Annotated in this window: 56 protein-coding genes and 1 tRNA gene (1 of these 57 running past the window's edge); 38 read left to right on the forward strand and 19 right to left on the reverse strand. The window is 43.7% G+C overall.

Annotated elements, in window-relative coordinates; genetic code table 11:
• The first annotated feature begins 285 nt into the window (after positions 1–285).
• Both L1D15_RS09555 and L1D15_RS09560 read left to right on the forward strand, forming a co-directional pair.
• On the forward strand, positions 286–981 hold the full coding sequence (locus L1D15_RS09555; protein WP_239838243.1) for a TVP38/TMEM64 family protein: 696 nt from the start codon (positions 286–288) through the stop codon (positions 979–981).
• Positions 978–1,289, forward strand: coding sequence for a DUF2007 domain-containing protein (locus tag L1D15_RS09560; protein WP_239875438.1), 312 nt, complete (start codon positions 978–980; stop codon positions 1,287–1,289). Before L1D15_RS09555 ends, L1D15_RS09560 begins: the two co-directional genes overlap by 4 nt.
• Here the strand turns inward: L1D15_RS09560 and L1D15_RS09565 are convergent.
• The 4 genes from L1D15_RS09565 to topA all read right to left on the reverse strand — a co-directional run bounded on the left by L1D15_RS09565 (position 1,286) and on the right by topA (position 8,055).
• On the reverse strand, positions 1,286–2,089 hold the full coding sequence (locus L1D15_RS09565) for an alpha/beta hydrolase (RefSeq protein WP_239865707.1): 804 nt from the start codon (positions 2,087–2,089) through the stop codon (positions 1,286–1,288). The genes L1D15_RS09560 and L1D15_RS09565 overlap by 4 nt on opposite strands.
• A gap of 165 nt (positions 2,090–2,254) precedes the next feature.
• Complete coding sequence (glgA, locus tag L1D15_RS09570; protein WP_239875439.1) at positions 2,255–3,712, reverse strand: glycogen synthase GlgA; 1,458 nt, start codon at positions 3,710–3,712, stop codon at positions 2,255–2,257.
• Positions 3,702–4,919 carry a glucose-1-phosphate adenylyltransferase gene (gene glgC / locus L1D15_RS09575; protein ID WP_239865705.1) on the reverse strand — a complete coding sequence of 406 codons (1,218 nt, stop codon included), beginning with the start codon at positions 4,917–4,919 and terminating at the stop codon, positions 3,702–3,704. The genes glgA and glgC overlap by 11 nt, the downstream gene beginning before the upstream one ends.
• 508 nt (positions 4,920–5,427) lie before the next feature.
• Positions 5,428–8,055 (reverse strand): type I DNA topoisomerase, encoded by a 2,628-nt coding sequence (gene topA, locus L1D15_RS09580; RefSeq protein ID WP_239875440.1) that lies wholly within the window; start codon positions 8,053–8,055, stop codon positions 5,428–5,430.
• Positions 8,056–8,410: 355 nt separating this feature from the next.
• On the opposite strand from topA, the gene L1D15_RS09585 reads away from it, so the two are divergent.
• Positions 8,411–8,659, forward strand: coding sequence for a YciN family protein (locus L1D15_RS09585; protein WP_239875441.1), 249 nt, complete (start codon positions 8,411–8,413; stop codon positions 8,657–8,659).
• A gap of 39 nt (positions 8,660–8,698) precedes the next feature.
• Here the strand turns inward: L1D15_RS09585 and aroA are convergent, their stop codons facing one another.
• Entirely contained in the window at positions 8,699–9,979 is a 1,281-nt protein-coding gene (gene aroA / locus L1D15_RS09590) for a 3-phosphoshikimate 1-carboxyvinyltransferase (protein ID WP_239875442.1), read from the reverse strand.
• A 159-nt stretch (positions 9,980–10,138) separates the two neighbouring features.
• Positions 10,139–10,594: a glycine zipper 2TM domain-containing protein gene (locus tag L1D15_RS09595; RefSeq protein ID WP_239838277.1), complete on the reverse strand. Its 456-nt coding sequence runs from the start codon at positions 10,592–10,594 to the stop codon at positions 10,139–10,141.
• Positions 10,595–10,611: 17 nt separating this feature from the next.
• Between L1D15_RS09595 and aat the strand changes: the two genes are divergently transcribed.
• The 3 genes from aat (at position 10,612) to infA (ending at position 12,328) form a co-directional block, all read left to right on the forward strand.
• Positions 10,612–11,334, forward strand: a complete 723-nt coding sequence (aat, locus tag L1D15_RS09600) for a leucyl/phenylalanyl-tRNA--protein transferase (RefSeq protein WP_239875443.1) — start codon at positions 10,612–10,614, stop codon at positions 11,332–11,334.
• Positions 11,331–12,029 (forward strand): arginyltransferase, encoded by a 699-nt coding sequence (locus L1D15_RS09605; protein ID WP_239875444.1) that lies wholly within the window; start codon positions 11,331–11,333, stop codon positions 12,027–12,029. The genes aat and L1D15_RS09605 overlap by 4 nt, the downstream gene beginning before the upstream one ends.
• An 80-nt stretch (positions 12,030–12,109) precedes the next feature.
• A complete protein-coding gene (gene infA / locus L1D15_RS09610) occupies positions 12,110–12,328 on the forward strand; it encodes a translation initiation factor IF-1 (RefSeq protein WP_001040192.1) in 219 nt (72 codons plus the stop codon).
• 84 nt (positions 12,329–12,412) lie between these two features.
• On the opposite strand, the gene L1D15_RS09615 is transcribed toward infA, so the two are convergent.
• Both L1D15_RS09615 and cysS read right to left on the reverse strand, forming a co-directional pair.
• A complete protein-coding gene (locus L1D15_RS09615) occupies positions 12,413–12,991 on the reverse strand; it encodes a thymidine kinase (protein WP_239838233.1) in 579 nt (192 codons plus the stop codon).
• 68 nt (positions 12,992–13,059) lie between these two features.
• On the reverse strand, positions 13,060–14,442 hold the full coding sequence (cysS, locus tag L1D15_RS09620; protein WP_239838232.1) for a cysteine--tRNA ligase: 1,383 nt from the start codon (positions 14,440–14,442) through the stop codon (positions 13,060–13,062).
• A 203-nt stretch (positions 14,443–14,645) separates the two neighbouring features.
• Here cysS and L1D15_RS09625 point away from each other — a divergent pair, with 203 nt between their 5' ends.
• The 4 genes from L1D15_RS09625 to L1D15_RS09640 all read left to right on the forward strand — a co-directional run bounded on the left by L1D15_RS09625 (position 14,646) and on the right by L1D15_RS09640 (position 17,738).
• A complete protein-coding gene (locus L1D15_RS09625) occupies positions 14,646–15,140 on the forward strand; it encodes a peptidylprolyl isomerase (protein WP_006962924.1) in 495 nt (164 codons plus the stop codon).
• 56 nt (positions 15,141–15,196) lie between these two features.
• Complete coding sequence (gene lpxH / locus L1D15_RS09630; RefSeq protein WP_239875445.1) at positions 15,197–15,943, forward strand: UDP-2,3-diacylglucosamine diphosphatase; 747 nt, start codon at positions 15,197–15,199, stop codon at positions 15,941–15,943.
• 64 nt (positions 15,944–16,007) lie between these two features.
• Complete coding sequence (locus L1D15_RS09635; RefSeq protein WP_239875446.1) at positions 16,008–17,225, forward strand: EAL and HDOD domain-containing protein; 1,218 nt, start codon at positions 16,008–16,010, stop codon at positions 17,223–17,225.
• An 18-nt stretch (positions 17,226–17,243) separates the two neighbouring features.
• Positions 17,244–17,738 (forward strand): YchJ family protein, encoded by a 495-nt coding sequence (locus L1D15_RS09640; protein ID WP_239865691.1) that lies wholly within the window; start codon positions 17,244–17,246, stop codon positions 17,736–17,738.
• Positions 17,739–17,800: 62 nt separating this feature from the next.
• Here the strand turns inward: L1D15_RS09640 and L1D15_RS09645 are convergent, their stop codons facing one another.
• Entirely contained in the window at positions 17,801–18,088 is a 288-nt protein-coding gene (locus tag L1D15_RS09645) for a DUF1315 family protein (RefSeq protein ID WP_239838228.1), read from the reverse strand.
• Between the two features lie 107 nt (positions 18,089–18,195).
• Here L1D15_RS09645 and L1D15_RS09650 point away from each other — a divergent pair, with 107 nt between their 5' ends.
• On the forward strand, positions 18,196–19,017 hold the full coding sequence (locus tag L1D15_RS09650) for a DUF2989 domain-containing protein (protein WP_239865689.1): 822 nt from the start codon (positions 18,196–18,198) through the stop codon (positions 19,015–19,017).
• A gap of 54 nt (positions 19,018–19,071) precedes the next feature.
• On the opposite strand, the gene msrB is transcribed toward L1D15_RS09650, so the two are convergent.
• The gene (gene msrB / locus L1D15_RS09655) at positions 19,072–19,476 is read right to left on the reverse strand and encodes a peptide-methionine (R)-S-oxide reductase MsrB (RefSeq protein WP_239875447.1); all 405 of its coding nucleotides are present in this window, start codon (positions 19,474–19,476) and stop codon (positions 19,072–19,074) included.
• Between the two features lie 336 nt (positions 19,477–19,812).
• Here msrB and gap point away from each other — a divergent pair, with 336 nt between their 5' ends.
• The 14 genes from gap to L1D15_RS09725 all read left to right on the forward strand — a co-directional run bounded on the left by gap (position 19,813) and on the right by L1D15_RS09725 (position 34,727).
• Positions 19,813–20,808, forward strand: a complete 996-nt coding sequence (gene gap / locus L1D15_RS09660; protein WP_239875448.1) for a type I glyceraldehyde-3-phosphate dehydrogenase — start codon at positions 19,813–19,815, stop codon at positions 20,806–20,808.
• 156 nt (positions 20,809–20,964) lie between these two features.
• Positions 20,965–21,849, forward strand: coding sequence for a D-hexose-6-phosphate mutarotase (locus L1D15_RS09665; protein ID WP_239875449.1), 885 nt, complete (start codon positions 20,965–20,967; stop codon positions 21,847–21,849).
• Between the two features lie 116 nt (positions 21,850–21,965).
• Complete coding sequence (gene rlmA / locus L1D15_RS09670; protein WP_239875450.1) at positions 21,966–22,796, forward strand: 23S rRNA (guanine(745)-N(1))-methyltransferase; 831 nt, start codon at positions 21,966–21,968, stop codon at positions 22,794–22,796.
• Between the two features lie 71 nt (positions 22,797–22,867).
• Positions 22,868–23,794, forward strand: a complete 927-nt coding sequence (locus tag L1D15_RS09675) for a ChaN family lipoprotein (RefSeq protein WP_239875451.1) — start codon at positions 22,868–22,870, stop codon at positions 23,792–23,794.
• 201 nt (positions 23,795–23,995) lie between these two features.
• Positions 23,996–24,352 (forward strand): hypothetical protein, encoded by a 357-nt coding sequence (locus L1D15_RS09680; protein ID WP_006962936.1) that lies wholly within the window; start codon positions 23,996–23,998, stop codon positions 24,350–24,352.
• 434 nt (positions 24,353–24,786) lie between these two features.
• Positions 24,787–26,364, forward strand: coding sequence for an alkaline phosphatase (locus L1D15_RS09685; protein ID WP_239875452.1), 1,578 nt, complete (start codon positions 24,787–24,789; stop codon positions 26,362–26,364).
• A gap of 458 nt (positions 26,365–26,822) precedes the next feature.
• On the forward strand, positions 26,823–27,524 hold the full coding sequence (locus L1D15_RS09690) for a LuxR family transcriptional regulator (RefSeq protein ID WP_239875453.1): 702 nt from the start codon (positions 26,823–26,825) through the stop codon (positions 27,522–27,524).
• Between the two features lie 414 nt (positions 27,525–27,938).
• Positions 27,939–29,018 carry a GNAT family N-acetyltransferase gene (locus L1D15_RS09695; protein WP_239875454.1) on the forward strand — a complete coding sequence of 360 codons (1,080 nt, stop codon included), beginning with the start codon at positions 27,939–27,941 and terminating at the stop codon, positions 29,016–29,018.
• Positions 29,015–30,442, forward strand: coding sequence for an FAD-dependent oxidoreductase (locus L1D15_RS09700; RefSeq protein WP_239865680.1), 1,428 nt, complete (start codon positions 29,015–29,017; stop codon positions 30,440–30,442). The genes L1D15_RS09695 and L1D15_RS09700 overlap by 4 nt, the downstream gene beginning before the upstream one ends.
• 3 nt (positions 30,443–30,445) lie before the next feature.
• Positions 30,446–31,606, forward strand: coding sequence for an acyl-CoA dehydrogenase family protein (locus L1D15_RS09705; RefSeq protein ID WP_239875455.1), 1,161 nt, complete (start codon positions 30,446–30,448; stop codon positions 31,604–31,606).
• Between the two features lie 17 nt (positions 31,607–31,623).
• The gene (locus tag L1D15_RS09710; protein WP_239865678.1) at positions 31,624–32,127 is read left to right on the forward strand and encodes a cupin domain-containing protein; all 504 of its coding nucleotides are present in this window, start codon (positions 31,624–31,626) and stop codon (positions 32,125–32,127) included.
• A 2-nt stretch (positions 32,128–32,129) separates the two neighbouring features.
• Entirely contained in the window at positions 32,130–33,287 is a 1,158-nt protein-coding gene (locus tag L1D15_RS09715; protein WP_239875456.1) for an MFS transporter, read from the forward strand.
• A 1-nt stretch (position 33,288) separates the two neighbouring features.
• Positions 33,289–34,038 carry an SDR family oxidoreductase gene (locus L1D15_RS09720; protein WP_239875457.1) on the forward strand — a complete coding sequence of 250 codons (750 nt, stop codon included), beginning with the start codon at positions 33,289–33,291 and terminating at the stop codon, positions 34,036–34,038.
• A gap of 8 nt (positions 34,039–34,046) precedes the next feature.
• Positions 34,047–34,727: a hypothetical protein gene (locus L1D15_RS09725; RefSeq protein WP_239875458.1), complete on the forward strand. Its 681-nt coding sequence runs from the start codon at positions 34,047–34,049 to the stop codon at positions 34,725–34,727.
• A gap of 128 nt (positions 34,728–34,855) precedes the next feature.
• Here L1D15_RS09725 and L1D15_RS09730 read toward each other — a convergent pair whose 3' ends face one another.
• Entirely contained in the window at positions 34,856–35,305 is a 450-nt protein-coding gene (locus tag L1D15_RS09730; RefSeq protein WP_239838217.1) for a YcgN family cysteine cluster protein, read from the reverse strand.
• A 145-nt stretch (positions 35,306–35,450) separates the two neighbouring features.
• A complete protein-coding gene (locus tag L1D15_RS09735) occupies positions 35,451–35,858 on the reverse strand; it encodes a DUF2850 domain-containing protein (protein WP_239875459.1) in 408 nt (135 codons plus the stop codon).
• 288 nt (positions 35,859–36,146) lie between these two features.
• Here L1D15_RS09735 and L1D15_RS09740 point away from each other — a divergent pair, with 288 nt between their 5' ends.
• Positions 36,147–36,395 (forward strand): YkgJ family cysteine cluster protein, encoded by a 249-nt coding sequence (locus L1D15_RS09740; RefSeq protein ID WP_239865666.1) that lies wholly within the window; start codon positions 36,147–36,149, stop codon positions 36,393–36,395.
• 76 nt (positions 36,396–36,471) lie between these two features.
• Here the strand turns inward: L1D15_RS09740 and L1D15_RS09745 are convergent, their stop codons facing one another.
• Entirely contained in the window at positions 36,472–37,443 is a 972-nt protein-coding gene (locus L1D15_RS09745; protein ID WP_239875460.1) for a lytic murein transglycosylase, read from the reverse strand.
• Between the two features lie 62 nt (positions 37,444–37,505).
• Positions 37,506–37,787 (reverse strand): YcgL domain-containing protein, encoded by a 282-nt coding sequence (locus L1D15_RS09750; protein ID WP_239838213.1) that lies wholly within the window; start codon positions 37,785–37,787, stop codon positions 37,506–37,508.
• Between the two features lie 161 nt (positions 37,788–37,948).
• On the opposite strand from L1D15_RS09750, the gene minC reads away from it, so the two are divergent.
• Genes minC through minE form a run of 3 tightly spaced genes read left to right on the forward strand, consistent with a single transcriptional unit; the run spans position 37,949 to position 39,706 of the window.
• A complete protein-coding gene (gene minC, locus L1D15_RS09755) occupies positions 37,949–38,611 on the forward strand; it encodes a septum site-determining protein MinC (RefSeq protein WP_239875612.1) in 663 nt (220 codons plus the stop codon).
• 18 nt (positions 38,612–38,629) lie between these two features.
• On the forward strand, positions 38,630–39,442 hold the full coding sequence (gene minD / locus L1D15_RS09760; RefSeq protein ID WP_239838212.1) for a septum site-determining protein MinD: 813 nt from the start codon (positions 38,630–38,632) through the stop codon (positions 39,440–39,442).
• Entirely contained in the window at positions 39,443–39,706 is a 264-nt protein-coding gene (minE, locus tag L1D15_RS09765) for a cell division topological specificity factor MinE (RefSeq protein WP_239838211.1), read from the forward strand. It abuts the gene before it with no gap.
• Between the two features lie 229 nt (positions 39,707–39,935).
• Here minE and adhE read toward each other — a convergent pair whose 3' ends face one another.
• Positions 39,936–42,638 (reverse strand): bifunctional acetaldehyde-CoA/alcohol dehydrogenase, encoded by a 2,703-nt coding sequence (gene adhE, locus L1D15_RS09770; protein ID WP_239838210.1) that lies wholly within the window; start codon positions 42,636–42,638, stop codon positions 39,936–39,938.
• A gap of 638 nt (positions 42,639–43,276) precedes the next feature.
• Between adhE and L1D15_RS09775 the strand changes: the two genes are divergently transcribed.
• Together L1D15_RS09775 and L1D15_RS09780 are read left to right on the forward strand one after the other, a co-directional pair.
• The gene (locus L1D15_RS09775; protein WP_239838209.1) at positions 43,277–43,915 is read left to right on the forward strand and encodes a YchE family NAAT transporter; all 639 of its coding nucleotides are present in this window, start codon (positions 43,277–43,279) and stop codon (positions 43,913–43,915) included.
• A gap of 50 nt (positions 43,916–43,965) precedes the next feature.
• Complete coding sequence (locus tag L1D15_RS09780) at positions 43,966–44,805, forward strand: ion transporter (protein ID WP_239875461.1); 840 nt, start codon at positions 43,966–43,968, stop codon at positions 44,803–44,805.
• Between the two features lie 93 nt (positions 44,806–44,898).
• Here the strand turns inward: L1D15_RS09780 and asd are convergent, their stop codons facing one another.
• Entirely contained in the window at positions 44,899–46,014 is a 1,116-nt protein-coding gene (gene asd / locus L1D15_RS09785; RefSeq protein WP_239838207.1) for an aspartate-semialdehyde dehydrogenase, read from the reverse strand.
• A gap of 446 nt (positions 46,015–46,460) precedes the next feature.
• On the opposite strand from asd, the gene nhaC reads away from it, so the two are divergent.
• From nhaC to L1D15_RS09805, 4 genes are all read left to right on the forward strand, one after another.
• Positions 46,461–47,894: a Na+/H+ antiporter NhaC gene (gene nhaC, locus L1D15_RS09790; RefSeq protein WP_239838206.1), complete on the forward strand. Its 1,434-nt coding sequence runs from the start codon at positions 46,461–46,463 to the stop codon at positions 47,892–47,894.
• A gap of 215 nt (positions 47,895–48,109) precedes the next feature.
• A complete protein-coding gene (locus L1D15_RS09795) occupies positions 48,110–48,838 on the forward strand; it encodes a GntR family transcriptional regulator (RefSeq protein WP_239875462.1) in 729 nt (242 codons plus the stop codon).
• Positions 48,839–49,045: 207 nt separating this feature from the next.
• Positions 49,046–50,398, forward strand: coding sequence for a PTS transporter subunit EIIC (locus L1D15_RS09800; RefSeq protein WP_239875463.1), 1,353 nt, complete (start codon positions 49,046–49,048; stop codon positions 50,396–50,398).
• Positions 50,399–50,466: 68 nt separating this feature from the next.
• Complete coding sequence (locus L1D15_RS09805; protein ID WP_239875464.1) at positions 50,467–51,921, forward strand: sucrose-6-phosphate hydrolase; 1,455 nt, start codon at positions 50,467–50,469, stop codon at positions 51,919–51,921.
• 170 nt (positions 51,922–52,091) lie between these two features.
• Here the strand turns inward: L1D15_RS09805 and L1D15_RS09810 are convergent, their stop codons facing one another.
• Together L1D15_RS09810 and yejK are read right to left on the reverse strand one after the other, a co-directional pair.
• The gene (locus L1D15_RS09810; RefSeq protein ID WP_239875465.1) at positions 52,092–53,330 is read right to left on the reverse strand and encodes an Hpt domain-containing protein; all 1,239 of its coding nucleotides are present in this window, start codon (positions 53,328–53,330) and stop codon (positions 52,092–52,094) included.
• A 119-nt stretch (positions 53,331–53,449) separates the two neighbouring features.
• Positions 53,450–54,451: a nucleoid-associated protein YejK gene (gene yejK / locus L1D15_RS09815; RefSeq protein WP_239865654.1), complete on the reverse strand. Its 1,002-nt coding sequence runs from the start codon at positions 54,449–54,451 to the stop codon at positions 53,450–53,452.
• Between the two features lie 85 nt (positions 54,452–54,536).
• On the opposite strand from yejK, the gene L1D15_RS09820 reads away from it, so the two are divergent.
• The 3 genes from L1D15_RS09820 to L1D15_RS09830 all read left to right on the forward strand — a co-directional run bounded on the left by L1D15_RS09820 (position 54,537) and on the right by L1D15_RS09830 (position 56,727).
• Entirely contained in the window at positions 54,537–54,761 is a 225-nt protein-coding gene (locus L1D15_RS09820; protein WP_239838202.1) for a YejL family protein, read from the forward strand.
• 27 nt (positions 54,762–54,788) lie between these two features.
• On the forward strand, positions 54,789–56,597 hold the full coding sequence (locus L1D15_RS09825) for a DUF3413 domain-containing protein (protein WP_239875466.1): 1,809 nt from the start codon (positions 54,789–54,791) through the stop codon (positions 56,595–56,597).
• Between the two features lie 53 nt (positions 56,598–56,650).
• Positions 56,651–56,727 (forward strand) — tRNA-Pro (locus tag L1D15_RS09830).
• Between the two features lie 105 nt (positions 56,728–56,832).
• Here L1D15_RS09830 and L1D15_RS22100 read toward each other — a convergent pair.
• Positions 56,833–57,671, reverse strand: the 3' portion of a protein-coding gene (locus L1D15_RS22100; protein WP_239875467.1) for a tyrosine-type recombinase/integrase. 328 nt of this gene lie beyond the right edge of the window; the window shows 839 of its 1,167 coding nt (coding positions 329–1,167); its start codon lies beyond the right edge, outside the window — the gene reads right to left on this strand; its stop codon occupies positions 56,833–56,835.

Below are 57,671 nucleotides of genomic sequence, written 5' to 3' on the forward strand. Positions count from 1 at the left end.
TTGTATGTCATTTCGCCTTTTTCAACTTGGGCAACAACAGCCAATTTAAAGCCCATTGTGTAATCTCGTTGAGAGCGCTTTGGTGTTGTATTGCTTGAAGAGTTCATTGATAAGTCTCCGAAGTGTCAACTTATCTCAGGACGGGACATCGCTAATTGTTTAAAAGCCAACCGAATAGGTTGGCTTTTTCATAGCTGATGAAATTTAATCTTTGCTAAACAGTTCTTATTTGTTAACAATTTTATTGAGCGCGTTTGCCTCAAGCTCAAAACAGAGGAAGTCGTTATGAATAAGAAGCTTGTGTTAGGTATCCTACTGGTTAGCCTAATTGCTTTTCTCGGAATCAATTTCGGACAATACCTAACATTAGAAAACGCCAAAGCTCAGCAAGCGGCGCTATCCGAATACATCAATAATAACTTTACATTGGCCGCCGTTACATACTTTCTGGCTTATATCGCTATTACCGCATTTTCAATTCCAGGAGCTGCCGTGGTTACCTTACTTGGCGCTGCGCTATTCGGCTTTTGGACCAGCTTACTGCTCGTTTCCTTTGCCAGCACCATAGGTGCGACCCTGGCATTTTTAAGCAGCCGTTTCTTACTCAGAGACTGGGTACAAAGTAAGTTTGGTGACAAATTGAAGGCCATTAACCAGGGTGTTGAGCGAGATGGTGCATTTTACTTATTTTCATTGCGTCTTATCCCAGTATTTCCATTTTTCCTCATCAATCTGCTGATGGGGTTAACACCGATCTCAACAGCCAGGTTCTATTTAATCAGTCAATTGGGCATGTTACCGGGTACTGCCGTTTACCTGAATGCGGGGACACAACTGGCGCAAATTGATAGCTTATCCGGCATTGTTTCTCCATCTGTATTAGCATCTTTCGCCCTACTAGGGCTTTTCCCTGTTGTGACTAAATGGGTGATGGGTAAGATTAAAGGTGTACCTCAAGCTCAAGATGGGAGTTCTTCTTGAAGATATTCACTGCAAATACCCCACCAGAAGCTCATATTATCTGTGAGCTTCTTAAATCGAGCCATATCGATTGTGAAGTAAGGGGAGAAGGCATTTTTGGCTTGCAAGGAGAAATCCCCTTCGGTGAAAGCTCACAACCTTATGTTTGGCTAATAGATACTCAAATGGCTGAACAAGCCTACACAATGGTCGAACAGCATCTCAAACAGTCCGACTTCGGTAACGAGTGGCATTGTGAAAAGTGTGGTGAATCAAATGAAGCTCAGTTTGGTGTATGCTGGCAATGTGGGACAACAAGCCCAGTCTAAGCATGCGCGCTCTGACTTTTGATAAACGCAATCGAGTACTGATTAAATTCCTCAGGGCGTTCAACATTACAAACATGCCCACAATCCGGAATCTCCAGCAGTGTACTTCTGCGATGCGCAGCCACCATCTCCTTTACAGGACGGATGAACATGTAATCCCTCTCGCCCATTAAGTACAATGTTGGGATCGGTAATTCACGCTCCTTAAAGTAACGCATCAAGGGGTTCACCTCTGCCGTGAGGATGAACCAACGTTTGAACTCTTTCTGGCATAGCTTCTTTGCCTCACGAACAAACAGGTGGCGAGACTCTTTCTGAGTTCGTTGTGGCATAACAATATAAGCAAACAAGCGATATAACCACATATAGGGCACAATATGCTTGCACATGTTGCCTAACCTAACCAAAACCTGAGATCGAGTGTTGAGGCGTGTTACAGCGCCTCCTAAAACCATCGATTTAACTCTTCCTGTCGACATTTCGGCTAGATTTCTCACAATAATAGTGCCTAGCGACATGCCCACAAAGTGAGCGGAAGAAATTTTCAGATGATCCAGAACTTTAAGAATATCTGCTGTCACCGCCTTAAATGTATAGCGATTGGATATGAGTTCTTTTAGAAATGGGCTTGATTTTCCGTGTCCTCTCAGATCCACCAGAAGTAGATTGAAATGCTGGCGATAAGCTTTGATCTGCTTGAACCAAATGGATGAACTCCCCCCTGCACCATGCACAAACACCACCCACTCTTGGCTAGTTGGATGCAAATATGTCTTATGGAAAAGAAGACGGTCACTCATAAATTCTTCAGTTCATTAGGTCAAAGGGGATGTGTCAGGAGAGTATCACAAACTTATGCAATTTTAAGTCAGCTTATGCGATTTGCACTCATCATTACCACAAATTAACCTTAAATTTTACTAAAAAGGCGCCGTAATAGGCGCCCTTTTTCATAGCAAAATGTATTATTTGAATGCGCTCAGATACAAATTCAGATACTCATCGGCCGCTTTACTCCAACAAAAATCTTGTTGCATCGCATGCAGCTGAACACGTTGTAATTCGTTAGGGTTCTGAACAAATAACAATAGAGAACGTTGTAAAGTGAGCAGCAATTCTTTTGGCTCTGGTAAGTCAAACACAAAACCAGTGGCAGTATCAGGGTCAACATCATAATCACTTACACTGTCCTTCAGCCCTCCCACACCACGCACTATCGGTAATGTGCCATAGGCCATACTGTAGATCTGATTTAAGCCACAAGGTTCGAATTCTGACGGCATAAGGAAGAAGTCAGAACCTGCTTCAACTAAGTGAGCTAATTCATTATCGTACGCTTCTACGAATTTGAACTTCTCACTGTGTAAAGCTTCGATATCTTTAAGCTTAGATGCAAGGACAGGATCACCTGTCCCCACTATGACAAGTTGGGCATCATGGCGTAAAAACTGACTTAAAATCGGCAGGAGATAGTGAACCCCTTTTTGATTAGTCAACCGACAAACCATGCCGTACATTGCAACATCGCTATCGGCCAAGCCGAGCCTTTCTTGCAATGCCTTTTTACAGGCCTTCTTCCCTGTCACCATACTTTGATGATTTGGCTTGTAGTTAACAGGCAAATACGGATCGGTTTCAGGGTTCCATGCCGAGTAATCACAACCGTTCAATATTCCAACTAAATCACCTTCTCTGTGCTTAAACTCCGCTGCCATACCATGGCTTCCCAGCTCAGTCTTTAGCTCTTCAGCATAAGTCGGGCTCACAGCATTGATTTTGTCCGCGCTCATGACTCCGGCTTTGAGCATAGTGACATGCGTTGGACTTACGGCAGCGTCAGGTGCATATCGGGTATGCATCTCAGGAAGAAATTGCAGCTCTTCATAACTGAATACCCCTTTGAACACCGCATTGTGCACTGACAAGATACTTTTGGTTTCTGCGAAAAACTCAACTTGGACGTATCGGTGTTTTAGCAAATAAGGTACGAAACCCGTATGCCAGTCGTTAGCATGAATAATATTGGGTTGAAAACCTAGCTTGGCCAACATGTCCAAGCAGGCGGCACTGAAAAAAGCAAAACGTTCACCATTATCGCTATATGCCTGATTATTTTCTGCGTACATTTCTGGGCGCTGAAAATATTTCGGGCAATCAATGGCGTATACCTTCAACCCAACAAGGCCCAATTCGCGAACTTTATATTCCGTATGAGGCCAATAGTCCAGCTTCGTCTCCAACACAATCGGGGCTGAGTCAATATGAGGAATGTTTTGATAAGCCGGTAATGTTACTCGTACATCTTGATTCAGTTTGAAAAGAGCCTCAGGCAGTGCTTTGGCTACATCCGCCAAACCACCACTTTTTATCAGCCCTTCAACTTCCGATGCTACAAACAGAATAGATAAATTCTTAGTAGCCAACTCGTGCTCCTTTAGGAATGACAACAATTCCATCGTCAGACACGTGAAAGTGCTTTTTGTCTTCCGTTAAATTGACACCAATTTGTGTACCAGGTGCGATGTCCACATCTTTATCGACGATAACGCGACGTAACATACAGCCTTCACCGACTTTCACGTCGCCCAAGAGGATACTTTCGCTAATATCACACGCAGATGCAATATTACTGCGGAATCCTAATACAGACTTTTCAATTCGAGACCCGCGAATATAACTGCCATTACACACTAAACTGTCAATGATCTGCACACGACCGTTATCAGAGTCGGTAAACGTTGCTGGTGGAAGTGCTGGGTAGAAGGTATGCAATGGCCACTTACGGTTATATAGAGAGAAGGGGGCGTCTTTTTCAAGCAAATCCATGTGCGCTTCCCAGTAAGCATCGATTGTCCCTACATCACGCCAGTAAACTTCTTCTTTTTCACCTGTAATACGGTTGGTGCTAAAGTCATAAACAAACACGTCACCGCGCGGGAACATTTTGGGAATGATATCTTTACCAAAATCATGGGATGATTCAGGATTGTCCGCGTCTTCAATCAGTTCAGAAAACAGAGGCTGAGCTTCAAAAACATAGTTGCCCATAGAAACCAATGCATGTTGAGGATCACCAGGAATTGGCTTAGGCTGTGTCGGCTTTTCTTCGAACCCAACCATCCGCCCTTCTTTATCGACTTCAATAACACCAAATTGAGAAGCTTCAGATAGCGGCATACGCAGTGCCGAAACCGTCAGAGATGCTTGCTTTTCTTTATGGAAATCTAGCATCTGCTTGATGTCCATTTTATAAATATGATCAGAACCGAAAATACAGACTTGATCCGGCTCAGCTAATTCCATAAAACGAAGGTTCTGGTAAATGGCGTCCGCAGTACCTTCATACCAACGTTTACCCGTTCTCATTTGTGCCGGGATAGGGTCAATGAACCGATCAGTAATGCCGCTTATATTCCATCCTTTCTTAAGGTGATGGAACAAGGATTGAGATTTGAACTGAGTCAGTACATAGATGCGCATTAAGTCAGCATTGACGAAATTGTTGAGAGCAAAATCAATAAGACGATAACTACCACCAAAAGGAACCGAAGGCTTACTGCGGGACTCTGTTAACGGACGAAGGCGAGAGCCTTCTCCACCAGCAAGGATCATTCCTAAAACACCAGCCATTATTTATTCTCCATAATAATTTTTAATTGCAGATAAGCTTGTATATCGGGGACTTATCTTTGTCTTCCTCGTTGCGAGCCTGAACTCATGCAGACATACGAAATGGAATTTTTAGCCTGTCAATCGCACATAAATCCATTTTATGTTTCATCTGAAATTGATAGTTTCACTGTGCACAGGGTTTACTATAAATTACCGTATTTCGTTAAATTTACAATTTAAAAGATGCTATACCTTGAACGCGATAAAGTTTGCTTTGTATGGCTCTGAAGTAAGTCACACAATCATAGTCAGATAAAACAGACCATTAACACAACGCCTACAAAGTGATGACTTAGATCGCAATTCGCGTTTTGTTGTCACAATTATATGAAAAACAGATGGCAGTTTAATGAACTCAAGACATGGCTTATAACAAACAATAAATCCCATTCCGACCTAACCTACAGATAATAAAAAAGCAGCCTACTGCTAGGCTGCTTTTCCCATTCAATTTAAACAAACTACTCTACTTTGCGCTTTTCTTACGTTTATCAGTAATTTCCCATTTACCATCAATGTACAGCGCAGTATAGCCCGATGGTTTTCCATCTATCTCTGAACGAACATAGTTCTCTTTCGATTTTCTACTGAAACGTACTACCATTGGAAGCCCATCAGGATCCTTTTCTGGAGCCGTTGTCAAATAGTGGAATTTCGAAGAAATACGATCTTTAAATCTAACTAACTCTTCCACAAGAGGAGCACGAGTTTCACGTGACTTAGGGAAAGTGCTTGCTGCCAAGAACAAACCTGAAGCACCATCACGTAATACAAAGTATGCATCTGAGTTTTCACACGGTAGCTCAGGAAGATGAACTGGATCTTCTTTAGGCGGTGCAACCTCACCATTTTTCAAGATCTTGCGCGTGTTCTTACATGTCTCGCTGGTACAGTCCATGTATTTACCAAAGCGACCGTTCTTTAGAACCATGTCACTGCCACACTTGTCACATTCGACAACTGGACCATCGTACCCTTTCACCTTGTATTCGCCATGTTCAACTACATAACCATCACAGTTAGGGTTGTTACCACACACGTGTAGTTTACGCTTATCATCAATCAAGTAAGCGTCCATAGCAGTTTCACAGATCGGACAACGCTTTTTCGCACGAAGTGCTGCTGTTTCAACGTCTTCTTCTAAAACATTGATAATGCCTTCTTCATCACCTAAATTGATGGTGGTCTTACAACGTTCTTTTGGCGGAAGAGCATAACCTGAACAACCAAGGAATACGCCCGTTGAGGCCGTACGAATCCCCATTTCACGCGAACACGTCGGACACTTGATATCAGTGTAAACGATATGGTTCGGCTTCATGCCCCCTTGCTCTTCGTCCTGCTCTGCTTTTTCAAGATCACTAGTAAAGTCACCAAAGAAATTATCTAACACTTTCTTCCAGTTCGCTTCACCTTCCGCGATTTGGTCAAGCTTCTCTTCCATGCGAGATGTAAACTCGTAGTTCATCAACTCATGGAAGCTATCGTCTAAGCGATCCGTTACGATTTCACCCATTTTTTCAGCATAGAAGCGACGTTGTTCAACTTTAACGTAACCACGATCCTGAATGGTCGAGATGATGGATGCATACGTTGACGGACGGCCAATGCCTCGCTTCTCAAGTTCTTTAACCAAAGCTGCTTCTGTGAAACGCGCAGGTGGCTTGGTAAAGTGCTGTTTAGGATCTAATTGAATCAAATCAACCTTGTCACCAACCTGAACGGCAGGCAGGATCTGGTCTTCATTCTTACCCAATGGACGCTGCACGCGCGTCCAGCCGTCAAATTTAAGAATGCGGCCTTTGGCCTTAAGCGTGTACTCAGCAGCTTTGACGCTCACTGTCGTAGAATCATACTTCGCCGGTGTCATCTGACACGCGACAAACTGATTCCAGATAAGTGAATACAGTTTATGCGCATCCGCTTCCATGCCTTTCAGATCATCAGCTTTCACTGCCACATCTGAAGGTCGAATCGCTTCGTGAGCTTCCTGAGCACCTTCTTTGCTACCATACACATTCGGTTTAGCCGGAAGGTAAGCGTCACCATACTCATCACCAATGAACCCACGAACCGCTTCTACTGCTTCTGCACTCAAGTTCGTCGAGTCGGTACGCATATACGTGATATAACCCGCTTCATACAGACGCTGAGCTAACATCATGGTTTTCTTAACACCATAACCTAAACGAGTACTGGCGGCTTGCTGAAGCGTTGACGTAATGAACGGAGCAGAAGGCTTGCTCGACGTTGGGCGGTCTTCACGTTTACAAACTTCGTATGCTGCTTTTTCCAGAACAGCAATCGCTGACTGCGCTTCAGCTTCATTAGATGGCTTAAACGCCACACCATCTTTCTGGGCAACCTGAAGACGGAAATCCGTTTTATTAGCAGTTTTGGTATCCGCGTGAATATCCCAAAACTCTTCTGGAACAAACGCTTTGATTTCGCGTTCGCGCTCAACCAATAGTTTTACCGCAACCGATTGAACACGGCCAGCAGACAGGCCACGCGCGACCTTTTTCCACAACAGTGGTGAAACCATAAAGCCCACAACACGATCCATAAAGCGGCGTGCCTGTTGGGCGTTAACGCCATCCATACTGAGCTCACCCGGTTTCTGGAAAGCTTGTTGAATCGCGTTCTTAGTAATTTCGTTAAAGACAACTCGTTTGTATCGCTCTTCATCGCCACCGATGATCTCACGAAGGTGCCAAGCGATAGCTTCTCCCTCGCGATCCAAATCGGTTGCGAGGTAGACGCTATCTGCGTCTTTCGCGAGCTTCTGTAGCTCCGCAACCACTTTTTCTTTACCAGGCAAAACCTGATAATTCGCTTCCCAACCATTAAATGGGTCAATACCCATTTTTTTGATCAGTGCTTTGCGGTCTTTTTCTTTTTTGATTCGAGCTTTTTCTTCAACACTCAAACCTTTCGTTGAGACAGCCGCTGATTTTTGGCCGGTACTCTGACCGGCGGTAGGTAGATCGCGTACATGACCCACACTGGACTTAACAATAAAGTCCTTACCTAAATACTTATTGATGGTTTTAGCCTTAGCAGGCGACTCCACAATAACGAGTGACTTACCCATATTGACTCAAGTGTCCTTAATATGATTTCGCGATTTAACGCACGACATACTTAAAATATTGCTTCTTTTTTTACTATTGAGCGAGAAACCAAGAAGATCAATATCTTTTTTAAAATTCAACATTGACTGGTCGACAAATCGACGAATGGCAATTGTCTCGGTGCTTCGAAAGTGCCACATACTAAACGCGGCTCCATTGCTTCTGCTACTGCAACGAAAGAATTTATGCCTCCGGTCACAAAACCTAAGTTATCCCGTCAGGTTCACTGGATTGATCTGTCGCAATGGCTTTGAGCTTCAACCCTTTTACAATTGTCTCTATTATAGAGATGCGTTGATAAACGAGTAATAAAACATGACCGACAAGAAAGCTATTTCCAAATTCGAACTGCTGTTGATTGCTAACCACCTCATTCAGGAACACGAAGATTATGTTGAAGGTATGCGTGCAGACAGTGTCGAAGAAAAGGACGATGTCTTAGTGTTTAAGGGGAATTACTTCTTGGATAGTGAGGGGTTACCGACAGCAAACACCACCGCAGTGTTCAACATGTTCAAGTACTTAGCGCACCACCTTTCGACAGAGTTTTCCTTAAAAGACTGAAGATAAAAGCCCTGATAATCAACGTCAGGGCTTTTATTTCTAGCAACTTAAAGAAGCCAGCTTGTCAAAGTAATCCGGGAAGGTCTTTGACGTACATTTCGGGTCATTGATGGTCACAGGGGTATCACTCAATGCTACCAAAGAAAAACACATCGCCATTCGGTGGTCATCATAGGTATCTATAGCTGCATGGATCAGGTTTTCTGGCGGTGTTACAACAATATAGTCTTCACCTTCTTCCACTTCAGCCCCCACTTTGCGCAACTCCGTTGCCATTGCAGACAAGCGATCGGTTTCTTTGACACGCCAGTTATAGACATTGCGAATCGCTGTCGTACCTTTTGCAAAAAGGGCCGTGGTCGCAATGGTCATTGCAGCGTCAGGGATATGATTAAAGTCCATATCAACCGCATTAAGCTCACCAACACGGGCGATCACATAATCATCTCCCCACTCAATTTCGGTGCCCATCTTCTCCAATGCGTCAGCAAATTGAATGTCGCCTTGAATGCTCTTTTTACCAATGCCCGTTACTTTAATTTCCCCACCTTTAATCGCAGCAGCAGCGAGGAAATAGGACGCAGAGGATGCGTCACCTTCGACTAGAAAATCACCCGGAGCAACGTAAGACTGGCCTTTACGGATGACAAATTCCTGGTAGTCATTGTTCTCTACTTCAACACCGAACTGCGACATGATGTGCAGAGTAATATCGATGTATGGCTTCGACACCAACTCACCAACGATTCTAATGGTTACATCGTCTTGTGCCAGCGGCGCAGACATCAAAAATGCTGTCAGGAATTGACTTGAGATCGAACCATCAATTTCAACCGTACCGCCCTTCAGGCCCGTTCCTTTAATTTTCAGTGGAGGAAAGTTTTCATTTTCTAAGTACTCAACATCAGCACCAGCTTGACGAAGTGCATCAACTAGGTGACCTATCGGGCGCTCTTTCATTCGAGGCTCGCCCGTCAGCACATACTCTCCGCTACCCAGACATAAAGTAGCAGCGAGAGGTCGCATTGCCGTTCCCGCATTACCTAAAAAGAGCTCTAAGGCTTCTGGCGCATCAAACGCTTTACCTAGACCTTCAACCTCACACACCGTTTTGTCTTGTGACAATGTGTAATTCACACCAAGCTTTGTCAATGCATTCAGCATATGACGAATATCATCACTATCGAGTAGGTTAGTAAGACGAGTCGTCCCTTTCGCTAAAGCTGCAAGCAGTAGCGCACGGTTTGAAACACTCTTTGAACCTGGTAAGTTGACCTCACCATTGACTTTATTGATAGGTTGTAACGTAAGGCTTTCCATTAAATTTCGTTATTCCTTGATCGCTTTGCCTTCCTAAGCAAGCGATGAACAATTCTTCGTAGTTGCAGCCTATCTAAAATCGACACCTAAAACTAGACCAAAATCACAATTAGTCGCGATCTTTTATTCGGCTTATGCAATAGCAATACATAGGGCGAATCAATACTCTTTATCGACCCTTACACCGTTATCGAAATACAGTATCCGTACTTTGTCACCGCGTTCAAACAACATGGTGTTGTCGACATCCTGAATAACGTCAATCAGCTTGTCTTGTTCTGTTTTAATCAGCAGTTCGACCAACCTGTACTCGATTTTATATTCTTGATTCGCTCGATTGTGCGCAATGCCCGCCCCCGCCACAGCGCCTACTGCTGTGGCGACTTCCTTCCCAGTTCCTCCGCCAAACTGGTTGCCGATAACACCGCCCACGACAGCGCCAAGCAGCGTTTCCCAGCCAGATAATTCAGCTTTGACAATATCTTGCTGAGTGAGATAACGAACGGAATCAACTTCACCAAACACGACTTGATTCACAGGTCTGGCCTGATTTCTCTCATATGCTGCATTGGCAACGAGCGGAAAAATGAATAAGATCCAAAGCCATTTTTTCATCATAGTTCTCCTGCGTCATGGCGATTTATTTAACTGAACTCGACGAAGACAAACTTTGGTTTCCACCTCCATGCGAAGCCCTGAATGATCCAAATGGTTTGCTTGCATTCGGTGGCGACCTTTCTCCAGATCGTCTCTTGCTCGCTTACCAGAATGGGATTTTCCCGTGGTATGGGCCAGGTGAGCCTCTTTTATGGTGGAGCCCATCTCCGAGAGCTGTATTTGATCCTAAGACATTTAAACCGGCTAAAAGTCTTAAAAAGTTTCAAAGAAAGCATCAATATCGGATCAGTATCAACCTAGCAACAGAGTCCGTCATTGATCACTGTGCATCAATGCGCTCAGAACATGAAACTTGGTTGAATGAGGAAATGCGTTCCGCGTATAAGCAAATGGCTTCTCTTGGCCACTGCCATTCTGTCGAGGTGTGGAACCATGATGAGTTAATTGGAGGTCTGTATGGGCTTTCGATTGGCCAAGTATTCTGTGGAGAGTCTATGTTCAGCCGAGAAACCAATGCATCCAAAATCGCGTTATGGTATTTCTGCGAATATTTCACCTCAATGAACGGCAAACTGATCGACTGTCAGGTCATGAACCCTCATTTAAAGTCTCTAGGAGCGCAAGTTCTGGAGAGAGAAGTGTTTATGCAAAGCCTGCTATCCTTAAGACAGGAAAAGCTGCTTGACCACAGTTTTAAATCTCAGTGGCTTAAGCTGGCATCAGAGGAGAATCAATGAGTTCCGATCTGCAACAAATCCGCATTGGCTTGACCGACAGTCACCCTTGTAGCTATCTCAAAGATAAGCAAGAGAGAGTGGCTGTCGCTCTAGATCCAGCCATGCACACCGCTTCAAGCTATGAAGTGTTACTGGCGAACGGGTTTCGACGCAGTGGAGATACCATCTATAAGCCACATTGTGATCATTGCCAATCTTGTCAGGCACTCAGAGTCTCGATCCCAGATATTGAGCTCTCCAAAAGTCAAAAGCGCTTGCGTAATAAAGCACAGCATTTAACTTGGGAACTGCGAGATGAAATGATTCCTGGCTGGTTTGAACTGTATTCTCACTATATTAATGTTCGCCATCGTAACGGAACCATGTACCCTCCTAAACAGAATGAGTTTGCCAAATTTTCTCAATGTCACTGGCTTAACACTCAGTATCTACATGTTTACGACCAAGATCGTTTGATTGCTATCGCCGTCACAGACATTCTTTCCAACTCCGCCAGCGCGTTTTACACCTTTTTCGACCCAGATTACGAATTATCTCTCGGGACTCTGGGTGTGATGTTTCAGCTTGAATACTGCCGCCAACAAGGAAAACAGTGGCTCTATTTGGGTTATCAGATTGACGAATGCCCGGCAATGAATTACAAAGTCCGCTTTCAGCGTCATCAAAGGCTAGTAAATCAGCGTTGGCAAGGGTAGAATACGCCCCAACTTTACTTATTTCATTTTTATCGGCACGCTAAGCTGGTAGAAATTATCCATTTTTAAAAGAGGATTAAATGGCTAAAGAAGACGTAATTGAGATGCAAGGCACTGTCCTTGATACTCTTCCAAACACAATGTTCCGTGTTGAGCTTGAAAACGGTCACGTAGTTACTGCTCACATCTCTGGTAAAATGCGTAAGAACTACATCCGTATTCTTACTGGTGACAAAGTAACTGTAGAGATGACTCCATACGATCTATCCAAAGGTCGCATCGTCTTCCGTGCTCGTTAATCTCTGATTGCTTTGCGCAATCCGAATTAGTCGAATACAACAAAAAACGGAGCCTAGCGCTCCGTTTTTTGTTGTCTGTTCACTTTATTTTCCAAGCGCTTCTTTGTAGTGTTGGCGGCATACTGAGACATAGCGGTCATTCCCTCCAATCGCAACCTGATCGCCCTCAGCAATGGCATTACCATGCTCATCTGTACGGATGACCATGTTTGCTTTTCGTCCACAATGGCAGATGGTTTTCAGTTCAACCAGTTTATCAGCCCAAGACAGAAGGTATTTGCTGCCTTCAAACAACTCACCTAAGAAGTCTGTGCGTAAGCCGTAGCACAAGACCGGGATATGAAGCTTATCCACCACTTCAGTTAACTGATAGACCTGCTCTTTGGTCAAGAACTGACACTCATCAACCAAGATACAGTGACGCTTTTCGACTTCATTTAGTGCGGCGATTTCTTGGTACAAATCAGAGTCCGCACGAAATAGGTGTGCATCTGACTGAAGACCAATACGAGAACTTACTTTGCCCACACCGTATCTGTCGTCCAAAGCGGCTGTAAAAATCACAGGTGTCATGCCACGTTCTTGGTAGTTAAAAGAGGATTGAAGAAGAGTGGTGGATTTACCCGCATTCATTGCTGAGTAATAGAAATACATCTGAGCCACTAGTTGCTACCCGTATAAAAAGTTATAAAAAAGAAAAGGGCTGAATTAACAGCCCTCGAAAAGATCAGTTATTTACGACGCCAAGTGGTTCCTTCTGGGCCATCTTCAAGAACAATACCCATCTCATTTAGCTTATCTCGTGCCATATCGGCATTTGCCCAGTCTTTAGAAGCACGCGAATCGTTACGCAGTTTGATAAGCGCTTCAATCTCAGCCACTTCGTCATCATTACCTGCATCACCTTTTAAGAAAGCTTCAGGCTCTTGATGAAGGATACCAATCACATCCGCCAATTCACGCATTAATGAGCCCATTGCACTCGCCTGCTCTAAGTTATCATTCTTAATGCGATTGATCTCACGAGCCATATCAAACAACACAGAATATGCTTCTGGTGTGTTGAAATCATCGTTCATGGCCTCGGTAAAGCGCTTAACGTACTCTTCACCACCAGCAGCTGGTACTGTTAGGTCTAAGCCTCGTAGCGAGGTGTAGAGACGTTCAAGAGATGCACGAGCCTGATTCAGGTTTTCTTCACTGTAGTTCAACTGGCTGCGGTAATGTCCTGACATTAGGAAATAGCGAACTGTTTCTGCATCATAATGACCAAGCACATCACGAATGGTAAAGAAGTTACCCAGTGACTTCGACATTTTCTCTTTATCGACCATCACCATGCCACTGTGCATCCAAGTATTCACATACTGAGTGTCGTGCGCACAGCATGATTGAGCGATTTCATTCTCGTGATGCGGGAATTGAAGATCCGAGCCACCACCATGAATATCGAAATGATTGCCTAAAATAGATGAGTTCATTGCTGAACACTCAATATGCCAACCTGGACGACCCGCGCCCCATGGAGATTCCCACGTAGGCTCGCCAGGCTTAGACATTTTCCATAACACGAAGTCTAACGGACTGCGTTTCGCGCTTTCTACATCGACGCGTGCTCCAGCCTGAAGCTGATCTAAATCTTGCTTTGACAACTTACCGTATTCATCAAACTGACCAACTTCAAACATGACGTCACCGTTGTCAGCAACGTATGCAAAACCGCGCTCGATCAGCTTTTCAACCAGCTCGATAATTTCAGCAATAAACTCCGTCGCACGTGGCTCAACATCCGGGCGCTTCATATTCAGAGCATCAAAATCAGCGTGCATTTCACCGATAAGGCGCTCTGTTAAAGAATCACAGCTTTCACCATTCTCGTTCGCGCGCTTGATGATTTTATCATCAATATCCGTAATATTGCGGACAAAGGTAAGATCATAACCTAGGTAACGCAAGTAACGAGACACTACGTCGAAAGAAACGAATGTACGACCATGACCGATATGACAGAGATCATAGATGGTGACTCCACAGACATACATGCCGACTTTGCCAGCATTGATTGGTTTGAATTCCTCTTTCTGTCTTGTGAGTGTGTTATATATCTTTAACATGATCTCTATCTGATTATTTAGGTGAAACAAAGTAGTGGTTCAGTATACCAATATGCAAGCCATTAGGTCATCCCTGAAATGTTTAAAAAGACGTCAACAAACTTATTAATCCCTCCTAGATAGACACTTTTCACGTATAAAAGTGGTAAAAGTTCATATAGAATTCAGACTTTAAGTCAAAGTCATAAATAAAGGACATCATCATGATCACCCTTCACACTAATTTTGGTGACATCAAAGTTGAACTAAACGAAGAAAAAGCACCAGAAACCTGCGCGAACTTCCTGCAGTACTGCCGTGATGGTTTCTACGACAACACATTATTCCACCGTGTTATCGACGGTTTCATGATCCAAGGTGGCGGCATGGAATCTGGTCTGCGTGAAAAAGCAACTCGTGCTCCCATCAAAAACGAAGCAAACAACGGCTTAAGCAACAAAGTAGGTACGCTGGCAATGGCGCGTACTATGGAACCTCATTCAGCAAGTTCACAGTTCTTCATCAACGTGAACAACAACACTTTCTTAGATTTCCGTAGCGAAAGCCTAGACGGTTGGGGTTACTGTGTGTTCGCTGAAGTGGTTGAAGGCATGGATATCGTTAACCAGATTAAAGGCGTTAGCACTGGCTCTCAAGGCATGCACCAAGACGTACCTCTTGAAGACGTTGTGATCACTGGCACCACAATCGAAGAATAATGATTGTTAGGGAGAGCATATTGCTCTCCCTCCTTCTATCTTCAGGCTCAGAAAATATGACCACACTATTTATCGCAGACCTCCACCTCTCCCCAACCACACCAGACATTACTGATTGCTTTATCCGTTTTATGCGTGAAGAAGCCATTCATGCAGATGCGCTGTACGTACTCGGTGACTTATTTGAGTTCTGGATTGGCGATGATGATAGCTCTGATTTTGCTAACCAAATTCGTAACGAGTTTAGGCATCTTACCTCTTCAGGTACTCCATGTTATTTCACCCAAGGTAATCGTGATTTTTTAGTCGGAAAGCGCTTCGCTAAACAAACTGGCGTGACCTTGTTAGGCGATGAAACCGTGATTGATTTGTATGGTAGAAAAACCGTCGTGTTGCACGGAGACACGCTATGTACTGAGGATGTCAAATACCTACAGTACCGAGAGAAAGTGCATCAACCATGGCTACAATGGATATTTAACCGTATTCCAATGTTCATCAAAAAGAAGATTGTCGCTAAAGTTCAATCTGACATACGTTCTGACAAGCAGACAAAATCCCTCGACATCATGGACGTCACCCCGTCAGAAGTTGAAGCGGTTATGGCAAAACATCAGGTAGACTTGATGATTCATGGTCACACCCATCGCCCTAATATTCATGTGTTCACAGTTCAAAATACTGAAAAAACTCGTGTTGTTTTAGGGGATTGGTACACTCAAGGCTCAGTTCTGGTCTATGCTAAAAATAGCTTCAAGTTGGAAGCGAGGCCATTTAAGGCTTCAATAAAACAAGCCAACTAATCTCTCTTGCTTATTGGTTGGAATTTGGCCGATTTTATGACTAATAAGACGTTGGAATTAGGTTTTGAAAAACTCTTACATAGCCAGACAACCCATACTAAACAGAGATAAACAAACTGTAGGGTACGAACTTCTATTCAGGGACGGTCCTAAAAACACCTTCCCTGAAATCGATCCTGAGCTCGCAACCAGTCGTTTATTGTCTGACCACTTTCTTAGTACGCATTACGAAACACTCGGGGACAAATTGGGATTCATTAATTTTCCCTACCAAAGCCTCGTTAACAAAGTCCCAACCATGTTTCCCAAGGACAATATGGTTGTTGAAGTGCTTGAAGACTGCCCCCCCACACAAGAGTTATTGGATGCAATCAGAGAGATGGCAAAAATGGGGTACAAAATCGCACTGGACGATTTTATCCCGAGTAAAGAGTGGAAAGCGTTCTTACCCTATGTTTCTATCATCAAGTTTGATATCAGATTAGTGCCCATAGAGAAAGCCCGCTTATTTATAATGAAGTTAGCAGGCTCTAATATTTTGTTCTTGGCCGAAAAAGTAGAAACCTATGAAGAGTTTGAACAGGCCAAAAAAGCGGGTTTTGAATACTTTCAAGGCTATTTTTTTAGTAAACCCGAAGTGTTGTCACGTAAAGCACTAGAAGCCTCTTTCATTACCGTCATTCAGCTCATGCAAGAGATTGCCAAAGATGATCTGGACTACACAAAGATAGAGTCCCTGATTAGTAAAGACGTTAGCCTTTCCTTTAAACTGCTGTCTTTTGTTAATTCTTCATCCATTGTTCAGACGCAAATTCAATCTTTTAAACAAGCACTGGTTTATTTAGGCGAAGAGAAGCTACGGAAGTTTATTTCATTAGTTTCTCTGGCTTCCACTCAAGACAATAAGCCTGACTACCTTTACAGCTTATCGATACAAAGAGCGCGATACTGTGAACTACTGGGCTCAAAACTGGCCACCCAGCCTGAGTCTGGCCAAGCCTTCCTCACTGGAATCTTTTCCTTACTTGATAGCCTACTCGATAAGCCCTTAGAACAAATTGTGAACGAAATCCCCATCGATAGGTCAGTAAAACTAGCGTTGACACAAAATGCAGGCATACTAGGCAAAATTCTTATGTTAACAGAAGCGTACGAGCTGGCAGATTGGGAAGAGGTATCGCATCTTTGTGAGTCTTTAGGACTCAAGCCACAAGACCTAAGCGATTGCTATGAAGAATCACTAAAGTGGACAGCCGATCTGCTCTCAGTTTCAACCAAATAACACTTCATCGGAGCCGTCATGCAGTACTGCCCTTGTGGTAATAACAAGGCATACAGCGAATGCTGTGAGCCTATTCATCTTGATCACGCGAAAGCAACCACCCCAGAACAATTAATGCGTTCCCGTTATAGCGCCCATGTAAAGCGTCTCGTCGATTATGTCATCAATACATACCATCCGACTTGCCAAGCCAGTGAGCAACGTGAGGGCATTGAACAGTCGGTAGAAAGCGATTGGTATAAACTGGAAGTCACAAGTTGTGAACCAGGCTCTAATAAAGACGAAGGCTTTGTGTCATTCAGAGCCTATTTCAACGAGGAAGGTGTGCAACACTGCTTGGAAGAACGTTCGCGCTTTGTGAGAGAAAATGGGCTTTGGTACTATATTGATGGGACATTTCCCAAACCTGAGGTCGATTCAAGGCTGACTCAATCAGTCAAAAATCTCAAAGTAGGACGCAATGATCCATGCATTTGTGGCAGTGGTAAAAAGTTTAAAAAATGCTGCGGATAAAATAGTATTGAATAATGAAAAGCAGGGCTAGTGTGTCCCTGCTCTTTACATTTCATCAGCGATTAAGAGTCTTTATTCGGGTTGACTCTCATTATATCGTTTTGATCTTGCTTGAATTGCTTTTTCAGTTCTGCTTTAGATTTAAAACTGATCTCTCCACCTTGAGCCACTGTCATATGCTGAGCTTCCGAATTATGTTTAGATTGATACAACATCACAGCTTGCATACATGAATCTCGCTGCTCCTGCGAAAGTGATGTACCCTCAGGCCACTTCCCCGTTTCTACAGCATATAATAGACGCTCATATGCCTCTGGTGTAATGGCATTAATTAACTGCTCTGCGTCCATGGTCTATCCTTAAGTTGTAACTGAGATGGAAAGAACATAACTGGCTGGCATTCTGAGTCAAGATTGCACCAAAGAATAAGTGTAACGGATCACAAGCAAATCAAAATATGAAGCATATAAAAGCACTACTCATCTTTAGCATGCCCATAGCATTAATAGGGTGCTTCGAAAATCGTCAGAATACTGACAAGCTGTGCGCTGATAACCCGAGTTTACAATGCGAACGACTTAATATGAATGATGGTCAATGTCGAGTACCTCGAACTGATTTGATTTGGCACCGCTATGAAGTTTTAAAACAGCCCACCGATAGCAACATTATTGAGGAGTACCGTTTCCTTGCTGGATACAAAAAATGCCTTGAACTCGCTTCTCAAATCCAGCCCATTGAGCAAGCTGGACTTAAAGAAAGGCGGTTTAATGCTTTAATGAATTCAGGTGAAGATTTAGAAAAGTTAATCGAACGGATCCGTCAATCTAACTCCCCTGAATCGCTCTATTTTCTTTGGAGCCAAACCGGAGATGACCAAGCTCAGCGAAGCTTTCTACAATTAGAAGGCACTCCAGCCTTAGAAACGGCAGAAATGCAGTATGCACTCGCGACTTTCTATACCAGTCGAGATCTGGAGAAAACAGTCGACTTACTCAATAAATCACTCGAGTTGAGCGGAGGTAAAAACCTCAATACTGAGATTTTCAAAACACTTGCCAGCATCACCTATCAGCTTGATCGCAAAGAGCAGGCATACGTTTGGGCAATGGTTGCCAAGCGATTCGATGTCCCTATTATCGGTTCAGAGCAAGAAATGCAGATCCTTTACGGGTTCAGCCAAGAAAAATATGAACAGCTTGATGGTATTGCCGACACTATTGAAAATGCTTTAGAGAGCGGTAGTTTTCAAAGGAATATGGTTCCTAGCTTCAACTGATTGGCAACAATCTGAAAGGATAAAACAGTAAGCGGTGATTTCGTCACCGCTTTTTCATGAATTGTTGAAAATTAACGACACTGAATTTACACAAAACCTTTCGCCTGTTGTCTTGGGTCCATCAGGGAAAACGTGACCAAGGTGGCTATCACATACTGCACATCGAATCTCAGTCCTCACCATTCCGTGACTTAGATCTTTTAAATATCGAATGGCTTGATCATTAATAGGAGCATCAAAACTGGGCCAACCACACCCAGAATCATATTTATTTTCAGATTGAAACAGTGGCGATTGACAACAAGTACAGGCGTAAACCCCCGTCTCCTTGTTATGGAGTAATTTGCCACTAAACGGGGCTTCAGTACCCTGAAGTCGGCAGACTCTATATTCTTCATCAGAAAGCTGCTCACGCCAGTATTCATCTGGTTTTACAACTTTTTTAATATCCTGTTCCACTTTTCTTTTTCTCCACTTTTATCACTATTACTGTGACTTTTTCTTTGTAAAAACTTGCGTACTTTAATGTTTGTAGCACATACTTTGAAACCATAAAAGGACGGTTAAACTTTCATCAAGATTGAAAGCATCTGATCTATTTTACGTCAACTGGTTAGACAAAAAACCTGTAATCCGTTCAAAAGATAGTCAAATACGGCTGATTGTGAAAAAAAGCGACGCTTTTTTTTGACTTTAAACAAGTTAAGTCCGATTATCTGTTGCAGATTTTGACTGGATTCTGTAATTTTACTACCAGTTATCTTTAATCAGAAATTAAGTTGTGGAGCAACTATAATGACTATCAAAGTAGGTATTAACGGTTTTGGCCGTATCGGTCGTTTCGTATTCCGTGCAGCACAAGAGCGTAGCGACATCGAAGTTGTAGGTATCAACGACCTTATCGATGTAGAGTACATGGCATACATGCTTAAGTATGACTCAACTCACGGCCGTTTCAACGGTACTGTTGAAGTTGAAGGTGGTAACCTAATCGTTAACGGTAAGACTGTACGTGTTACTGCTGAGCGTAACCCAACTGACCTTAAGTGGGACGAAATCGGTGTTGACGTTGTTGCTGAAGCAACTGGTATCTTCCTAACTGACGAAACTGCACGTCAGCACATCACTGCTGGTGCTAAGAAAGTTGTTCTGACTGGTCCTTCAAAAGACGCAACTCCAATGTTCGTAATGGGTGTTAACGACAGCACTTACGCTGGTCAAGACATCGTTTCTAACGCTTCTTGTACAACTAACTGTCTAGCGCCTATCGCTAAAGTTCTTAACGACAAGTTCGGTATCGAATCTGGTCTTATGACTACAGTTCACGCTACTACAGCAACTCAAAAAACTGTAGATGGTCCTTCTGCTAAAGACTGGCGCGGTGGCCGTGGTGCTTCTCAGAACATCATCCCATCTTCAACTGGTGCAGCTAAAGCTGTAGGCGTTGTGCTTCCAGAACTAAACGGCAAACTGACTGGTATGGCTTTCCGCGTACCAACTGCGAACGTTTCTGTAGTTGACCTAACTGTTAACCTTAAAGAAAGCGCATCTTACGAAGCTATCTGTGCAGCAATGAAAGAAGCTTCTGAAGGCGAGCTAAAAGGTGTTCTAGGTTACACTGAAGATCAAGTTGTTTCTCAAGACTTCATCGGCGAAGTTCAGACTTCAGTATTCGATGCTAAAGCTGGTATCGCACTAACTGACAACTTCGTGAAAGTTGTATCTTGGTACGACAACGAAATCGGCTACTCAAACAAAGTTCTAGACCTAATCGCTCACATTTCTAAGTAATGTAAGCTTTTAGCGAAGAATTTCGTTGAAGAAGTTGAAAAAGGCGACTCTAGAGTCGCCTTTTTAGTATCTGATATTCGAGAGGAAGAAAGCTCGACGCTCATTTTATGTGCTAGCGTATCGAAAAAGCTCTCTCCCAGCGATAGGAAACAATACATGGATTTAAAAACTCTCCCAGCTCTAGCCGTGCTCTCTGATAATGTCACCATCGTCGAAGTTGATCAGGTGAAAATTGTCCGCGTCATTCATGAAAAAGCAACGGCAGGCATCGCACTCCATGGGGGTCATGTCGTATCGTTTACCCCAGCAGATCAACACGATCTGATCTGGATGAGCGAGCAGGCTATCTTTGATGGTAAAACGGCACTCCGCGGTGGTATTCCTGTTTGTTGGCCTTGGTTTGGTCGTATTGCCGCTCCAGCTCATGGCTTTGCCCGCACAGCAGAATGGGAGCTGGTAGAGCACCGTGAAAATGACAAGGGTGTGATCGTTGAATTGGCATTGTTCCCGACTGAAGAGATTCACGATATTTGGCCGCACATGTTCGATGCTCGTCTTATCGTTGAAATCAGTGATGAGTTGAAAGTGACATTGCAAGTCATGAACATCGATGACAAAGAGTGGACCTTCTCTGGCGCGCTGCACACTTACCTAAACGTCGGCGACATCAAGCAAACGCAAACAACAGGTATGGGTCCTGAATACATCGACAGCCTGAAAGCAGGCGAAGTCTGCCAAGGTGGTAAAATTCTTCAGCTCACCGATACGATTGACCGTGTTTACACTCAGCCAGAAGCGCAAATTTTGGTGCAAGACCCTGTATTGGAGCGGACACTAAGCGTGGAAAACCGAGGTCATAATTCAGCAGTGTTGTGGAACCCTTGGGCAGAAGGCGCACAAAGCATGGCTGACATGCCTGACAATGGCTACCAAACCATGATGTGTGTTGAATCAACTCTGTATGCACCAAGTGTTGATCTCGGAAAAACTCTCCACCCCGGCGAGTCACATCAACTCATCACCGTAATTTCTGCGCAATAACTCTTTTCTTTAGGCAGGTCATCCTGCCTTTTTAGCCTTAAGCCGCAGCTCTCACGCTAGTCTCAAAACCTGCTTCCTGTTAAAATTCGCGCTCTTCTTATCACCAAGAGAGCTTTATGTCCTATACCTGCCCTTTATGTCATCAGAGCTTATCGCTGACTGATCGCACATATCGATGTGATAACAACCATGCTTATGATTTAGCAAAAGAAGGCTACATCAATCTCATGCCCGTTCAACACAAGCGTTCTAAAGATCCTGGTGATAACAAAGAGATGATGCAAGCAAGACGTCGCTTTTTAGAAAAAGATTACTATCGTCCATTAAAAGAAAATGTCGCACAGATTTGTGCCAAGTATCTCACTGACACCCAGCATCAATTACTTGATATTGGGTGTGGTGAGGGCTATTACACAGCGGAAGTGGCCGTACAACTCTCTGCACAACACCCAAGTGCAGTCACTTATGGTTTAGACATCTCCAAGGTAGCTATCCGTTATGCTTCCAAGCGTTACACCAACTGCTCATTCAGTGTGGCATCGAGTACTCGTCTGCCTTTTGCTGACAAGAGCTTAGATGCCGTACTGCGTATTTACGCGCCATGTAAAGCTGAAGAATTAGCTAGAGTGGTTAATGAAAATGGTATCGTTATCACGGTAACTCCAGCGGGCCGACACCTCTATCAACTTCGTGAACGCATCTATACTGATGTCCGATTACACAATCAACTAGTAGAAACCATAGAAGGTTTCAGTCTTGAAGAAGAAATCCAACTCAATTACATGATGTCACTCAAAGAGGGGGATGCGTACGACTTACTTCAAATGACACCTTTTGCTTGGAAAGCGAGTCAGGAACTGCGCGATTCACTAAAATCGTCTACCTTATTCGAATGCGAGGCAGACTTCATGATTCGTATCTATCGCAAGCAACTCCATTTAGGATAATAGTTCTCATTTAGATTGAGTTATCCCTCTGCCTCCATTAGTATGCACACATCATATTTTGGAGGCACTTCATGCATAAGCATCTCACTATCCCTTTGACTTGCTTGGTATTATCAGCTTGTTCAACATCGCCTCAATACGAGGTATCCAGTTTCTACGACTATCAGCTTTTTACGCCTGATGCTAAGCCGATTTCTCTCACGCAATTACCCAATAAAGTTAAGCACGCCGATGTCATCTTAATCGGTGAGTGGCATACCCACTCCGGTATCCACCGCTTTCAAACAGAACTGTTAAAAATGCTGATATCGCAAGATCAGAATATTGCTCTCTCCATGGAGCAGTTTTCGCGTGATCACCAAGATGTTGTTGATCAATACCTCGCAGGCGAAATTGGTGAACAGACTCTGATTAAAGAGACCAACACTTGGCCAAATTATGAAAGCGACTATCGCCCTTTAATTGAACTGGCAAAAGCAAATCAAATCGATGTCATTGCCGCTAATGCGCCGAAACCCATTGTACGCTGTATAGGGCGCCACGGTATTCACTACCTCGACGAGCTCCCCCCAGAACAACGCTCTAACGTTGCTAGACAAGTCAACACTGGCTCAAGCCCATACAAAGATAAATTCATGGCTTCTATGCACCACGGTAAGCCAGAACAAACGGAAAAACAATTTGCGGCTCAAATCACATGGGATGAAACCATGGCAGAAAGTATCACTCGCTACCTAGATAAGAACCCTGCCACTCAAGTCCTTCATATCGCCGGAAAGTTTCATATAGAACAAGGCCTGGGAACAAAAGCTTCCATCCTTTTAAGACGCCCTGAGCTCAAGGTAATAGTGATCACTCCAACTGGAGAAATTGTTTCTGACAGCGAGGATTACCAACTGCAAGTGCTCAACCCACCAGTACGATATGTTCAAAGGGAAAATCGTATGAAAGCGTACCATAGCCTAGCAAAACGGAATGAGGATTTATCTTGCCTCTGAATTGGCCTCTATTTTGCTCACTTTCACAAGAAGCATTGAGCTAACATCATGTAATTTCACTTAATAACCAGCTTTTGTAGGTAACCAATAAATTAGGCACACTTTGTGCTTGAATGTATTTCATACAAAATCGGCATATTTTGCACAAGTTTTTTACTCATTGGTCGATATATTCCATGAGGATGATGTAAGGAGATCGCTATGACACCAGTAGGAATGGAGCCAGCGAAGCTGACACCAGCCCAGCAGGTCAAGCCTCAAGCGAACCAAAGTGAGCCAAATAATGGCCCAGCGCCACTGAAAGTGGAGCAAAACAAAGTCACGCTTTCTGATGAAGGAAAAGCGTTGCTTGCCGCTTTACAGGAAATTGATAAAGAAGCCAAAGCCGCTGAAAAAGCAGATAAAACGGTCGGCGATAAAGTTGAATCCTTCACGCATGGAGCGTTAGGTATTGATAAGCCTGACGAAATCAAAGAAGAAGATGACGGTGCTTATTCTGCGGGGCAATATCTTTCCGCTGCGGCAACAGTAGGCGGCATACTTCTGGCGCTGATATAGATTTATTTCGACCTATTGCGACTTCCTATTAAGACAAATGCTTGTCAAAACAAGCATTGTATTTTTCTGCCCTGCTTCTGGCCCCCTACCCGACTTGGCGACTGATTTATAATGACTAATGAGGCTCGTCCTGACTCATAACAAGCAGCCCTTTTTAGTTTGCCCCGTATCTTCTTGTCTTTTAACAAGCTCCTGTGTAAAAGCTGAATTCAACACTTTAACCATACAGAGGTTGTAGAGTTCACCGCACTCATAGTAGACGCTACCGTCTTAGCCTTCCCTATCATCTGATAACCTCTACCATGAGGTGTTTTTGTGTCATCAAGCACAAAATACAATGATCGAGGTTATTTTATAAATTACATCATTGATGAAATAAATATGAAATGTAACAGTGATTTAATCGGGACGCTTTTACAAATAAGGACAATTCGATGAAGCACTTAACCAAACCTCTTGTCGCGGCAGTCGCGACTTCTACGCTCTCTTTTAACGCTCTTTCGGCAGAAATTAAAAACGTTATCCTAATGATTGGCGACGGAATGGGCCCACAGCAGGTTGGCCTGCTTGAAACCTACGCGAACAAAGCTCCCAACTCTATTTATCAAGGCCAACCAACGGCATTATTTAAACTTGCTCAGGAAGGCGTGATTGGCTCCTCTCTGACCCACCCGGAAGATGCGATTGTTGTGGATTCAGCTTGCTCCGCAACTATGTTATCAACGGGTATTTATACAGGCTCTGAAGTGATCGGTATTGACTCTCAAGGCAACCATGTTCAGACCGTACTGGAAAAAGCCAAAAGCATGGGCAAAGCCACCGGTTTGGTTTCAGATACACGTCTGACCCATGCAACTCCAGCCGCCTTTGCCGCACATCAACCTCACCGTTCGTTAGAGAATGACATCGCATCTGACATGTTAGATACTGGCGTCGACGTAATGTTATCAGGCGGGCTTCGCCACTGGATTCCACAGTCAACCAACGAAAAAGGTGAAACATACAATCAACTGAAGACTCTGACTCAGGGCGATGTTTATCTTAAATCTAAACGTAAAGATGAACGTAACCTTCTTAATGAAGCTCAGCAAGACGGGTATCAATTGGCGTTTAACCGTGAAATGATGTCTAAAGTGCAAGGCAACAAACTACTTGGCCTGTTTTCATACTCTGGTATGAATGATGGAATTGCTTACAGCGTAAGCAAAGATGACCCTGACCGCACGCAGCCAAGCCTTAAAGAGATGACCGATAAAGCTCTGGATATCCTTTCTAAGGACGAAGACGGCTTCTTCCTCATGGTTGAAGGCGGCCAAATTGACTGGGCAGGACACAGTAATGATGCCGGCACTATGCTACATGAAATGCTTAAATTTGATGAAGCCGTCAATACTGTTTACCAATGGGCACAAGGCCGTGAAGATACCATTGTGATTGTCACTGCTGATCACGAAACGGGGTCATTTGGTTTCAGCTACTCATCTCAAGATCTACCCAAGCCAGAAGCTCGAAAGGGAGAAGCGTTTGCTGAGCGCAGCTATGCACCTAACTTTAATTTCGGTTCTTTCCAGATCCTAGATAACCTTTATAATCAAAAGAAAAGTTACTATGGTATTGTCAGTGAATTCCAAAAACTCGCAAAAAATCAACAAACTGCAGCTAAATTTGCTGAATTGGTGAACAAGAATACCGAATTCCCAATCACTTCCGGTCAAGCAGCGAATGTTCTGGCCAGCAAACCCAACCCCTATCGTTTAGCAGGGCATAAGTACTTGGCCGCCGAGGAAGTACCAGCAATCAATGATTTCGATGCCTTCTTCCCATATAACGACCGCGGTAACCTGCTTGCACGTGAGCAAGCCACCAGCCAAAACATCGTGTGGGGCACTGGTACGCACACGCATACACCGGTAAACGTGTTTGCCTGGGGGCCAGCAGAAGCGATCATTCCTGTCTCAAAAATCATGCACCATTCAGAGTTGGGCGAGTATATTAAGACGCAGGTAAAATAATCAAGGCTACCCCTGTGATAAACGCCTCTAACTAGAGGCGTTCTATACAACTTAAGCGGGCTTTAGTCCGTCACAGTAAAGACAAGTACCTACTAGAGCTATTCTCCCCTCATCTAATTCTCTATTTCATGGGTTTGTTCAACATAGAAGCTCACTAGCCATTTTCGCTGATGCTGGTTTGTTAGTATTAAATACCTTACTCGTCTTTTTGCCTATCTACTATATACATTTAAAATTTGTATGCGCTGACACGATTTAAATAATACAGTCTATCACCCCATAAAAGTACAAGTATGGCCTTACCTCATATTTTATTTAATAAAAGCGACCACTATTGTATTTTTTCATCATAGATATTTAAATATACATTTATTTTATCTAAAAATAACTTAAACAATATGACACATAGAGTTATACTGACGAAGATATGGATATAACGAGATACATTATCGTACAAAATGAATTATGCTGACTTTGAAATGCTGCTAAGCAGGAAAATTTTAAGTACCATTGCTGAAAAGTTGAATTGCTTCGGTATACATTACTTTTCTTATGTAATTTACTCTAAAAAAGAAATGTCATCACATGCAATGATTTCAAACTTTCCAAATTTCTGGTTAGCCAAATATAAGAAAGATAAACTGTATAAAGAAGATCCCATAATTAAGCATGCTCGAAAATCAATAGCACCTTTTTCATGGTTTGATGAAAACTCCACTAAATTTGAAGATATTAAAGGAGTAGAGGTTGATTCGAGCAAGAGAAAGGACATGGTGACAGGGTATACTTTCACTTTGCATGATCACCTCAACAACTTTGCCGCATTGACTGTATGTGATATCGAACATGAGACAGAATTTCATAACTTAGTTAAAGCTTGCGAGGACAAATTACAGATGGTACTGATTGATACCCATCAGCAAGTCGTATCATTACTATCACAACAAGTTCAAAAAGATCTTAAACCGATACACCTCACTGAACGTGAAAGAGAAGTATTGCATTGGGCTTGTATGGGGAAAACATACTCAGAAATATCTATTATCCTTGGTATCAAGCATGTGACCGTAAAGTATCATGTCTCCAACTTGTGTAAGAAGATAAACGCCAATAACATCAAACAAGCCATTCGAAGATACACAGAGCTAGGCCTAATATAGCTGGTAATGAGCGCTCCAATCGCTCAACTTCTCGCTCCATAACTACTCTATACCTCCCTCCTTATTGACTTATTAAACGATAATATTACCTATAATTTATTATTTCCCTAGCAAAAATTCATTTAGGGATAATACCTAAATTAGTACAGACTTTGCCTAATAGGAAAACTTAATATATTGATTTTTTTGTCATCTAAATCTATTTGGTAAAACCCTATAATGACAAATAAAATAATAACATCTTACTTTTTAAAATGACTTTTTTGTCAATTTATGAATATAAACCATCGTTAGATATATTTTTACTAACCTATCTATAAGGATAGTACCTTACTGAGTTGTTGCGTTTTATATTACTCCCTCTCGCCTAGGCATGTTTTCTAGGCTTTTGATTGAAAGATACAGAGGAAGTAAATGAACACACATCAAGGCTTAGAAAGCGAAACCGATTATGGAAAGGCCTCAGAAATAATACTAAAGAATCCTCCATTGACAACACTGATTAGCAGTGAAAGGGGAGATTACAACAGCATGCTAAGTAGGCTGTCACACGCTAGGGTGACCCGCTTTGAAAGTAAATCGCTACAAACCAAAATTAAAACACCCAACGTCGCTTATGAACAACACTCTACATTAATTGTTGATAGTGAGGCTCCAGGTATCATCGTACATGAATTGGATTGGGATGATTATGAGCGAGAAGATATTCAAACTGTCTATCAGGATTTGCAAACCACGTTCGTCAAACTTCAGAACGACAAACAGAAGAAAATTCATACGCATATACCCATTATTTATGAATCACTAATTGCCTCTGCAATAGAAGTTGGATTTAGCCCAGTAGGCGTTTTTAAGCGTTCCATAGGACACAAAATACAAACTTGTTTGACCCTTGTATTGTCGGATGATGTAGAGCCCTACCACCAATTTCCAATATTCCCAGAATGTGGAGTAACTGACGGTTCACTAACCATTATCCCAACGATCAGCGAGCACTGTGATGCATTTTTCACAGAGCAACAGGACGACATTGCCGCATTCTGGTCAATCTTTCCCGTTAGATCTTATGCAGAGGTCAAGCACTACTGCCAAGAGGCACGACTCAACAACATTCTCGGTATTGGCATTACAGCATCTGTAGTTGAAAACTGCAGTCAACAAGTAGTTGGAAGAGTACATCTACGTCCAGTTGTCCCGCCTAAAGTGGCTGATGTTGGCTATGGGATCTTCCCAGAGCATCGAGGTAAAGGGTATGCCACAAAAGCACTTAATTTATTCACGCAATGGATTTTTTCCGAAGCAGGTTATGTTCGCATTGAGCTAGGGATTAAAGAAGGTAATGAAGCCTCTGAAAGAGTCGCGAAGTCATGCGGTTATGTCAGAGAGTCAACATGCCCATGTCGATTAAAGAATCAAGATGGCAGTTTCAGTACTCAAATAAGTTACACCAAGATAAGTCCATTTTATTGCGAAAAAGGAGAAAAAATCGCATGAGCCAGCAGTATTTGGAGCAAGTTGCTAAACACATTGGTAGTGAAAAAGTGTGTTATGCCGATACATTGGGGGAAAATGTCAGCCAATTTCGCCCGCGTAAGAGTTGCGGGTCAATTCATCCAACCTCGGTAGATGACGTCGAGCAGCTCATAGACTTGGCTTCACATCACGAAGGGATAAAACTTCATCCAGTCAGTACGGGGTTTAACTGGGGATTGGGCTCCAAAGAAGATGTAACCGATGGGCGTGTATTAGTTTCCATGTCAGGCTTGAACAGTATTCGTCAACTAAACCTTGCACAAGGTTATGCTGTGATTGAACCTGGGGTATCACAAGGAGAGCTAGCTGCAAAATTGAAAGATGAAGCATGGATGATAAATCTCACCGCATCTTCAGCACACTCTAGTTTGCTTGGTAACTCACTGGACAGAGGTGTTGGGCTTCGCCATCAAAGAATCAAAGATCTCCTTGGATTGGAAGTGTTGCTCTCCGATGGTCGCAAAGTGAAGCTTGGTTGGTGGCCAGAGAATCAAAAAACACCGATTTATTCGGTTGGAGTCGGGCCATCACTGCTGCATCTATTTACTCAGTCTAATTTTGGAGTCATTACCGCTGGAGTATTTAAGCTTTGGCCTAAACGTGAAGCATCCAAGGTGGTACGCATTGAATTCGAGCAGCCATACTTAGAACAAGCGATTGATGAATTGCAGTATTGGTGCGCTCAGGGCCTCAATAGCGGTGTATTAAAAGTCTATGATGATACCGCAAATGAAACTTACGGCGGTAAAGACAAAACGTTTACTGTCCATCTGTGTATCGATGGTATGGAGCGTGACGTGGCAAACCGTTGTCAATTGATCGAAACCTTAATCGAACAATCTTCAAACTTCAGCAGCTGCCAAATCACTAATAGTGGCGAATACCATCAGGATACCGTTGCTAACTTAGTCTCAGCCGCCCATTGCGGAGATGCGAGCCAGAACGACAACTTGCTTCAGGCCACATTGGGCACCGATCATCATCATGTCGATAGTAGTGAATCAGGTTGGTTATTTTTCTTGCCGCTACTTCCCTTTTCAGGGGAAAGCATCACCAAGGCTTACCAGATTTTTGAGCACATTTATCAGCAAACCCAAATTCGCTGTGGTGCAACGATAAACGCACTTGATGAATCAGTGATTGATTTGGTCGTGGCTATTCGCTTTAAAAAGTACTCACCGGAGGCGGTCAGAGCGCATCAAGCTTTAGATATGCTGTACGACATGTTCTTCGCTGCTGGATTTAAGCCCTACCGATTAGACGTCAACCATAGCCAGTGGTCACAGCATCTACTTAGTGATCCCCAATCACGTGACATTATCGCTTCTTTGAAAGAGGTAATCGATTCAAACCACCTATTTAGTAACGACAGATATCAAGGATAAGTGATGAGCCAAAATAAAGAATACCTAAAGATTTTCAGCGCACTAGAAGAAGTTTTGCCTCATATTGAACCTCGGCTTAATGAGATTGAGCAGTTACGTCGTCTACCAGCGGATGTTGCTCAAAGTTTAAAAAATACTGGCGTATTTGCGATGAACTTTCCCAGAAGTTGGGGAGGAGCTGAACTTAATTCAATGGAGCAAACCCAACTGATAGAAAGGATCGCTCAGGTTGACGCTGCTGTCGCATGGTGCGTGATGATCGGAAGTGACTCTGGGATCTATTCTGGGTACCTAGAAAACTCTGTCGCTAAAAAACTATTCAAGAGCGTTAACTTCATTACCGCTGGCTGGATACACCCTCAAGGTAAGGCTGAAAGAGTTGAAGGGGGCTATCTAGTGACTGGAAAATGGCGATTTGGTAGTGGGATTTCAAATAGTGATTTGGTCAGCGCTGGTTGTTTCGTTTATGAGCACGGTAAGAAAGTTTTAGATGAAGATGGCCAGCCGATATGGCGCGTCATGATTGCCAAGCCAAGTGAATATCTAATTGCAGACGGTTGGCATACAACTGGGTTACAGGGAAGCGGAAGCTTAGACTACAGTGCCAATGAATTGTATGTCCCTAACGAACATAGCTTTAGCTTCAGCGAACCTTATCGTAAAGGACCTTTACATGACTCCCCTGAAGCGATTCTAAGAAACATGTCTGGTGTGCCGCTAGGAATTGCCAGAGCAGCCATTGACTATGTAAGAGCCAAAGCTCCAACCAAGTTTGATCGTACGTTGAGCGTTCCTTGGCTTGAAAGCTCTAGAGTACAGACTGTCATAGCAGGTTGTGAAGCCGATCTCTTGGCCGCTCGTAGCGCGGTATACAGCTCCTTACAGCAACAATGGCATGCACTAGAAACGTCGCAACCACTCAGTGAAGAACTGCGCGTCGCGACAGCAGTGGCAAGGTTTAAAGCATTTCAAACAAGCAGAGACATCATCCAGCAACTTTATGACTTGGTCGGTGGCGCATCTATCTACAAGCAAGAATCACCTATGGATAAATGGCTCCGTGATGTGAATACGATTTGTCAGCATGCCGTCGCCCAGCAAAGTATTTTGACCGCCAGTGGTGAATTACTACTGACAAGCAAAAGCAATAACCCATTTATTTAGTGGTTAAGGAAAATTCAATGAATACAACAAATCGTACCAAGCCCAGGTTAGTCTCGGCGTCAGATGGTGAGTCCGTTTGGCTTAGCGGGGATGTCTACACCGTAAAGCTTGATAAAAGCACGACTAATGGCCGTATCAGTTTTCTCGACTCTTCGATTCCTCCGGGCAGTGGAGCCCCTGGTCACCTCCACACAGATGCCGATGAAATTATTTACGTGGTGTCCGGACAGGTAAATATCATGTTAAACGGTGAAGAAAAGATTGCACGAGAAGGTGACACCATTTTCATTCCTAAGCATACGGAGCATGGTTTCAAGAACGTCGGCCTATATGCTGCTCGATTACTTTTTTACTTTAACCCAAGCGGCGTAGAACGATTCTTCTTGGAAGCGGGAGTAAAAGCTAAGCCTGGCACCGCACCTATCGAGTACACCCCTGAGCTGCATGACCATGCTGTCTCGGTCGGGAAAAAATATCACCTCCAACCTGCTGTAAATACAACTAATGCAATAGGAAAATAAACATGCATTTATCTATATACATATTAAGCCTCAGCATTTTTGCCATGACCACTTCAGAGTTTATGGTTGCGGGTATGTTGCCCTCTATTTCAGATGCTCTGAACGTTAGCGTTCCAATGGCCAGTTTCCTAGTTTCTATTTTTGCAGCAAGCATTGTTGTTGGTGGACCGGTTTTGACCCTGTTGTTATTCAGGTTCAGGCAAAAATCATCCCTGATATTTTTAATGTTACTGTTTTTTGTCAGTCAGATTATTGGTGCTGTTGCAGACAACTATTCGACGATGGTTGTGTCTAGAGTCCTTGGAGGCGTAGCTGAATCTGCATTCTTTGGAGTCGCTATTTCTATCGCAGTTGGCATGGTGGATAGTGATAAGCAAGGCCGAGCGGCGTCCATTGTCTTGGCTGGAATAATGATAGCAAGTGTGGTGGGTTTACCCATGGCGACGCAAATCGATCAGAGTTTTGGTTGGCGATTCAGTTTTTGGCTCGTCGCATTACTAACGTTAGCGTGTACTGTCATTGTGATGTTCTCTGTGCCTAACTCCCCCCGCCCAATGAACGTATCAATTAAAGCCGAGCTGGCCACTTTGAAGAATAAGAACCTATGGGCAGCCTATTGCACTAGTGGGTTAATCATTGGCGCGACCTTCTCTGCCTTTACATTCTTTGCACCAATATTCACTCAAGCAACGCGGCTCGACCCATCCATGTTACCCGCTCTATTCGCTTGTTATGGTATTGCAACGGTTATAGGAAACATCATTGTCGGTCGATGGGCTGACAAATACGCAATGCAAATCATGGTTATCGGCTTGCTGATACTCGCGACAACCTTAATGCTGATGGCGTTAAACATTACTAACGTAACCATCGCAATAGCGTGCGCAATAATTATCGGATTTGTCGGACTGCCGATGAACCCAGCAATGGTCACTCGTGTCATGCGTGTTTCGAACAATGGCGCATTGGTTAACTCTTTACACATGTCTGTGATTAATCTCGGCATTGTCGTAGGTTCATGGTTAAGCGGACTGCTGGTGCAAGCAAAATACGGCTGGAGTGCTCCTTTGTGGTTTGGTGTCGCCTTAGCACTACTTGGCTTAGTTAGCCTACTCCCTTATTTGAAAAACAATTCGTTAGTGTTGGAAATGGAAAAATAGTATGAATACGTCATTTGAAGGCAAATATATATTGATTACAGGAGCGGCTGGTGGCCTTGGTACACAGCTTGCTCGTACATATGCGCAGCTTGGAGCAAACTTGCTCTTAGCCTCAAGAAATCAAGCTAAGCTGGATGATTTAGCCACTAGCTTAGCGCAGTTCGGTGGGGCTTATCATACTTTTCCATTTGACATGGCTAGCCAACACGGTGTCGAAGATTTGTTTAATCGCATTTCTAACGTGATCGATCACATCGATATTGCCATTAACAATGCGGGTAGTTTTGCTGCGGGGGAGTTAAGTGAGGGAGAGTTTGAGCAACTGATAAATATCAACTTAACTGGCACATGGCGCTGTTTAAATGCAGAGCTAGCCTTGATGTCAAAGGGCAACAAGGGTGTCATTGTCAATATATCTTCACTGATAGGCAGAAACCTAACGGCTCCCGGCCTTTCCGCTTATGCCGCTTCCAAAGCCGGACTAGAGGCTCTTTCTCGCTCACTTGCAAAAGAATATATCGGTCAAGGAGTCCGAATTAATACTGTTAGCCCAGGTGCTTTCGACACCGACATGTCGCTGCTTCCCGGAGAATCACGAGAAGAGCGAAATAAACGCTTTGCGCCACTGATCCCTGCTGGCCGCATAGCGACGCTAGAGGAAGTTGCGAATACAGTGGTTTGGGTCAGCTCGGATGAAGCCAGCTTTTTTGTGGGCCACGATTTCGTCATCGATGGTGGCGCTAGTCACTAGGAGTAAGCATGAGTAATATTGAATTGTCGGTCGTGTCTTCAGAACCACTGAATCAGCATGTGCAGAAAGTCATGTTAAAGCCAAGCATTCCCCTCGAGTTTCAAGCTGGGCAGTACATGGCACTTGCAGTGGGTTCTGATAATTGTCGTTATTATTCAATCGCGTCCCCAGAAATGGAGTCCGAGCTGATTGAGTTACACATTGCATCAACCCATACCAGCAAAAACGGGTTAGAGAAGTTACTTGAGAGCAAGCAAGCAAGGCTAGTCAAGCTGGGGGGGAAAGCGGTTCTGAGAAAAGACTCTTGTGCGCCAGTACTGTTAGTCGCAGGTGGTGTAGGCTTTTCTTATGTTCGTTCAATCTTGTTGAGCTCCCTTGCGATTTCGCCAAACCGAGATGTACATGTTTATTGGGTCGCTAGAGAAGAAAAGCAACTATACGCATTAGAGGAATTGAACGATTTGGTTGCACGGTATCAGAACTTGAAGTTGACCACAGTCGTAAAAACTGAAAAATCGCCTCGTGGTATCGACCTTCTGTTTGAAGAGATAAAGCATGAATATAAAACGCTAGCTCATTCGGAAGTATACATATCAGGTAGATTTGATACGTCGCATATTTTGCGTGAACGTTTAACAAAAGAACTCTATGCAGTGCCGAAAAATATCTTTAGTGACGCTTTCTCTTAGTTAATAAATGAAGCCACAAGTTACCTTGTGGCTTCATTATTATTGGTAATAATAAATTTATTAAATTTCATGGCCACAGGTTAAAGGTAAGACTTACTGAAAAACCATGATCAACTTCTAAAAGTGCGCTAGTTCTTTTTAGCCCATTCAGGTAAGTTTTGGATGTGGTCCTGCCAGTCCACCACATCAATCTCATACACTACTTTATTGCGTACGCTTTCACCCGCTGCATGCATCGCCGACTTAGACCCTGTGATCAGAGGATGCCATTCAGGAATAGGTTGCTTCTCTGCTAATAAGCGATAAGCACAAGTGTGTGGTAGCCAAGTGAAATCATCGATGTCTTCTCGGGTGAGTTTGGTGCATTCCTCTCCTGATGTGAAGCGATTGGGATAATCTTTGCAGGAACAGGTTTTACTGTTTAACCAGCTGCAAGCCACATTGGTGTAATAGATTTCATCCGTATCTTCATCCATGAGCTTATGTAGGCAACATTTCCCACAGCCGTCACAGAGGGCTTCCCACTCTTGCTCGGTCATTTGTTCTAGTGATTTACTTTCCCAAAATGGCTGGCTCATAACATTACTTCGTATCGGACAAGGGGAGCGATTTATACCGTTTAGGCGAGTAAAGTTCAAGGGGAATTTTCATGCTGAACGAAGCCATGATAACAGTATTTTTAGCACTTTCGAAAACGGCTTGATAAGCCATCATCCAAAGAATTTAGCGACCTCTCATTGGATGACCTAAAGCGTAAGCTTTTGTAGGTTGCTTGAGATATTTAGCTTTATAGGTGCCATTAAGGTGTACCAAAGTACCTCTTAAGCGATCCAAATGGTAACGCTGTTGACTATTACCTAAATTGAACGCCAGAGTTTCACCATCAAACAAGAAGTGTGTACTAATTAAATCTTCGTTCCAATAGATACCCTCTTCTGCGACGTGAAGTGTGTTTGCAGCATAGGTTGCGACGTTCGACTCTTCCCAGACACCCAGTAATTCTTGACGCGCCAACTGGTATTCATGATCAACCATTAAGTAGATGCCAACACCCACCATAATCGATCCACAAAGCCCAATAACAGAGAGTATTTTAATGGAATGCTTTGCCCAAAAGCTTTTAGTGCTCATTTAACACAACACTCCTAATTATATTTTTCATTCCAAAACGCCAAAAAAGCGCTCTCTAGCCTCTAAGCTTAGCGGAGTACGTTCAAAACCAACAAATAGTTAAATCAGAGCAAACCATTCAATTTTTCGCTCTCTTCCACTATTCACACAAAATATACAGGCGTCCAAATCCACAGCGTTATTAAATTGGCTATAGAATTTGCTATAGAAATAACGCATAAATTTTATACTGCTATACGCGATCTTTTTTGCTACTATCGCGCCCTTATTTTTAATGAGATCGTAAGTATGGAATGCAGATTGGGTTGTGGAGCATGTTGTATCGCACCGAGTATTTCTTCTCCAATTCCTGGTATGCCAAAAGGCAAACCTGCCGGAATACGGTGTGTTCAGCTCAACGAAGACAATTTGTGTAAGTTATTTGGTAAGCCTGAAAGGCCGAAAGTTTGTTATGAATTCAAGCCTTGTCCTGTCGTTTGTGGTGACACCAACCAACACGCGCTCGACAACATAACCGAACTTGAAAGACTGACATAAGTTAACAGCTTATTGGCAGATTCAGGCAAAGCATCACAAACAAAAAGGAGCTCCAAAGAGCTCCTGTTCAGAACAATTACAATACGATTCTGTCGGCCAAATGGCTGACAGCCAAAGCGAAATAGTACGAACGGTTCCACTTCATCAATACATTGTAGTTATTGTAAACCAGGTAAACACGGCCATTCGTATCATCTGGGGCTATCAACCAGGCTTTAATATCTTCATCCAGTTTGGGAAGTGGACGCCCATCGTAACGCGTCACACCTAGCTTGCTCCACTCCTGAAGGTATTTTCCTTTTGCCTCACTGCGCCCCTGAATACTGGTATCAAAACCATTTGGCAGTTTAACCTGACGCCCCCAAGTATAAGAGTCGGTCCAACCAGACTGGCTTAAGTAATTGGCCGCCGAAGCGAACACGTCACTTTCGTTGTTCCAAATATCTTTCTTGCCATCACCGTTACCATCCGCAGCATAATTTAGGAAAGAACTCGGCATAAACTGGCATTGCCCCATCGCCCCAGCCCAAGACCCCTTCATGTTTTCAGCTTTGATATGGCCTTCTTCCAGGATAGTTAACGCCGCCATCGCTTCATTACGGAAAAATGCTTCACGGCGACCGTCATAAGCCATGGTCGATAAGGCATCAATGACGCTGTAATTACCGGTAAATTTACCAAAATTACTCTCAACGCCCCAAAGCGCGACAATAAATCGAGGTTGAACGCCGTATTCCTCACCAATACGATCAAGCTCACTTTTATGCTTGGTGTAAAGCTCTTTAGCCTGTTTGACTTTCCAGTCAGGCACCGCTCGCGGAATGTATTCATCCAGTGTGAGTTTTTTTTCTGGTTGGTTACGATCGGCTTTCACGGCCCTTGGTTTATAAGACACATCCTCAAAGGCTGCTGAAATCGTACGCTCAGAAATGCCCTTGATTCGCGCTTCTTGTTTTAATCCTTCAACGTATTGCTCAAAGCTCAGCTCATTGGCAAAAGCTGAGCTCGCAATCGTTGCACCTAGTATGACTGACAATATTTTTTTCACATTGCCCTCCTTGAGCAACATTATGAGTCACCAATAACTTCCCTATTGATAGAAGAGAGAAGTTATTCTGATTGCTGGCGCGCTTTCTGTTCTTTATATTCGTCTAATAGATTCTTCGGTGGTGGCGGCAACTGAAGGAAAAAACCTTCCTCTTTCATTGATTGTTTCACTTTCTCAATGTCGACTTGAGCCAGTTGGCGCCCATCCAAGTTCACCATCATTACCATGGTAGGTTTGCCAAACATTTGCATTAATGTGTCAGGAACTTGTGAAAAATCATCCTTTTTCGGGATGTATAAGTATGCGCCTTCTTTTTTAGAACTTTTGTAAATTGCACAAAGCATGGGAAGCCTTTTGTCTGTTGAGATTCAGAGAACGTCAATGTTTCGCTATTTTTGAGAGCAAAACACTCAAATGAGTGCAAGATAACTTGCTGTGCTTAATGTGGGAATATAACATGACAACCCTAGTCTCAGGCAACGTCCTTACGAGGTTTCCAAAAAAGATGTCGAGTTCACCGGACCTGAAAGGTAGTAGTTTTACTTTGTCCGTTTTACACCTTTCAAATAACGATGTTGAAAATACCATTCAGTTTCTCAGCGAAAAAGTCGAACAAGCACCGGCTTTTTTTGCTCAAGCCCCTGTTGTCATCAATATTTCAAAAGTTGATGGTGATATTGACTTTGCGAGACTAAAACAAGGAATTTCACAGGCGGGTATGATTCCTGTTGGCGTGACAGGGTGTCGTGATAAACGAACTCAGAACATGGCTTCAGATGCCGGTTTCGCCATCATGTCCGCTAGTAAATCTCCGTCTCAGGCGCCGGCTAAACTGGCTCCAACTAAAATCATTCGCACGCCTGTCCGTTCAGGGCAGCAGATTTATGCGAAAGATTGTGATTTGGTAGTGTTAAGCCATGTCAGCGAAGGGGCCGAGGTTATTGCAGATGGTTCTATTCATATTCACGGAACACTTCGTGGTCGCGCGATTGCTGGTGCCAGTGGAAACACAGGTGCGGTGATCATCTGCAATAAGCTCAATGCCGAATTAATGTCGATTGCCGGGCACTATTGGCTTACCGAACAGTTTGCTGATGAATTCTGGCAGAAAAAAATTATGTTCAGTTTGGACAATGACTCGCTCAAGTTCGAGTTGTTAACCGTTTAAGATTATAAGGAACACATAATGGCACGCATTATTGTTGTCACGTCAGGTAAAGGTGGTGTAGGTAAAACTACGTCAAGTGCCGCTATTGCTTCAGGCTTGGCACTAAAAGGAAAGAAAACCGCAGTTATCGATTTTGATATTGGCCTGCGTAACCTCGATTTAATCATGGGCTGTGAACGCCGAGTTGTGTATGACTTTGTTAACGTCATCAACGGGGAAGCGACGCTGAATCAAGCCATGATCAAAGATAAGCGTACGGATAACCTATTTATCCTACCAGCATCTCAAACACGTGATAAAGATGCATTAACCAAAGAAGGCGTTCGTCGCGTCTTTGATGAATTAGATGACATGGGTTTTGACTTCATCATCTGTGATTCTCCGGCAGGTATCGAGCAAGGTGCGTTGATGGCGCTATACTTTGCAGATGAAGCGATTGTAACCACAAACCCTGAAGTATCTTCAGTGCGTGACTCGGACCGTATTCTTGGTATTTTGGACTCTAAGTCTCGCCGAGCAGAAGAAGGCCTTGAGCCAGTAAGACAGCACCTACTTCTCACCCGTTATAACCCAACACGTGTGACACAAGGTGAGATGCTGAGCGTAGAAGATGTCGAAGAGATCCTACATATCTCACTGCTTGGTGTTATCCCTGAAAGTCAGGCAGTACTCAACGCTTCAAACAAAGGTGTACCAGTGATCTTCGATAACGACACAGATGCGGGGATGGCTTATGACGACACTGTCGAGCGCCTGTTAGGTTCACAAGTGGATTTCCGCTTCTTAACAGAGCAGAAGAAAGGGATCTTCAAACGACTATTCGGAGGCTAAATGTCATTACTTGAGTTTTTCCGTCCGCAGAAAAAAACCTCTGCAAATTTAGCCAAAGAGCGCCTGCAAATTATAGTAGCAGAGCGTCGTAGTCAGGGTGACCCATCACCGTCCTACCTACCACAGCTAAAGGAAGATATCCTTAAAGTGATCGGTAAATACGTTGCCGTAGACCCATCGATGGTTGATCTTTCTTTTGAGCATAAGGACGACGACATTTCGGTACTAGAGCTGAATGTCAAACTTCCAGACGACGAGAAGTAGTTATCATTCACTTCAATGCGTAGGCACGTATACACGACATGTTTCAAAAGCCAATGTTTTTACATTGGCTTTTTTATGCGAGCAAGTTTTATGACCAACCAACTAGTATCAACTTCTTTCCATCTCTATCACAACGAAAAAAGCCCCAACCTTTCGATTGGGGCTTGATCTTTTCCCGATTGTTAGGTTTCGTGCTAGCGAAAACCTATCTCATAACTAACGCTCCTACTTATGCGCTAGCTTTTGCTTTTTTTGACTTTGGTGCAGCTTTCGCGGCAACTTGATCAGCTTTCTTCTTGATGACTGTCGTACCTTCGAAAGTTTCACCTTCAACGAACGCTTTACCATAGTAAGACGCTAGTAGTACTTCTTTCAGCTCAGTGATTAGAGGGTAACGTGGGTTCGCACCTGTACACTGATCATCAAACGCTTCTACCGCTAGTTCATCAAGCTTAGCAACAAAGTCAGCTTCAGCAACACCTGCCGCTTGGATAGACATTGGAATGTCTAGGTTAACTTTTAGTTCATCCAACCATGCTAGTAGACGCTCAATCTTCTGAGCAGTACGGTCACCTTCTTGGCTTAGGCCTAGGTGGTCAGCAACTTCAGCGTAACGACGACGTGCTTGTGGGCGGTCGTACTGAGAGAATGCAGTCTGCTTAGTTGGGTTATCGTTCGCGTTGTAACGTACTACGTTAGAGATTAGTAGTGCGTTCGCCAGACCGTGTGGTAGGTGGAACTCGGCACCAATCTTGTGCGCCATAGAGTGACAAACACCTAGGAATGCGTTCGCGAATGCAACACCAGCGATAGTTGCTGCGTTGTGTACTTTCTCACGAGCGATTGGGTCGTTTGCACCGTTCGCATAGCTTGATGGTAGGTACTCTTTAAGCATCTTAAGTGCTTGTAGAGCTTGACCATCTGAGTATTCGTTCGCAAGAACAGATACGTAAGCTTCTAGAGCGTGAGTAACGGCATCGTAACCACCAAATGCTGTTAGAGACTTAGGCATGTTCATCACTAGGTTAGCATCTACGATAGCCATGTTTGGCGTGATTTCGTAGTCAGCTAGTGGGTACTTAGCACCAGTCTTGTCGTCAGTAACAACCGCGAATGGTGTAACTTCTGAACCAGTACCTGAAGTAGTAGTGATACATACAAGCTCAGCTTTTTGACCCATTTTAGGGAACTTGTAGATACGTTTACGGATGTCCATAAAGCGCATTGCAAGCTCTTCGAAGTGCGTGTCTGGGTGCTCGTACATAACCCACATGATTTTCGCAGCATCCATCGGAGAACCACCACCTAGCGCGATGATAGTGTCTGGTTGGAAGCTCTTCATTGCTTCAGCACCTTTCTCTACGACGGATAGCGTTGGATCTGCTTCTACATCGAAGAAAGTTTGAACTTCCATGCCTTGAGCTTTAAGCAGGCTAACTACGTCATCCGCATAACCGTTGTTGAATAGGAAACGGTCAGTTACTAGGAATGCGCGTTTCTTACCTTCTAGGTCGCTCAGTGCGATAGGAAGGCTACCACGACGGAAGTAGATAGACTTAGGTAGTTTGTGCCACAACATGTTTTCAGCTCGCTTCGCTACAGTTTTCTTGTTGATTAGGTGTTTAGGACCTACGTTCTCAGAGATAGAGTTACCACCCCATGAGCCACAACCTAGAGTTAGAGAAGGCGCAACGTTGAAGTTGTACAGATCACCGATACCACCGTGAGTCGTCGGGATGTTGATTAGGATACGAGCTGTCTTCATCTTGTCACCGAAGTAACGGATGCGGTCTGCGTTAACGTCTTGGTTAGTGTATAGACCAGACGTGTGACCGATACCACCGATCTCAACCATAGTTACAGCCTGAGCCACTGCGTCTTCGAAGTTGTCAGCGCGGAATAGACCTAGCGTTGGAGATAGTTTCTCGTGAGCAAATGCGTCGTCGTAAGATACTTTACCTAGACCTTCACCAACTAGAACTTTAGTGTCTGCTGGAACTTTAACGCCCGCCATTTCAGCGATTGCTGGCGCTGGCTGACCAACGATTTTCGCGTTTAGTGCACCGTCGATAAGAAGAACTTTACGAACTTTCTCTGCTTCAGCTTTGCTTAGTACGTAAGCTTTGTGAGAAGCGAAACGCTCTTTAACTTCGTCGTAGACTTCGTCAACTACGATTGCAGCCTGCTCAGAAGCACATACTACGCCGTTATCGAAAGTCTTAGACATAAGGATAGAAGCTACAGCACGTTTGATGTCAGCTGTTTCATCGATAACGACAGGAACGTTACCTGCACCTACACCGATTGCTGGCTTACCAGAAGAGTAAGCGGCTTTAACCATGCCTGGACCACCAGTTGCAAGGATAAGAGCGATATCGTCGTGCTTCATGAGAGCGTTAGACAGCTCTACAGATGGCTGGTCGATCCAACCGATGATGTCTTTTGGAGCACCTGCTGCGACTGCTGCATCTAGAACAAGTTTAGCCGCGTCGTTAGTCGAGTTCTTCGCACGTGGGTGTGGCGAGAAGATGATACCGTTACGAGTCTTCAGAGAGATAAGAGATTTGAAGATTGCAGTAGAAGTAGGGTTAGTCGTTGGGACGATACCACAGATGATACCTACAGGCTCTGCGATAGTCATAGTACCTAGGTTGTCATCCTCTTCTAGGATGCCACAGGTTTTTTCATCTTTGTATTTGTTGTAGATAAACTCAGACGCAAAATGGTTCTTGATGACTTTATCTTCAACAATACCCATACCAGATTCTTCAACCGCTTGCTGAGCTAGCGGGATACGAGCTTGGTTAGCTGCAAGAGACGCAGCGCGGAAGATCGCATCTACTTGCTCCTGAGAGAAAGTAGCGAACTCTTCTTGCGCTTTTTTAACGCGAGCAATCATTGCATCTAGTTCAGCCATATTAGTTACAGGCATAGGGATTCTCCTAAAATTAACAAAATATTAAAAACTTTTTAGTAAGAAAACTGTGCTCGTATCGCTATCTAAGTTACCAGTATTTCTTAGTAAATTGCTTTCAGAGCTGATTATATTATTTCAAGTTGTGAAAAAAATTGACCCAGATCAGTTCTGAAAAATTATTTACCTACTTAGTGGTACTAAACTTCAAAGATTAAACATAAGCAATTGAAATTAAACAAATAAAGAAAAAACAAAATACTCAGAAAATTTCCAACATTTGTATATCTCAAATATCTAATCGAACACAAACTGTAAAAAAGTTTCATTTATTGACCACGAACTTACATGTGATCCACTAACATTGTGCTACTAAGCTTATAACCTATAGAAAGTGAGGCACTATAATCCCTCTCTGTTTTTATCAAAAATGTGTAAGTGTTAACGTTTGTGTAAGTCAAATGGAAACTTATACACATTGTACGTAACAAAGTGTGTCATCTGTGTTTACGTTTCTGTCAGAAATTAGATTTTCTCAGTAATGAATTCAGATTAGCTTTAGATTTTTTCATTCGTGACTCAGCAAGTTTTCGACTATATTCCGCTTGTCACTCTTGTGATCCTGTTCTGGTCTTTACTTTGTGTAGGCATGCGTAATGCAAACGTTCGAAATTGCGATTTTTTTACAGTTCTTTCTAGGCTTAGTTGCCGCCGTCAACCCTGTCGGCATCATGCCGGTTTTTGTTTCTCTCACTGGTCATATGACGTTGGAAGAAAAACATAAGACGGCCACCACCGCTAATTTGGCTGTTGCCATCATATTAATAGTGTCTTTACTCGCCGGTCAGATGCTGCTGGATATGTTCAGTATTTCACTGGATTCATTCCGTGTCGCAGGTGGTCTGCTACTACTTAGTATCGCTTTCTCAATGATGAGTGGTAAATTAGGTGAGGATAAACAGAACAAACAAGAGAAATCTGAGTATGTCAGCCGTGAACAAATAGGTGTTGTTCCCCTCGCGATGCCATTAATGGCTGGGCCTGGTGCCATCAGCTCAACCATTGTTTATGGCGCACGCTACCCAACCATGTTAGATACTGTCGGTATTATTATAACCGTCAGCTTATTCTGTCTTTGTTCTTGGTTTCTATTCCGCTCAGCACCACTGATTGTACGGTTTTTAGGCCAAACGGGTATTAACGTCATCACACGTATTATGGGGCTTATCTTGGGTGCGCTCGGTATCGAGTTCATTGCCAATGGCCTGCGTAACCTGTTTCCAGGATTAGCCTGATAACAAATAACTCGCTATGATAGAAAGATCTTTTCGTAAGTCTTTCTATCATGTCCAAAGAATCACTGAAAAATCAACTTTATGTCATTATTTTTGGTACCCATACTCGAGCCGGAAAAGCCTTTGACATCGCGTTGATTATTGCCATTATCTCTTCGCTCATTGTTCTGGTTCTGGAGTCAGTACCCACCATTCATGCTGAGTGGGCGACAGAATTACGCTATCTGGAATATACCTTTACCGGCTTATTTACTTTAGAGTACCTACTGCGACTCTACTGCTCGCCAAAGCCAGTGGCTTACGCTAAGAGCTTTTATGGTGTCATCGATTTACTGGCTATCCTGCCAACATACCTGACTCTATTCTTCCCTTCTGCTTCATTTATGGGAGTGATTCGCGCCATTCGGGTCTTACGGATTTTTCGCGTACTTAAGCTCGTACGCTATCTACAAGAATCGAATATATTACTACGCTCTCTGTTGATGGCACGGAGAAAAATCTTCGTCTTTTTCAGTTCGGTTGCAATCCTAGTAATTATTTTTGGCGCGCTGATATATGTTATCGAAGGCCCTAAAAATGGCTTTACCAGTATTCCCCTAAGTATTTATTGGGCCATTGTCACTATCACGACCGTTGGCTATGGTGATTTGGTCCCACAAACCATTCTCGGTAAAGCGATCGCTTCCATCACTATGCTAATGGGCTACTCAATCATTGCAGTACCAACCGGCATTATCACTGCTGAACTGCATCAAGAGATGAATGCTCATAAAAGCCTAGTCCGCTGCCCAAACTGCTCTCGTTCAGGGCATGATTCAGATGCTATACATTGCAAACACTGTGGAAGTAAGTTGGCCGACCCTGACCGAAGGATAGTCGTTGAAGATTAGATGTTAGAGCAATGAGAAAGGATTGACGTTCAGCGTCAATCCTTTCTATTTTTACAAACCAAACCCAAAAGCGGGGTACATTTGCACTAATGATTATGCTTTTTCAGCTAGGATGATTCGCAACGTTCGACGAAGTGGCTCTGCCGCACCCCAAAGAAGTTGGTCACCGACAGTGAAGGCATTAAGGAAATCATCCCCCATCGCCATTTTACGTAGGCGGCCTACAGGAATCGACAGAGTTCCAGTCACCTTCGCTGGCGTTAACTCTTCTGCTGTAATATCGCGATCATTAGGAATCACTTTCACCCAATCGTTGTGCGTCGCGATCATCTCTTCGATTTCATCCATCGGTACATTTTGTTTAAGTTTGATGGTCAACGCTTGAGAATGACAACGCATCGCACCAATACGAACACAAGTACCATCAATAGGCACCGGCGACTCTTGGAAGCCAAGGATCTTGTTTGCTTCTGCACCCGCTTTCCATTCTTCTTTACTCTGACCATTGTCGCGTTTCACATCGATCCAAGGAATCAAAGAGCCCGCTAGTGGCACACCAAACTTATCAGTCGGGAACGAACCACTACGCATAGTGTCTGCCACCTTCTGATCAATCTCAAGAATGGAACTTGAAGGATTCGCCAGTTCAGAACTCACGGAATCATTAATGACACCCATTTGCGAGATTAGCTCACGCATGTTTTGCGCCCCAGCTCCAGAAGCAGCTTGGTAAGTCATGGCACTGGTCCATTCAACCAAGCCTTTTTCAAACAGGCCACCCAAACCCATCAGCATCAAACTCACGGTACAGTTACCACCAACAAACGTATTGGTTCCGCCATGGATGCCTTGTTGGATCTGAGCCATATTGACAGGATCTAACGTAATGATAGAGTCTTGTGCCATGCGTAGCGTTGATGCAGCATCAATCCAGTAGCCTTTCCAACCCGCTTGACGAAGTGCTGGATACACCTTTTCTGTATAACTTCCGCCTTGACAAGTCACAACAGCATCAAGCTGTTTTAAACTTTCGATGTCAAAAGCATCTTGCAGAAGGCCTGCATCTTTACCTAAGTTTGGAGCAGGGATACCTACCTGAGAAGTGCTGTAAAATACCGGCTCAATAAGATCGAAGTCTTTTTCTTCAACCATGCGTTGCATTAGAACAGAACCCACCATGCCACGCCAACCGACTAAACCTACTCTCATTCTCAACTCTCCGTGTACATTATTTAAAAAAGACTTCCACAATCTTTCAATTTTCCCAACAAAATCTCAAGGAAAAATTCCCCTATTCTGTCACTTTTGCATCCTTTTTTTAAATTTCTGCCTCAAATGACTTTTTATCTCTTGTTTGCATATTCATGACTTTTTACAACAATACATACAATTTACCGCACAACGAAGAAATCTTCGTGCTACAAGCCATTTACAAAAACCATCATTTAAAACCATTATTTTTAACCATTGTTAATATATTTAACTAGCAATAAATACATCAATAGATTTAAATCACATCGGAGTTGTATTTGTTCGAAATATTATTCTGAGTAATGTAAAGTGCTTTGCGTACCCAAATGAGTAAATTATCTCAATATGTTCCACCCCCATACTTGTTGGAGCATATGGCTTATAACACATATAAGAGGCTCTGCATGACGCAACTCACCCCCCGTTTACCAAGCCTGCTGCAAGTTATCGTTGCGCTTGGTTTATTTTTGCTAATGGCTTTTTCATTCACCGCTCAGCTCGACTTACCCATTCAGCTAGCCCTATATATTGGCTGGTTTGTCATTATGGTGCTTGGTATTCGCCTTGGTCACCAATACAAAGACTTAGAAAAAGCAGCACTTAACGGCATTTCTAATGGTCTTGGTGCTGTTTTAATCCTTCTTGCTGTTGGTGCACTCGTGGGGACTTGGATTTCAGGCGGTATTGTCCCAACCATCATTTATTACGGTCTTAAAGCGATTCACCCATCTATCTTCTTACTTGCGACAATGATCATCTGTTCATTGACAGCATTAGCAACGGGCACTTCATGGGGTGCCGCAGGTACAGCGGGTATTGCAATGATGGGCATAGGTCAAGGGCTAGGCGTACCTGCACCAATCACAGCAGGTGCTGTTTTGTCAGGCTGCTACTTTGGTGACAAGATGTCTCCACTGTCAGACTCCGTCATTCTGGCATCATCAATGTCCAATGTTGAAGTGGTTGAACACATTAAAGGAATGCTGCCGATTGCTCTGATCAGCTACATCATCACCGGCATTATGTTTACTGCATTCGGTTTCCACTATGCTGGCAACGTTGATATGACACAGGTTCAATCAGTTATTGATGCGATGGAGAAACAGTTCTACATCACACCTTATTCGTTTGTCCCTGTAATGATTGTACTTGGTTTGTTAGCGATGCGTATGCCCTCCTTCCCAGTGATCAGTTTTGGATCATTACTAGGTATTATCTGGGCTGTCATGATTCAAGATGTCGACTTCCTTCAAGCATTTAACACCGCATGGGCTCCATTCCACATTGAATCAGGGGTTGGTTTTATCGATTCGATCTTAAACCGTGGCGGTATGTCTTCTATGCTAGGTTCAGTCGCAGTAATCGTGTTTGGTTTGGGCTTTGGTGGCCTGCTCGATAAAGTTGGTGTACTGGAAACTATCGCTAAACTATTTGAACGACGCGTACAAAGCCCAGGCTCACTGGCCACCAGCACCATTGGTACCGCTTTCCTAGGCAATGTGTTCGGTTCTGCAATGTATGTATCTCTCATTCTTACCCCAAAAATCTGCGCGAAGAATTATGATCGCCTTGGTTACAAACGTAAGAACCTTTCTAGAAACGCTGAATTCGGTGGAACGTTGACATCCGGTATGGTGCCGTGGAGCGATAACGGTATCTACATGGCCAGTATTTTGGGTGTAGCCACTCTTTCATACGCGCCATTTATGTGGCTAAGCTTCGTGTGTATTTTGGTCACGGTCATCACTTCTTACATGGGTTGGTTTGTCGACAAGTGCGAACCTACTGCCCCAGCAAGTGCAGAAGAAACACCAGAGCTAAGCAAGCAAACCGCTTAAGTGCGTAGTTACAACCCAACTCGGGTTCTATAGACTCGTGCCTCGAAGGCACGAGTCTGCATTATTATCATTGATTCCTTTCACTCCCCCCTTTCATTTTTCTTGCTCTGTCATAAGCTATCGATGGCGGAACCTCAGCCACTTAAGTACAATTCAAACGCACTGCTTATCTTCAAAGCCTTCCTTCTAAATGGAGCCTTTATTGCGATCCCACTATGACTGAGCTATTCGATCCAAAAAAACTGCAACCCTTATACATTCAAGTTGCGGAAAAGATTAAACAAGAAATCGACAAAGGTACCTACCCGGCGGGCAGTAAACTGCCTTCGGAAAATCAACTCGTTGAAGTGCTTGAAGTCAGCCGTGTTACTGTGCGCAAAGCACTGCAGCAACTGACCGGACTTGGCTACATTTTTTCCGAAAAAGGCAAAGGCAGCTTTGTAAAAGCCAACAAACTTAAGCATGACTTTTTGTCGATGTCGGGCTTTGCCAAAGAGGCTGCGGGCTCAGGCCATGAGGCACAAAACATCGTCGATGACTTTCAAGTATTACCAGCAACTGAATTGGTTGCTCAAAAGCTCAACATCGCTCAGGGCGATCCGGTGAACTTCGCGCGTCGCTTGCGCTTAATCGAAGATCAGGTGGTATCCTACGAAGAATTCTATATTCCTCGTGTTTTGCTACCGAATCTCACCAAAGAAGATCTAGAAGGTTCCAAGTTCGAATACTTGAGCCGCCACGGCATTGAGATGGTCAAGACACAACAGAAGCTCATCCCCACCCTACCAGATAACGATGCACAACGGTTATTAGCCGCCGATAAGCTAGAGCCTATATTGATTAACCAATCGCAGAACTTCTATGAAGAACGGAAAATCTACGAGTATTCCATCGTGTATTACAAGTCGAGCTTATACGATTTTGAAATCACCGCACGCGTCTAATTGAACAGTTAATAGCCCACAAATGTGGGCTATTTTTTTATTTGTTTTGGTAATAGATAAGCAACCCTGTGCATTCCAGATCAATAACAAGTGTGACGAACAACAAAAAATGGAAAGGAAAAACACAACCTGTATCCCACCTGCATTACCATAAATACAAGTTAAATACAGGTTGATATTTCTTTGCACTCTTAGGAGACAAAACATATGGCGCGAGATGCGAACGTTGTAGCGAATACCGTTATGGCCTTACTCGGTGGAGAGGCGAACATCGCTCAGCTAAATCATTGTGCAACACGTCTACGTGTTGTCGCCAAGGACGACTCGAAAGTAGACGCTGAAGGACTCAGCGCAACAGAAGGTGTACACGGTTACTTCTTTCAAAACGGTCAACACCAAGTGATCTTAGGTACAGGTTTTGTCGGTAAGGTGTTCGCTATCATGAAAGGTAACGACTCAGTTGAAGAGACAGTTAGCACTTTCCAAGCCGTAACGCGCACCTTCTCTGATATTTTCGTCGCAATTATCCCAGCTTTGGTCGCAACCGGTTTGCTTATGGGTTTGCGTGGCCTATTGGTCAATGGCTTTGGGGTTGAGCTGTCTCCTCAGCTAAACATCCTATCGCAGGTTCTGACCGACACCGCCTTTATCTTCATCCCAGTTTTGGTGACTTGGTCTGCCATGCGTGTGTTTGGCGGTAACCCTGTTCTCGGTATCGTACTCGGTTTGATGCTCGTTGCTCCGCAACTTGCGAGCAAATGGGACGTTGCATTTGGTAACGCTGAAGCATTAATGATTCCATTCATGGGCTTTGACATTGCGGTGACAGGTCTACAAAGCTCAATTCTTCCAGCAGTATTTATGGGTTGGTTTGCGGCCATGGTTGAGCGCACCTCACGCAAATACATCCCAGAAGTGTTGGATCTCATTATTACGCCTTTCATCACGCTACTTGTATCGCTGATTGCGGGCTTAGTATTTGTAGGTCCAATCCTACTTGGCGCGGAAAAGTTGATCACAGAAGCGGTGCTTTACTTCCTACAAATTCCATACGGTATTGGTGGCCTAATTTACGGCGGCGCAATCCAGTTCATGGCGGTAACCGGTATGCACCACACTATCGTGCCTATTACGATCGCCATGGTGACAGACACAGGTTTCGACTTCATCAACCCACTAGGTACAGCAGCAATTGCAGGTCAGTTTGGCGCAGCAATGGCCGTGATGACCATGCAAACCAACAAGGTTAAACGTTCAGGCATGTTTGGTGCCACGCTGCCAGCACTATTTGGTATCACTGAACCTGCGATGTTCGCAGTAACACTGCCACGCGTAAAGCCATTCCTATATGGCTGTCTAGGCGGAGCTATCGGTGGCTGTATCGGTGCTATCGCAGGCATCGGCTCTGCAGGTACAGGCGCAACCATGCTTCCAGGCATCCTACTTTATCTTGGTGGCGGCTTAGGTATGTACATTGTGGTTATGTTAGTCGGTGCAATCACTGCATTCGCTTTAACCAAGCTGTTCTACAAAGAGCCTGAAACGCTAGCTAGCACGTAATCAGAACCGAACGCATTCCTTTTTATACTGTTTTTTGATGGGAGAGCCCCGCTCTCCTAGGAGTCTCTATGGATTTTTCTAACCGTCAGAATCGTTTTGTACGAATCGATGAAGTCAGTTCTGAGTACCTTGCAGAAATTGAGCGTACTACGCAGACCGACCCATTTTACCCAACGTACCACATTGCTCCTAAGCATGGTCTGTTGAATGACCCAAATGGCCTGAGCTACTTCAATGGTGAGCACCACCTGTTCTATCAGTGGTTCCCACTCGGTCCGGTACATGGGCTAAAACACTGGTATCACGTTTCAACCAAAGACTTTGTGAACTTCACCGATCGCGGCATAGCCATGTACCCAGATCAAGCGTACGACCACCACGGCTGCTACACAGGTGTTGGTGTACCTCAAGGTGACGAACTTTACCTGTTCTACACAGCCAACCTATTGGATGAAGAGCAAAACCGCTTCCCAACGCAAGTCATGGCCGTAATGGACAAAGAAGGCAAGTTCAACAAGAAAGGCGTCGTAGTTGACGTAAATTTTGAGTCTTACACGTCTGAGTTTCGCGATCCAATCTTGGTGGACCGCGACGGCGAATACCACATGCTCATTGGCGCACAAGGCCATGATGAGAAAGGCAAGCTGGCCTACTACCGCGGCAACGCGATTGATGACTACGAGTACGTAGGCAATATCGATGTCGGCTTGAGCGACTTTGGCTTCATGTGGGAGTGCCCGAACTACTACGAGCAAGATGACAACGGCGTTTACATCTTCTCGCCACAAGGTGTGAGCTCAAATAACAAGTACGACCTCAAGAACGTTTTCTCTGTGGTTTACATGGTGGGTGATCGCATCAACTTCGACACTCAAGAGTTCAACAACCAAGGTTATCGCGAGCTCGATAAAGGCTTCGACTTTTATGCACCGCAAACTTATCTAGATAACCAAGGACGCAGAATTCTCATTGGCTGGCTAGGCAATTCAAAGAGTGAATACCCAACAGACAAAAACAACTGGGCACACATGTTCACACTACCTCGTGAACTAACGATTGACGGTGACTACCTGATCCAAGCACCGTTGAAAGAGCTAGAAGATCTGCGTGCTAGCACTGAAACCGTCAATGATTGCGCAGAACTCACCTCACGTGCCTTCGAACTGGAGCTAGAGGTTAACGAAAACTTCTCTGTTAGCTTTGCAAACGCTGCAGGTGAGCGCATGGTGTTTAGCGGTAATCGCGAAGAGTTCACATTAGACAGAACGCATGTATCTCATGTTCATGCTGAAGCCTTTGGCACGGTTCGCTACGCCCAGCGTGTAGAACAGGCACAACGCATTCGCATCTTCGTAGATAACTCAGCGATTGAGATTTTTGCAGACAACGGCAAAACCGTATTCACGTCGCGCATCTTTATTGACGATTTAAACAGACTGGAGCTTGAGCAAGCGAGCGCAACCTTGCACTACTTGTCTCCAATTCATATGTATAATCAAACCGACCGATGCGACAACGGCTAATTTCAAAAGCATTTGTGAGTAAGTAAATGGTTTACATCAATGATGAGTGAATAGGGTTTTCGATGTTAATAACATTGAAGAGTATTGAGTCTATATGTCGATCAAGACGTAGCGAATACTTACAATCTTAAACTTTGGGGTGAGTTTTTCATAAAGACTCACCCTTATACTTAACCATTAGCTTCTTGTTGTTTAAGAAACGTCTGAGCTTCAAGAATGGCTTTATCTAAGCGCACTTTAAGCTCATCAAGTAAAACTGCAACAGAATCAATATCCTCTTTAATTGCCTGTTCGACTTTACCGGCTGATTCACGAAGCTTTAAGGCCCCCAAATTTCCCCCAACGCCCTTCAAACTATGTGCTTTACGTAAGGCTTCATCCGGAGAATCATTCAGCAGTTGTGTGATTCGCTCTGCATCCCCGGTATGATCATCAACGAAAACCTGCAGCAACATACACACAGATTCATAGTCATTCCCCAAAGCATCAAGCATGCCATCCAAATCAATTTCTGGCCCATCATTTAACCATGTATTTGCAGCTGTAACAGGCGACGGATGTGGTTCTGCTGTTGTTTCAACAATAGATTGAACTTCTTCGGGAGAGTTGTCTGCTTCTTTTTCGGGACGTTCGACCATTTGCTGAACTCCTGTAAACCGATAAACTATTGACATCATTACTAGTAAGCAAAGCCCACTAAAAACACCACCACCCATGATAAAGTAATGTTGCTGCGATTGATATTGTGCTTCCACTAGGTTGATCTGGTTATGGATAGAGTGTGTAATCATTTTTTCAATGGCATAACTGCCTTGCGCGTATCCTCCTAAAACAGAAGACGTTTGCGATAATAGCATCTGAAGATCTTTCTTTTGCAAGGTAGGCAGAGATTCAGATTCGACATACAGTTGATCCAGCTCTCGGAAAACTTGAGGGTTTGATTTGTTGGAGCTAAATAAAGCTTCCAAAACATTCGCACCCAAATGATAATAGTATAATTCCAGATCAGGGGAACTCTGGTATTTAGCTCGAACAAATTGGACTTGATCAACTAATGCAATCAAATCAAGCTCGTTATCCAAGAAGACTCTGGTCTGCTCAATAAACCGATCGATTGTGTATAGCAATTGATTGATATCAGGTGTCAGCCAATTTTGTTGATATGTTGCTTCAATTTGGAGGCGAAGAGCATAGATCAATTGCAAGTTGAGAGACTGCCCATCGGTCAGTTCTGCGCGATAAGCGGGTTCTTGAAAGAGCGAATATTTCAACTCATCAATGCTATTACTTAACTCACTGATCTGGTTCATTGTCATCACGTTGGAGCGATAACTCAGAGTGAACATTGTCATCCCTATCACCCAGACTATTACAACTAGCCAGCACAGCTTAAGCGCTTTGCGTTTCATGTCATGCTCGTGTTTGAATAAATTCCATAATTACAAGCATATACGCAAAGTTTAAGAATAGTAGGGCTAAGTGCATATTTCTTCGACTTAGCCCAACTCTAGATTAAATAATATAGTGGTTAACGATTACGGGTCAGCTGATCACGGAGATTCGGTGGTGTCCCTTTAATAGTTAGAGTGTCAGTTTCAGGGTCATAGAAAACGCGCTCACCGAGCAGCAGGCTATCAAAATTAATGTTTAAACCTCCGCCTGCGCCAACGTATTTCGTCAGCTTGCGAACTGTCGTTCTATCACCAGGAAAACTGTCTTCCAATTCATAACCCTGCTCTTGGGTATAATCAAGAAAACTGGTGCCATCTTGAGAAGGAGGAAGCTCACCAGAGAGTTCACGGACCTGAACTTCATCGCCGCTCTTGATTTGTTCGTTACAATAGTCAGCCACTTGCTTTTTATAACTGATGGCTTCGTCTTTCTCTAATTTCGAATCTGCACAGAAATCTTCAACCGCCTGCATCAAAACTTGGTTTTGCTGCTTAGTATCCAGCCCAACTTCAGCTTGCAAGAAATCAAGGAAGAAATCTGCCACCTTACGCCCAACGCGTCCTTTGATATAAGCTAAGTAGCGGTTCGACTCTTTATCTGTCTCATAACTGGTCAGGTCAATACGTGCAGCAATATCCATTTTGCTCAGATCAAGATAGTCCGTGGCACTAATTTCGAGACCTTCTGTTACTTTTAGGCTTTGGTTTGAAGGAATAATGGCAACGAATAGATAATCTGTCGCCAGAGACTGATATTCGGCAATCACCAGAATGCCTTCATCTGCAAATGGGTACTTACTTAGCTCATCTTTCAGGCGATTTGCACTTTCTTGTGAGAAATCATAAAAGTTTTTCTCACCCTTACGAAGTTCATGCAACCAGTTTTGAAATTCACTGTCAGACTTGAAAGAACCAAATCCTTTACCTGCTTTAGAATTAAAGACACGATGCAGCTCTGCAACTAGGTTTTCCGTCGATGCGTCATTCTCAAGAGAATTAGCTCGAAAGTTAACAACAAGTTCGTCAGAATCGTTTTTACGTAGCTGGTGTAAGATAACGTTTGAAAGATGAAGACTCATGATGAATTTTTATCGTCGTGTAGGTTTCAGTTGCGAGGCATTGTAGGTTATCATAAGCCGCTTTACTATCACCATTAGAGTCTTTATGCCGATCACATCTAAATACAGCGACGACAAAATTGAAGCAATTCTGTCAGAAGTTGCAGCAGTGCTAGACAAACACGGTGCGGGTCCTGAGTTATCTTTGATGATTGCGGGAAATATCGCTACCAATGTCTTAAATCAAAACGTTAATGCTTCACAACGTAAAGCACTTGCTGAAAAATTTGCTCAGGCACTGTTGTCTTCTATTGAAGAAAACACTCACTAGAACAATAAACGGACAATAAAACAGTACATGGTAGATAACGGAAATACATACGGCGAACGCGTATCGCGTTTAGTGGGTTGGGGGCATTGGTTTGCCTTTTTCAACATCATAGCGGCCATGTTAATTGGTACCCGTTATATCACTCAATCTCCTTGGCCCGATACCCTTTTAGGACAGTTTTATCTGGCCGTTTCTTGGGTTGGGCATTTCGGTTTTCTCGTTTTTGCACTCTACCTATTAGTTCTGTTTCCGCTGACTTTCTTGATACCGTCACGCAAGCTGTTTCGCTTGGTGGCGGTTTGCTTTGCTACCGTCGGTTTGACGGTACTTCTGATTGATACTCAAGCCTATCAAAAGATTAACCTTCATCTGACTCCTGTTGTTTGGGAAGTCTTATTTAGCGAAGAAGGCAGCTCCATCAGCATTGATTTGCAACACTTATTTGTCGTGTTGCCACTTATCTTCCTCTTACAGTTAGCATTATCTGAGTGGGTATGGCGCAAGCAACGTCGCCTGTCGCATAAACACGTTGGTCGCCCTATAGCAGCCCTCTTCTTTGTCAGTTTTATAACCAGTCACCTGATATACGTCTGGGCTGATGCTTATTTCTACAATCCGATTACCGCGCAGAAGGCCAATTTCCCTCTATCTTACCCGATGACAGCTAAATCCTTTATGGAACGTCACGGTTTACTGGATCGAGAAGAGTACCTTCAACGCCTGAAAGAAAGCGAAGCCAACTCAGATTTAGTTCGCTATCCTCTTGAGAAACTTGAATTTCATCGAAGAGCAAACCCGCTGAATGTTTTGATCGTGAGCGTCAATAACTTAAGGGGGGATGTACTAACATCCGATTTGATGCCAAACGCAGCAGAATTTGCTTCCGAGAACCTCAACTTTACTGATCACTATAGCTCTAGTAATGATACTTTCGGTGTATTTGGCTTATTTTATGGCCTACCGAGTAGCTACGTCAGCAGTATCAAAACTCAAGGCTCCCGTCCTATCTTACTTGATACACTCTTAGACAAAGACTATAGCTTTGGTTTGTTCAGCGGTGACAACTTCGATGATAATTTGTACGGTGAAACCGTATTCCGTGGTCTGAACTTTACAGGCATTGCATTTAATGACACCACATCTCCCGATACTCAGGCAATTAACGCGTGGGCGAATTGGGTTGCTCAACAGAAGAAAACCCCTTGGTTCAGCTTTATTGAACTCACCACGGTCGATAATTTCAACGCTTACAATGAAAACGCTGGCAGTCAAAAATCGACCTTAGAAACGCTGAAACAGGGGTATCACACTTCCGTTAGCAACGCCGACCAAGAACTGGGCGTATTGTTTGAGAAGATTAAAGAACTTGATATTGATGAATCAACTATTATCGTTATCACATCTAATCACGGTACCGAGTTCAATGAGACAAGAACGAACAGCTGGGGCTCAAATAGCAACTACAGTCGCTACCAGCTTCAAGTGCCAATGGTTATTCATTGGCCAGGAAAAGTCGCAGGAAAGTACAATCATCGCACCAGCCATTTAGACTTATCAGTGACACTACTCCAAGATTTGCTTGGTGTGTCCTCAAATCCTTCGGATTTTAGTAGCGGTCAAAACTTGTTTGACGAGCGTTCTAGAAAATGGATTCTAGCAGGGGACACAAGGGAACTGGCACTGATCACCAACAAAGATACGACAGTCATCGATAAGTTTGGTAACTACAAATTGTATGACAGTAACTATCAACGCTTGCAAGATGAGAATCCGACATTACCAGTCCTAATGCAAGGTTTGACTGAGCTGCAACGTTTTTACGTAAAAAGTAACTAAATCATAGCGTTAGTGATTGACCCCATCGAAAATAATGGGTAAATTACGGGTATCGGACTGTAGCGCAGCTTGGTAGCGCACCGTCATGGGGTGTCGGGGGTCGGAGGTTCAAATCCTCTCAGTCCGACCATACACCTAAAGCCCGTAACTCAATGAGTTACGGGCTTTTTTACACCCTTAGGAAAGCACTTAAAAGCATGGCGGTTCCAAAACAGTTCCAAAACTGGTTCCAATATTATGTCCAGATTGCCAGTTCAACCGCTGGCACTTGGACCCACTTTTCATGGCCCTCTTTGTATATTTTGGTACTACGGGAGTCAGTGTGTGCAGCGCGTGCTTGAGGGTCATGCCCGGCCTTATCATAAAGATGGATACTCAAACCTCGAATCTCGTGATAGGTCGGCCTACTCTCTGATGGAATGCTGCTCTTTACCTTAACCTGATCTCGTAGCTTGGAAAAAAAGCGGCTCAAATATTTTCTGTTCACTTGAGTGATGTGATCACAATACTGACTCATTTCATTGCTGCGCTTTTCCGGCATACGGTGTACTACATAAGGTGAATTGATGTTGTCCTTGCTTGCTTCAATAATATTTAGCAGTGACCTTGTCACAGGAATAACAACTCGACTTGCTTCTCTACCTTTTACCTTTTGACGATGAATTCTAAGGTACCCGTACACTTCAACTCCGTTTTCCAGAACGGGTTTATCAAGTAAGGTGATGTGTTCATATTTCATCGCACATATTTCGTTGACTGCATGAGTGGTCTCAAGAGAAAGGTCCATTGCAATACGCATCCATTGGGGCGCTATCGACCAAATAGCCTTATACTCAGCAATAGTAAGTCGTTGACGCTGCTTTTCTTCCTTAGGCTTGCGCTTTTTACGTTTAGCTGGGTTATCGACCATCACAGACTCATCGACCGCATAGTCAAATACCTTTGACATAAATGCGATCCATCGATTAAACACATTATTTGATTTGCCCGTGGCCACGGCTTCCAGTACCAAATTGACATCATCGAGAGTGATAGAAAGGCCTGCCTTATCACCAATCAAGATATTCAACTTGG

The organism is Vibrio sp. Isolate25, assembly GCF_022398025.1.
Taxonomy (GTDB): domain Bacteria; phylum Pseudomonadota; class Gammaproteobacteria; order Enterobacterales; family Vibrionaceae; genus Vibrio; species Vibrio coralliilyticus_A.

Coding starts and splice junctions, on each gene's coding strand:
- L1D15_RS09555 (WP_239838243.1), top strand. CDS start 286: ATGAATAAGAAGCTTGTGTTAGGTATCCTACTGGTTAGCCTAATTGCT.
- L1D15_RS09565 (WP_239865707.1), bottom strand. CDS start 2,089: ATGAGTGACCGTCTTCTTTTCCATAAGACATATTTGCATCCAACTAGC.
- glgC (WP_239865705.1), bottom strand. CDS start 4,919: ATGGCTGGTGTTTTAGGAATGATCCTTGCTGGTGGAGAAGGCTCTCGC.
- topA (WP_239875440.1), bottom strand. CDS start 8,055: ATGGGTAAGTCACTCGTTATTGTGGAGTCGCCTGCTAAGGCTAAAACC.
- L1D15_RS09585 (WP_239875441.1), top strand. CDS start 8,411: ATGACCGACAAGAAAGCTATTTCCAAATTCGAACTGCTGTTGATTGCT.
- aroA (WP_239875442.1), bottom strand. CDS start 9,979: ATGGAAAGCCTTACGTTACAACCTATCAATAAAGTCAATGGTGAGGTC.
- L1D15_RS09595 (WP_239838277.1), bottom strand. CDS start 10,594: ATGAAAAAATGGCTTTGGATCTTATTCATTTTTCCGCTCGTTGCCAAT.
- aat (WP_239875443.1), top strand. CDS start 10,612: ATGGCGATTTATTTAACTGAACTCGACGAAGACAAACTTTGGTTTCCA.
- L1D15_RS09605 (WP_239875444.1), top strand. CDS start 11,331: ATGAGTTCCGATCTGCAACAAATCCGCATTGGCTTGACCGACAGTCAC.
- infA (WP_001040192.1), top strand. CDS start 12,110: ATGGCTAAAGAAGACGTAATTGAGATGCAAGGCACTGTCCTTGATACT.
- cysS (WP_239838232.1), bottom strand. CDS start 14,442: ATGTTAAAGATATATAACACACTCACAAGACAGAAAGAGGAATTCAAA.
- L1D15_RS09625 (WP_006962924.1), top strand. CDS start 14,646: ATGATCACCCTTCACACTAATTTTGGTGACATCAAAGTTGAACTAAAC.
- lpxH (WP_239875445.1), top strand. CDS start 15,197: ATGACCACACTATTTATCGCAGACCTCCACCTCTCCCCAACCACACCA.
- L1D15_RS09640 (WP_239865691.1), top strand. CDS start 17,244: ATGCAGTACTGCCCTTGTGGTAATAACAAGGCATACAGCGAATGCTGT.
- L1D15_RS09645 (WP_239838228.1), bottom strand. CDS start 18,088: ATGGACGCAGAGCAGTTAATTAATGCCATTACACCAGAGGCATATGAG.
- L1D15_RS09650 (WP_239865689.1), top strand. CDS start 18,196: ATGAAGCATATAAAAGCACTACTCATCTTTAGCATGCCCATAGCATTA.
- gap (WP_239875448.1), top strand. CDS start 19,813: ATGACTATCAAAGTAGGTATTAACGGTTTTGGCCGTATCGGTCGTTTC.
- L1D15_RS09665 (WP_239875449.1), top strand. CDS start 20,965: ATGGATTTAAAAACTCTCCCAGCTCTAGCCGTGCTCTCTGATAATGTC.
- rlmA (WP_239875450.1), top strand. CDS start 21,966: ATGTCCTATACCTGCCCTTTATGTCATCAGAGCTTATCGCTGACTGAT.
- L1D15_RS09675 (WP_239875451.1), top strand. CDS start 22,868: ATGCATAAGCATCTCACTATCCCTTTGACTTGCTTGGTATTATCAGCT.
- L1D15_RS09680 (WP_006962936.1), top strand. CDS start 23,996: ATGACACCAGTAGGAATGGAGCCAGCGAAGCTGACACCAGCCCAGCAG.
- L1D15_RS09685 (WP_239875452.1), top strand. CDS start 24,787: ATGAAGCACTTAACCAAACCTCTTGTCGCGGCAGTCGCGACTTCTACG.
- L1D15_RS09690 (WP_239875453.1), top strand. CDS start 26,823: ATGAATTATGCTGACTTTGAAATGCTGCTAAGCAGGAAAATTTTAAGT.
- L1D15_RS09695 (WP_239875454.1), top strand. CDS start 27,939: ATGAACACACATCAAGGCTTAGAAAGCGAAACCGATTATGGAAAGGCC.
- L1D15_RS09700 (WP_239865680.1), top strand. CDS start 29,015: ATGAGCCAGCAGTATTTGGAGCAAGTTGCTAAACACATTGGTAGTGAA.
- L1D15_RS09705 (WP_239875455.1), top strand. CDS start 30,446: ATGAGCCAAAATAAAGAATACCTAAAGATTTTCAGCGCACTAGAAGAA.
- L1D15_RS09710 (WP_239865678.1), top strand. CDS start 31,624: ATGAATACAACAAATCGTACCAAGCCCAGGTTAGTCTCGGCGTCAGAT.
- L1D15_RS09715 (WP_239875456.1), top strand. CDS start 32,130: ATGCATTTATCTATATACATATTAAGCCTCAGCATTTTTGCCATGACC.
- L1D15_RS09720 (WP_239875457.1), top strand. CDS start 33,289: ATGAATACGTCATTTGAAGGCAAATATATATTGATTACAGGAGCGGCT.
- L1D15_RS09725 (WP_239875458.1), top strand. CDS start 34,047: ATGAGTAATATTGAATTGTCGGTCGTGTCTTCAGAACCACTGAATCAG.
- L1D15_RS09730 (WP_239838217.1), bottom strand. CDS start 35,305: ATGAGCCAGCCATTTTGGGAAAGTAAATCACTAGAACAAATGACCGAG.
- L1D15_RS09735 (WP_239875459.1), bottom strand. CDS start 35,858: ATGAGCACTAAAAGCTTTTGGGCAAAGCATTCCATTAAAATACTCTCT.
- L1D15_RS09740 (WP_239865666.1), top strand. CDS start 36,147: ATGGAATGCAGATTGGGTTGTGGAGCATGTTGTATCGCACCGAGTATT.
- L1D15_RS09750 (WP_239838213.1), bottom strand. CDS start 37,787: ATGCTTTGTGCAATTTACAAAAGTTCTAAAAAAGAAGGCGCATACTTA.
- minC (WP_239875612.1), top strand. CDS start 37,949: ATGTCGAGTTCACCGGACCTGAAAGGTAGTAGTTTTACTTTGTCCGTT.
- minD (WP_239838212.1), top strand. CDS start 38,630: ATGGCACGCATTATTGTTGTCACGTCAGGTAAAGGTGGTGTAGGTAAA.
- minE (WP_239838211.1), top strand. CDS start 39,443: ATGTCATTACTTGAGTTTTTCCGTCCGCAGAAAAAAACCTCTGCAAAT.
- adhE (WP_239838210.1), bottom strand. CDS start 42,638: ATGCCTGTAACTAATATGGCTGAACTAGATGCAATGATTGCTCGCGTT.
- L1D15_RS09775 (WP_239838209.1), top strand. CDS start 43,277: ATGCAAACGTTCGAAATTGCGATTTTTTTACAGTTCTTTCTAGGCTTA.
- L1D15_RS09780 (WP_239875461.1), top strand. CDS start 43,966: ATGTCCAAAGAATCACTGAAAAATCAACTTTATGTCATTATTTTTGGT.
- asd (WP_239838207.1), bottom strand. CDS start 46,014: ATGAGAGTAGGTTTAGTCGGTTGGCGTGGCATGGTGGGTTCTGTTCTA.
- nhaC (WP_239838206.1), top strand. CDS start 46,461: ATGACGCAACTCACCCCCCGTTTACCAAGCCTGCTGCAAGTTATCGTT.
- L1D15_RS09795 (WP_239875462.1), top strand. CDS start 48,110: ATGACTGAGCTATTCGATCCAAAAAAACTGCAACCCTTATACATTCAA.
- L1D15_RS09800 (WP_239875463.1), top strand. CDS start 49,046: ATGGCGCGAGATGCGAACGTTGTAGCGAATACCGTTATGGCCTTACTC.
- L1D15_RS09805 (WP_239875464.1), top strand. CDS start 50,467: ATGGATTTTTCTAACCGTCAGAATCGTTTTGTACGAATCGATGAAGTC.
- L1D15_RS09810 (WP_239875465.1), bottom strand. CDS start 53,330: ATGAAACGCAAAGCGCTTAAGCTGTGCTGGCTAGTTGTAATAGTCTGG.
- yejK (WP_239865654.1), bottom strand. CDS start 54,451: ATGAGTCTTCATCTTTCAAACGTTATCTTACACCAGCTACGTAAAAAC.
- L1D15_RS09820 (WP_239838202.1), top strand. CDS start 54,537: ATGCCGATCACATCTAAATACAGCGACGACAAAATTGAAGCAATTCTG.
- L1D15_RS09825 (WP_239875466.1), top strand. CDS start 54,789: ATGGTAGATAACGGAAATACATACGGCGAACGCGTATCGCGTTTAGTG.